We start from the raw sequence: 57,671 nt of genomic DNA, 5'->3' as shown, positions 1-57,671 counted from the left end.
GTATGGAAGGCAGCCGCAATGCCGGCATCCTGCGCGTGCTGCTGGAGGACCTGGGCAAGGTCCGCAATGCATTGAATTCTTCTGATCCGGCGAGCGAACCGCCGCCGCCGCACTACTGATCCATATCCTATGAGCGATACCCTCCGCGACCAGCTGATGGGCCTGGGCTTCAAGCCCGCGCCCAAGCCCGAGCGCAAGAATGATGGCCCCCGCCGTGATGGCCGCCCGCAGGGCAAGGGTGGCGCTGGCAATGGAAAGCCGCAGCACGCAGGCAAGGGCGAACACAAGCCTGGCGAGCGGCGGGCGCATGGCAATGGTGGTCCGGGCAAGCCCGGCCAGCAGCGTGGCCAGGGCCAGGGGCAGGGCCCGCGCAAGCCGCGTACCGCTGAGGAAATGGATCTGGCCAAGGCCTACGCGATCCGTGCGCAGCGCGAAAAGGAAGAGCGCATCGAGACCGAGCGCCTGAAGCAGGAAGAAGCACGCCAGCGCCGCGAGGCCAAGGTGAAGCTGGAAGAGCTGCTGAAGGACAAGAGCCTGAATGCCGAAGCGGCTGATATCGCGCGCCACTTCCCGTACGGCGGCAAGATCAAGCGCATCTACGTCACCGCCGAGCAGCTCAAGGCACTCAACGCCGGTGAGCTGGGCGTGGTCCAGCTCAACGGTCGCTACCTGCTGGTGACAGCCGACGTTCTGGCCCAGTCTGAGGCCGTGTTTGCCGCGTCGGTGGCGTTGAAGGTCGACCCGAATGCGCCGGCCGAGGACGATCCCTACGCCGACCCGCAGTACCAGGTGCCAGACGACCTGGTCTGGTAAGCGCCTGCATAAAAGGGGACGGAGGGGATTAAGTCGTTTATCGCACAAACGACGTAATCCCCTCCGTCCCCTTTTTCATTCCGGGTCGTAGTCGAGGTTCGAGGCCAGCCAGCGTTCGGCCTGCGCGCGGTCCACGCCCTTGCGGCGTGCGTAATCGATGACCTGCTCGCGACCGAGACGGCCGACCACGAAATACTGGCTCTGCGGGTGGCTGAAGTAATAGCCCGACACTGCCGCGGTCGGCAGCATCGCGAAGCTCTCGGTCAGCTGCATGTCGGCGTTGGTTTCCGCGCCCAGCAGGTCGAACAATCGGCGCTTTTCACTGTGTTCGGGGCAGGCGGGGTAGCCGGGCGCGGGGCGGATGCCGCGATATTTCTCGTCGATCAGCGCTTCGTTGTCGAGTGTCTCGGCGTGGTCGTAACCCCAGAATCCGGTGCGTACGCGCTGGTGCAGGCGTTCGGCCAGTGCTTCGGCAAAGCGGTCGGCGAGCGCCTTCAGCAGGATCGCGTTGTAGTCGTCGTGGTCGGCCTCGAAACGGGCCACGTGCGCGTCGATGCCGATGCCTGCGGTGACTGCGAAGGCGCCGATCCAGTCCTGCTTGCCGCTGTCGATCGGGGCGATGAAATCGGCAAGGCAGAAATCCGGGCGTTCGGCAGGCTTGTCCACCTGTTGCCGCAGGAAGTACAGGGTGGCCTCGCCATCGGGATGCTGCACACGTACGTCGTCGCCGATGCTGTTGGCGGGCCACAGGCCGAACACGGCCTTGGCCTGCAGCCACTTCTCGTTGACGATGCGGTCCAGCATCGCGCGCGCGTCCTGGTAAAGCTCGCTGGCCTGGGTACCGACGATCTCATCGGTGAGGATGGCCGGGTACTTGCCGGCCAGTTCCCATGCCTGGAAGAACGGTGTCCAGTCGATGTAGGGCACCAGTTCGGCCAGCGGGTAGTCATCGAATACATGCAGGCCCGGCTGCTTCGGTGCGGGTGGCGTGTACGCCTCCCAATCGCACTTGAACTTCTGGCCGCGTGCATGCTCCAGCGAGACCAGACGCTTGGCGTCGCCGCGGTTGCGATGGCGGGTACGGATCTCGGCGTAGTCGGCCTCGTTGGCGGCGACGAACGCATCGCGCAGCTCGCGCGAGATCAGCGACTGCGCCACGCCCACGGCGCGCGAGGCATCCTTCACCCAGACCGTCGGCGCTTTGTAATGTGGGTCGATCTTCAACGCGGTGTGCGCACGCGAGGTGGTCGCGCCGCCGATCATCAGCGGCAGGTCAAAGCCCTGTCGCTGCATCTCACGGGCGACATGGCTCATTTCCTCCAGCGACGGCGTGATCAGGCCGGACAGGCCGATGATGTCGGCCTGGTGTTCGCGTGCGGCATCGAGGATCTTCTGCGCCGGTACCATCACGCCGAGATCGATCACCTCGAAGTTGTTGCAGGCCAGGACCACGCCGACGATGTTCTTGCCGATGTCGTGCACATCGCCCTTGACCGTGGCCATGATGATCCTGCCATTGCTGCGGGCGGTGTCGCCGCTGCGTGCCTTTTCGGCTTCGATGTAAGGCAGCAGGTAGGCCACAGCCTTCTTCATCACCCGTGCCGACTTCACCACCTGCGGCAGGAACATCTTGCCCGCGCCGAACAGATCGCCAACCACGTTCATGCCATCCATCAGCGGGCCTTCGATCACGTCCAGCGGGCGGCTGGAACGCTGCCGGGCTTCTTCGGTATCGGCTTCCACCCATGCGTCCAGGCCATGCACCAGCGCATGCGCCAACCGCGCATCCACCGGCTTCTCGCGCCAGGCCAGGTCTTCGGTCTTCGCCGCGCCCTTGCTGCCCTTGTAGCGCTCGGCGATTTCAAGCAGGCGCTCGGTGGCATCACGGCGGCGGTTGAGGATCACGTCCTCCACCCGCTCGCGCAGGTCCGGCTCCAGTTCGTCGTAGATCGGCATGGCGCCGGCGTTGACGATGCCCATGTCCATGCCTGCGGCGATCGCGTGGTACAGGAACACCGAGTGGATCGCCTGGCGCACGGTCTCGTTGCCACGGAACGAGAACGATACGTTCGATACGCCGCCGGACACATGGCAGTGCGGCAGCGTCTGCTTGATGATGCGGGTGGCTTCGATGAAATCGACCGCGTAGTTGTCATGCTCTTCAATGCCGGTGGCGACGGCGAAGATGTTCGGGTCGAAGATGATGTCCTGCGGCGGGAAGCCGATGTCATCGACCAGCAGGCGATAGGCGCGGGTGCAGATTTCGACCTTGCGCGCGCAGGTGTCGGCCTGCCCGGCCTCATCGAAGGCCATCACCACTGCGGCGGCGCCATAGCGCAGCACCTTGCGCGCATGCTCGCGGAACAGCTCCTCGCCTTCCTTCAGCGAGATCGAATTGACCACGCTCTTGCCCTGCAGGCACTTCAGGCCAGCCTCGATCACGCTCCATTTGGAGGAGTCGACCATCACCGGGATGCGCGCGATGTCCGGCTCGGACATGATCAGGTTGAGGTAGCGGGTCATCGCCGCTTCCGAATCGATCAGTCCCTCGTCCATGTTGACGTCGAGGATCTGCGCGCCGCTGGCCACCTGCTGCCGGGCCACGTCCACCGCTTCCTCGTAGCGGCCTTCCTTGATCAGCTTGCGGAACTGCGCACTGCCGGTGACGTTGGTGCGTTCACCGACATTGACGAACAGCAGGTCCGGGGTGATGACCAGCGGTTCCAGGCCGGACAGGCGGGTAGGGCGGACAGGCGTCATGGCAGGCAGCGGCTCAACGGCAACAGGGCGGAAGGTGGATGGCGATGGCAGTGCTGCTCATGCGGCCTGGACCTGGACGGCAGGCAGCGCGCGCGGCGGCAGCCCGGCTACCGCAAGCGCGATCGCGCGGATATGGTCCGGGGTGGAGCCGCAGCAGCCACCGACCAGGTTCAGCAGGCCATCTTCGGCAAAGCCGCGCAGGGTGGCCGCCATTTCCTCGGGTGTTTCGTCGTACTCGCCGAACGCATTGGGCAGGCCCGCATTGGGATGGGCACTGACGTAGCAGTCCGACACCTGCGACAGGGTTTCCACATGCGGACGCATCGCGTCGGCGCCGAGCGCGCAGTTCAGGCCGATCGACAACGGCCGTGCATGCGCGAGTGATGCCTGGAAAGCCTCGGCGGTCTGCCCGGACAGGGTGCGCCCGGAGGCATCGGTGATGGTGCCGGAAATCATGATCGGCAGCCGCGCGCCACGTGCATCGAAGGCTTCCTCGATGGCATACAGCGCTGCCTTGGCGTTGAGCGTATCGAAGATGGTCTCGACCATGATCGTGTCGGCGCCGCCATCGATCAGGCCATCGATGGCTTCGCGGTAAGTGCCGCGCAGTTCGTCGAAACTGGTGTTGCGGAAACCAGGATCGTTGACGTCCGGGCTGATCGAGGCGGTGCGGCTGGTCGGGCCGAGGACACCGATGACGAAGCGTGGCTTGCCCGGCGTGGTCGCCTCCACCGCATCACAGCAGGCACGGGCGACGGCAGCGCCTGCCTTGTTCAGCTCGTACACCAGGTGTTCGAGGTGGTAGTCGGCCTGGCTGACCGAGGTGGCGTTGAAGGTATTGGTTTCCACCAGGTCCGCGCCGGCTTCCAGATACGCACTGTGGATGCCGGCGATGACCTCCGGTCGGGTCAGCAGCAACAGATCATTGTTGCCTTTCAGGTCGTGGCCTTCCGGTGTTGCGCCATGGTCGCAGCCAGGGCCATGGGCATGGTCGTAGCCGCCGGCGAAGCGCTCGCCCCGGTAGTCGTCTTCCTGCAGGCCGTGTCGCTGGATCATCGTGCCCATTGCGCCGTCGATGATCAGGATGCGATCACGCAGGGCGGCGAGCAGCAATTCCACGCGTTCCGGGTGCAGCCAGGGCAGGGCGGACATGTCGACCTCAGGGCTTGTTGGCGATCAGCGAGATCACTTCGAAATGCGGCGGGCGCTTTTCGCGGGTGACCGTTTCCAGGTTGGAGACCTGCAGGCCGGCCTTGTCGACGAACTTCTTCAGTTCCTTGTCGCTGAAGCCGAGGTTGACGTGGCCATAGGCATCGACCGCGGCCTTGTGCTCGTGGCGGGCCAGGCTGCACAGCAGCAGGCGGCCGCCCGGGCGCAGCACGCGTGCGGCCTCGGTGACGGCCTGCGCCGGCTTGCTGGCGTAGGTCAGTGCGTGCATCAGCACGACCAGGTCGAAGCTGCGGTCCTTGAAGGGCAGGGCATGCATGTCGCCCTCGCGCACTTCCACATTGGGCAGGCGGCGCAGGCGTTCGCTGGCGGCAGCCACCACGCGCGCGCTGGTATCGATGCACACGTAACGCCTGGCGTGCGGGGCGACCAGTTCGGCCAGCACACCGTCGCCGGAGGCGATATCCAGCACGTCGCCGGTTTCCAGCAACGGCAGCGCGGTACGCGCCAGCGCTTCCCAGGTGCGGCCCGGGGAATAGTGGCGTTCCATGTCGCCGGCCACGCTGTCGGCCCAGTTCTGGTCGGAAGCGCGGTGGGCAAGCACCGCAGCGACCCGTTCAGCATCCTGGCGCAGCAACGGGTCGTCGCTTCCGTTGCTCAGGGCATGCCACAATGCACGCTGCGCCGGGTCCAGCTGGCCTTCGTCGAAGCGGTAATAGGCCGACACGCCCGCACGGCGGTCGCGCACCAGGCCGGCTTCCTTCAGGCGCGCCAAATGAGTCGATACCCGCGGCTGCGCCAGCCGGGTGATGGCCGAAAGCTCGGCCACGGTCAGCTCTTCCTGCTCCAGCAGCGCCAGCAGGCGCACACGGGTGGCATCGGCGAACACCTTCAGGCGGGTCGACCAGTCTTCCAGATCCATAAATATCTACCTATCGCGATATAGAGATATATTCGCTGACCGCACCCCTTCCGGTCAAGCCGCAGCTCCGCGCGAGTCAGCCGCCGATGCCCGGCCCCGGTACAATCGGGGCACCTGGGCGCGCGCTGCGCGGCCCATAACATCATGTACCCGGGAGGGTGTTGTGGATTTCAGCTTTACCGAAGAGCAGTTGATGCTGCAGGACGTGGCGCGTCGCATCGCGCAGGAGAAGATCGCCCCGAGTGCGGAGCACCATGACCGTACGGGTGAGTTCCCGCTGGACAACATCCGCCTGCTGGGCGAGAACGGCCTGATGGGCATCGAAGTGCCGGCCGAATATGGCGGCGCAGGCATGGACCCGATCGCGTACGTGCTGGCGATGGTGGAGGTCGCCGCCGGTGATGCTGCGCATTCGACCATCATGTCGGTCAACAATTCGCTGTTCTGCAACGGCATCCTGACCCATGGCAGCGAAGCGCAGAAGCAGAAATACGTGCGTGCCATCGCCGAGGGCGAGGCCATCGGTGCATTCGCACTGACCGAGCCGCAGTCGGGCTCGGACGCCACGGCGATGCGTTGCCGTGCGATCAAACAGGCCGACGGCAGCTACGTCATCAATGGCAAGAAGAGCTGGATCACCTCCGGCCCGGTGGCCAAGTACATCGTGCTGTTCGCGATGAGCGAGCCGGACAAGGGCGCGCGTGGCATCACCGCGTTCATGATCGACACCGACAAGGCCGGTTTCGGTCGCGGCAAGACCGAACCGAAGCTGGGTATCCGTGCCTCGGCTACCTGCGAGATCGAGTTCAACGATTACGTGGCGCAGCCGGAAGACGTGCTGGGCCTGGAAGGCGAGGGCTTCAAGATCGCCATGGGCGTGCTTGACGCTGGTCGCATCGGCATCGCCTCGCAGGCGATCGGCATTGCGCGTGCCGCCTATGAAGCGACCCTGGAGTACGTGAAGGATCGCAAGGCCTTCGGTGCGGCCATCGGTACCTTCCAGATGACCCAGGCGAAGATCGCCGACATGAAGTGCAAGCTGGACGCGGCGCTGCTGCTGACCCTGCGTGCGGCATGGGTGAAGGGCGAGGGCAAGCGCTTCAGCAACGAAGCCGCCATCGCCAAGCTGACCGCTTCGGAAGCGGCGATGTGGATCACCCACCAGGCCGTGCAGATCCATGGCGGCATGGGCTATTCCAAGGAAATGCCGCTGGAGCGCTACTTCCGTGATGCCAAGATCACCGAGATCTACGAAGGCACCTCGGAGATCCAGCGCCTGGTGATCGCCCGCAACGAGACCGGGCTGCGTTGACAGCCATCGGGTAGATGCACGCCATGTGTGGATGGTGCGGACCAAGGTCCGCACCCACCTCGAAGCGCAGGAAAAAATGCCTTGGGTCACCCCAAGGCATTTTCATCGGAGTGTACTTCCCCATCAATTGCCTCCGCAGGTCAGCGTCCGTCCATCCCAGCGACAATCCAGCCCGCCTGCGATGCCGCTGCCTTCAATGACCGTCACGCCGTAGAGGCGTGCGGTATCGATCCAGCGCTGCATCGCTTCCCTGTCCTCGAACTGATAGACACCAGCAAAGTCTTGTGCAGTGTCCGGATTGCTGGCGGCGCCGTCTGGGATGCGGTTGCCTGAGGCGTCAATGCTCTCACCTTGCACATATTTTGCGCGGTCAACGAGGTCCGGATGGATCACCAGCGTGGTTTTGGAGCCATCCCGCCAAGTGATCACATAGGTCGCACCGTCGATTCCCAACAGTCGGCTGACGAAGCTCAATCCGATGGATGACAGGAACGTAGCCATGCTGTTCCATGCGGTGGAAGACGTCGTCGCGCCAGAAAAAGCCTGGCCGATGGCCTGCTCCAGCTGGAACCGCGTTGTAGCCATCTGGGCAACATCGTAGGCATTGAGATTCTTGTGCGCGTCCGGAAATGAGATCCCGTTGGCTCCTCCGGGATTGTCCGGATGAACGTCGAAGTGCGCTCCGCGGCCCCCGGCGCGCGGGGCATCGAGCATGCCCATGATGCGATTGAAGGCCGCGATGATCTCCGGTGGGATGGATGTAGTGACTGCCCGGTACCTGCGCAGCTCGCGGTCGTACTCCACCTCGTAGCCATGAAGTCTGCGCTGGCTGAAATCTGCGACGATGGTGGGACCGGTGCCGGATGTGAGCGCGAGCGCGCGTGGGTCGGTGCAGTTGTCACAGACCAGCACACCTGCGGCATGTGTCAACGGTGAGAACAATGCGCTCAGCCCCAGCAGCGCAAGGAGTTGGGCAGCTCGCGGGACAAACGAATTACGCATGGGATCCTCCCTGATGTTCCTGTGGTAGAGACCCTTGGTTAAAGCGCTGTTCCGGTGGAGGTTGTGATGGATTGCGCGGTATTGGATTTGTTGATGGATGGTGCCAACTAGTGACGCATATGGCCCAAAAACCGAGGGGGATCGCGATATCCATCGCCTGATCTGTAGATCTATGCGCACGCATGGCTGTCAGAGGCGACACTTGCAGTTGATGAATCCCGCTCCGGCATGAGTGGCCGAACATGGGCCCGGCCCTACAGAAAAGCAGCAAAGAAAAAGGCCCCGGATCGCTCCGGGGCCTTTCTCGTTTCAACTCACCGTTGGATCAACGATCCGGGCGGTGGGCGGATTCCGCATCACGCTGACGGCCGAGGAATTCCTTCGACGGTTCATCCAGTTTGTCGCCCAGCATGCGGCGCACGACCACGAAGAACACCGGGATCATCAGCAGGCCGAGCAGGGTGGCGAACAGCATGCCGCCGATCACGCCGGTACCGATGGCGTGACGCGAGTTGGCGCCGGCACCGCTGGAGATCGCCATCGGGATGACGCCCATGATGAACGCGAAGGACGTCATCAGGATCGGGCGGAATCGCAGGCGCGCCGCTTCGATGGTGGCATCGCGCAGGGTCTTGCCCGCCGCACGCTGCTCTACCGCGAACTCCACGATCAGGATCGCGTTCTTCGCGGCCAGGCCGATCACGGTGATCAGGCCGATCTTGAAGAACAGATCGTTCGGCAGGCCACGCATCATCGACAGGGCGAGTGCACCCAGTACGCCCAGCGGTACCACCAGCAGCACCGCCACCGGAATCGACCAGCTTTCATACAGTGCGGCCAGGCACAGGAACACCACCACGATGGACAGCACCAGCAGCAGCGTCGCGGCGTTGCCGGCCAGGATTTCCTGGTAGGACAGGCCGGACCAGTCGTAGCCGAAGCCCGCCGGCAGGTCGTCGTTGACGATGCCTTCCATCGTCTGCATCGCTTCACCCGAGCTGGTGCCCGGTGCCTGCGAACCGACGATGTTGATCGCCGAGTAGCCGTTGTAGCGGCTCAGCGACGGCGGTGCCGAGACCCATTCGGACTTGACCACCGTGCTCAACGGGATCATCGCGTTGGTGCCATCGGTATTGGTGGTCAGGCTGGACGGGCTGTAGAAGCTCTTCAGCGATTCCTGGCCGGTGCGGTACGGACCATCGGCCTGCATGGTCACGCGCTTGATGCGGCCTTCGTAGAAGAAGTCGTTGACGTACACCGGGGCCAGCATCAGCTGGATGGTGCTGTACACGTCCGACACCGACATGCCCATCGACTGCGCCTGCACGCGGTCCACGTGCAGCTGCAGCTGCGGGGCGTTTTCCAGGCCGTTCGGGCGCACGCCGACCAGATGGTCCGGCTTCTGTGCGGCCTGGCCGAGCAGGATGTTGCGGGCCTGGGTCAGCTGCTCGTAACCGGCACCACTACGGTCCTGCAGCCACATGTCGAAGCCACCGAACTGGCCAAGGCCCTGCACGGTCGGCAGGTTGACCACGAAGATCTGCGCTTCCTTGATGCCGTAGAACGCGCCGTTCATGTTCTGGATGAATTCCGGAGCAGTGAACTTGCGCTCTTCCCACGGCTTCAGGCGGATGAAGCCCATGCCCACGTTCTCGCCGGAACCGACGAAGCTGAAGCCGGCCACCTGCAGCATGCCTTCATAGCCATCCTGCTTTTCCAGGATGCCGCGCATCTGTGCGAACGCTTCGTTGGTCTGGCTCTTGGTCGAGCCCGGCGGCAACTGCACGATCGCCAGTGCATAGCCCTGGTCTTCTTCAGGCAGGAAGCTGCCCGGCATGCGGGTGAACAGGAAGCCGCACAGCGCGGTCAGCACCACGAACAGGATCATCCAGCGTGGGGCATGGCGCACCGCGGAGGTGATGTGGCCCACGTAGGTGTGGCTGATCTTGTCGTAGTACTTGTTGAAGGTGCGGTAGACGATGTTCGGGTTGTCGTTGTGCGTCGGCTTGAGGAACGTCGCGCACAGCGCCGGGGTGAAGCCCAGTGCCAGGAACGCCGAGAACGCCATCGAGATGGCGATGGTCAGGGCGAACTGCTTGTAGATCTCACCGGCCGCACCGCCCTGCAGGGCCGAGGGGATGAACACCGCCGCCAGCACCACGGTGATCGCCACCACCGCGCCGGTGATCTGGGTCATCGCCTTCTGCGTGGCCGGCTTCGGCGCCAGGCCTTCCTCGGTCATGATGCGTTCGACGTTCTCGATCACCACGATCGCGTCATCGACCACGATGCCGATCGCCAGCACCATCGCGAACAGGGTCAGCTGGTTGATCGTGAAGCCGATCATCCACATGCCCAGGAACGTACCCAGCAGCGCCACCGGGATGACCAGCGTCGGGATCAGGGTGGCGCGGAAGTTCTGCAGGAAGATCAGCATCACCAGGAACACCAGCAACACGGCTTCGAACAGGGTCTTGACCACTTCCTGGATCGAGATCTTGACGAAGGTGGTGCTGTCGTACGGCGAGAACCAGGTGACGCCGGACGGGAAGCTGGGCTGCAGCTCGTCCATCTTGCCGCGCACGGCCTCGGCCACGTTCAGGGCGTTGGCGCCCGGCAGCAGCTGGATCGCGAAGGCGCCGGTGGGCTTGCCGTTGTACTGGGTATCGAAGCCGTAGTTGTTGGCACCGAAGGCAACGCGGGCGATGTCCTTCAACAGTACGCGCGAGCCATCAGCGTTGGCCCGCAGGATGATGTTCTCGAACTCCTGCGGCGAGCTGAAGCGGCCTTCGGCCGACACCGTGGCGGTGAAGTGCTGGCCTTCCGGCGACGGGTCAGAGCCCAGCGCACCGGCGGCGAACTGCACGTTCTGTGCGCGCACTGCCGCAAGCACCTGGCTGGCCGACAGTCCATAGCCCTGCATCTTTTCCGGGTTGAGCCAGATGTTCATGGCGTACTCGGAACCGAACTGCTGGGTGCTGCCGACGCCGGGGATGCGCGAGACCTGGTCGAGCACGCGCGAGCCGACGATGTCGTTCAGCGCGTCACGGTTGATGGTCGGCGTATCGGACTGCAGCGCCACCACCATCAGGAAGCCGGCGTTGGCCTTGGCCACCACCACGCCCTGCTGGGTGACTTCCGAAGGCAGTCGCGGCGTGGCCAGCGAGACCTTGTTCTGCACCTGCACCTGGGCGATGTCCGGATCGGTACCGGTCTCGAAGGTCAGGGTGATCGAGGCGCGGCCATTGGACGCGGACGAGGAGCTGAAGTACAGCAGGTGATCGATACCGGTCAGCTGCTGCTCGATCACCTGGGTGACCGACTTCTCCGTGGTGTCCGCGCTCGCGCCCGGGTAGGTGGCCGAGACGGTCACCTGCGGCGGGGCGATGTTGGGGTAGGACTCTACGCCGAGGTTGAGGATCGCGATCACGCCGCTGAGCGAGATCAGGATCGCCACCACCCAGGCGAAGACTGGATGTTCGATGAAAAATTTAGGCATGACGGAAGGTCCCGTTACTGCTTGTTCGATTCGGTGGCGGCCGGCTCGGCCTTGTCGGCCTGGTCAGCCTTGGCCGGTGCCTTGGCGTCGGCCGGAGCCGTGGCAGCCGCGCCCGGAGCAGCGGCGCCGGCGGCAGGCTTGCCGTTGGCGTCCTGGCCCGGGGTCCACGACTTGGCCGTGGCCGGCGTGCCTTCCTTGACCTTCTGCACGCCGGCGACGACCACCTTGTCACCGGCGGCCAGGCCTTCGCTGACCAGCCAGTTGCCGTTCTGCGCGCCGTCGGTCTTGACGTTCTTGCGGACGACCTTGCCGTCGGCGCCGACCACCATCACATAGCCGCCGGTGGTATCGCGCAGCAGCGCCTGCTGCGGCACCAGGTAGGCGTTGTTGCGTTCGCCCAGGTTGGCCTGGAAGCTGACGAACGCACCCGGCAGCAGGATCTTCTGCGGGTTCGGCAGCACCGCGCGCAGCGACACCGCGCCGGTAGCCGGGTCGACCGTGGTCGAGGAGAAGTCCAGCGTGCCCGGCTCGCTGTAGGTGCTGCCGTCGGCCAGCTTGACGTTGACCGTGGCCTTGCCGTCGCCGGACAGGGCCAGCGTGCCCTTGGCTTGCTGCGCACGCAGCTGGGTCAGTTCATCCACGCTCAGCGAGAAGTTCACGTACAGCGGGTCGAGCTGGTCCACGGTGGTCAGCAGGGTCACATCGCCCTGGCCGACCAGCGCGCCTTCGGTGACCTGCTGCTTGTTGGCCACGCCGCTGATCGGGGCAGTGACGTTGGTATAGCCCAGGCTGATGCGGCTGCTGGTCACCGAGGCTTCGGCCTGCTTGACCGCGGCCAGCGCGGTGCGCTCGGCCGACTCGGCGTTGTCCAGGTCGGCCTTGGACACGAACTTCTGCGGTGCCAGCGAACGGGCGCGGTCAGCGGCGACCTTGGCGTTGGCGTAGGTCGCGCGTGCCGAAGCCAGCTGGGCTTCGGAGGCGCTGAGCGAGGCGCGCAGCGGTGCCGGATCGATCAGGAACAGGGTCTGGCCCTGCTTGACCTCGCTGCCTTCCTGATAGACGCGCTTGAGCAGCACGCCGGGTACGCGGGCGCGCACATCGGCGCTGCGGAACGGCGACAGGCGACCGACCAGCTCGCGCTGCAGCGGCAGGGTCTGCGGCTTGGCATCGATCACGCCCACCTCCGGCGGTGGAGGCGTCGGCTGTTCCGGCTTCTTGCAGGCAGCTACGGCGACAGCAACGGCGCACGTCAAGGCAAGGGTGCGGAGTGGGGCGGTCATCAGGAGGAACTCCGGGGTTGGTTTGAAGACGGGGCCGGCGAGGGCTGCGGCGCGAACGCGCGCAGGAAGCCATCGACGGAGAACTCTGCCCAGCGCCGACGCAACGCTGCGTCATCACGATGGGGGGTATGGAAGCGCTGTTTGTCGAAATCCTGACCGGCGATCATGCTCAGCAGCAGTTCGGCCATGAAGTGCGGGTCGTCATGCCGCAGCAGCCCGCGACTGCAAACGGTTTCAATCCATTCAGCAAGATGAAGCGTCAACGCGCCGGCGCCATGCCGGTACAGCGTACGCGCCTCTTCGGGAAACTGTGCTGCATCGGCGGCGATCAGGCGGCAGGCCTGGCCGACGTGGGGCTGGTTGAAGTGCTCCAGGAAGTCGGTGGCGAACTGCAGCAGGCTGCCACGCAGGTCGTCACCGCGGAGTGCACGCAGCATGGCCCCGGTCGCGTGACCGACGTGGCGCTGCATCACCCGCCGCAGCAGGGCCTGCTTGTTGCCGTAGCGCGAGTACAGCGTCTGCTTCGAGCAGCCAGCATGCTGGGCGACCGCATCCATGCTCATCTGCATGCCCTGTTGGGCAAGCAGTTCGCGCACGGCATCGAACACGCGCTCATCACGCGCGTCGAGGGCGACAGGAAGGTAGGCCGGATTCACGCGGTGGACTATACCGTCCAGTTCAGGATTGTGGAATCGCGCCGATGTTGCCGCATGTGTCTTCCGGTAACACGTTTTGCCGATCCTGTCGGCAACGCTGTGCGACGGCGATGCCCATACCGGTGCGAACTGAATAGGGCGTCTAAACCGCAGCAAACCCGAATCTGGTTATTCCGTCCTGCAGCAAGGCCTTTTCGTGCGGTAGGGCTACAATTTCATTTTCCCAACTGAGCAAGCGCGCCGCTCTGCCATGAAACCGCAAAAAACCGCAGCCAAGACCGTGAAAAACAAAAGCAAACCAGTTGAGTCGGAGGTCGCAGTGACCGCTGGTTTCTCCCTGGAGCCGGTGTACACGGCCTTGCGCAAGCGTTACCCCGCGGCCGCTCAGGCCGAGGCAGTGGCATTCGCAGCCGATTTCTACAAGCGCATGGAGGCGGACGAGTTCCCCCACCACAGCGCTGAGGAGTGGGCCGCGCTCGCAGCCGAAACGCTGGAATTCGCCCGTGCCCGCAAGGCCGGCAAGGCCAATGTCCGTGTGTTCAATCCGACCGCGAAGGCCAATGGTTGGGAATCGCCGCACACCGTGCTGCAGATCATCAACGACGACATGCCGTTCCTGGTCGACACCGTGACCATGTCGCTGGCCGAGCATGGCGTTGGCGTGCATGTGCTGGGCCACCCGGTGCTGCATTTCACCCGTGACAAGGCCGGCAAGCTGACCAAGGTCGGCGAGGGCCAGCTGGAATCGGTGATGCTGCTGGAGATCGACCGCCAGCCGGCCGAAGCCATGGCAGACATCGAGCAGGCCATCAACAAGGCGCTTGATGAAGTGCGCGCCATCGTGCGCGACTGGCAGCCGATGCAGGACAAGGCGCTGGCGCTGGCCGACGACCTCGGCAGCCGCCAGCTGCCGGTCGACGCTGCCTCGCGCAAGGAAGCACAGGAATTCCTGCGCTGGGCCGCCGACAACCACTTCACCTTCTTCGGCTACCGCGAGTACCGCGTCGAGAAGCAGGGCAAGGAAGACGTGCTGGCGCCGCTGAACGATACCGGCCTGGGCCTGATGCGCGGCACGGACAAGTCGGCCGCACGTCCGGTCAAGACCCTGGCCGCCCAGGGCCTGAACACCACGTCCGGGCTGAAGGACGCGTTGATCCTGACCAAGACCAATGCCCGTTCGCGCGTGCACCGTGCCGGCTACATGGACTACATCGGCGTGCTGGAATTCGACGCCAAGGGCAAGATCATCGGCGAACAGCGCTTCCTTGGCCTGTTCACCTCCAGCGCCTACAACCGCCGCCCGTGGGAAATCCCGCTGGTGCGTCAGCGCTACGAGCACGTGATGAAGCAGTCCGGCCTGGCTGGCTCCAGCCATAGCGGCAAGGCCCTGCGCCACATCCTGGAAACCCTGCCGCGCGAAGAACTGTTCCAGTCCAGCGAGGACGAACTGTTCCGCACCGCGATGGGCGTGCTGGGCCTGCAGGAGCGTGTGCGCAGCCGCCTGTTCCTGCGTCGCGACAAGTACAGCCGTTTCATTTCCGCGCTGGTCTACCTGCCGCGCGAGCGTTTCAACACCGACGTGCGTCTGCGCATCGAAGCGATGCTGAAGGAAGCACTGCACGGTGAGTACGTGGACAGCTCGGTGGTTCTGGGTGAATCGCCGTTGGCGCAGGTGCACCTGATCGTGCGTCCGAAGCCGGGCGAAATGCTCGACGTCGATACCGCCGAACTGGAGCAGAAGCTGGCCCAGGTGCTGCGCAACTGGCAGGACGACCTGCGCGAAGCGCTGGTCACCCGCCACGGCGAAGCTGAAGGCCTGCGCATCGCTGCGCGTATCGGCAAGGCTCTGCCGGCCGGTTACATCGAAGACAACAGCACCGCCGTTGCCGCCAACGATGTCAGCCAGCTCGACGCGCTGACCGGCCCGGACGACCTGCGCCTGAGCCTGCAGGCCGTGCCGCGCGAATCCGGCGATGGCCTGCGCCTGAAGCTGTATCGCCAGCTGGATGACATCCCGCTGTCGGACGCGTTGCCGATGATGGAAAACATGGGCCTGCGCGTGATCGCCGAGCGTCCGTACCGCCTGTCGGTGGACAACGCGCCGGTGTACGTGCAGGACTTCGAGGTCGAATCGACCGCCGGTGCGATCGATGCCGCCAGCGTCGATGAAGCCTTCGGTGAGACCTTTGCCCGCGTCTGGCACGGCGATGCCGAGAACGATGCCTTCAACCGTCTGGTGCTGGCTGCCGGCCTGCACTGGCGCCAGGTCGCCATGCTGCGCGGCTACTGCAAGTACCTGCTGCAGACCGGCGTGCCGTTCTCGCAGGCTTACGTCGAAGGTACCTTCACCCGCTACCCGCTGCTGGCACGCCTGCTGGTCGAGCTGTTCGAAGCCCGCTTCGATCCGGCCACCGGTCATGAAAGCAAGGAAGACATCGCCACTGGTCAGGCGCAGCTGAGGGCCCACCTCGACGTGCTGGCTGCCGGCGACGAGGCCACCCTGAAGGTGCTCAAGACCGTGGTCGACGCCCGCAAGGGTGACCGCGATGCGCAGATGCAGGCCGCGCGCGAAGCGCTGCTGAAGCTGATGGACCGCGTGTCGAGCCTGGACGAGGACCGCATCCTGCGTTCCTTCATGGGCGTGATCGATGCGACCCTGCGCACCAGCTACTACCAGACCGATGCCAACGGCCAGCACGGCCATGTCATCAGCTTCAAGTTCGATTCGGCCCTGGTGCCGGACCTGCCGAAGCCGCGTCCGTACCGCGAAATCTTCGTGTACGGCCCGCGCGTGGAAGGTACCCACCTGCGCTTCGGTGCCGTCGCCCGTGGCGGCCTGCGCTGGTCGGATCGTCGCGAAGACTTCCGTACCGAAGTGCTGGGCCTGGTCAAGGCGCAGATGGTCAAGAACACCGTCATCGTGCCGGTCGGCGCGAAGGGCGGCTTCTTCGCCAAGATGCCGCCGGTGAATGGTGATCGCGATGCGATCTTCGCCAACGGCGTGGCCTGCTACAAGCTGTTCATCCAGGGCCTGCTGGACATCACCGACAACATCGTCAACAACAAGATCGTGCCGCCGGTGGATGTCGTGCGCCATGACATGGACGATCCGTACCTGGTGGTGGCCGCTGACAAGGGCACCGCGACCTTCTCCGACATCGCCAACGGCCTGGCCATCGCGCACGGCTTCTGGATGGGCGATGCGTTCGCCTCCGGCGGTTCGGTCGGTTACGACCACAAGGGTATGGGCATCACCGCGCGCGGCGCGTGGGAGTCGGTCAAGCGCCACTTCCGTGCACTGGGCCGTGACAGCCAGACCCAGGACTTCACCGCGGTCGGCGTCGGCGACATGTCCGGCGACGTGTTCGGCAACGGCATGCTGCTGTCGCGCCACATCCGCCTGCTGGCCGCGTTCGATCACCGTCACATCTTCCTGGACCCGAACCCGGATGCAGCGACCACGTTCGTCGAACGTGAGCGTCTGTTCACCGTGCCGCGTTCGAGCTGGGCGGACTACGACGCCAAGCTGATCAGCAAGGGCGGCGGCGTGTATCCGCGCAGCCTGAAGTCGATCGAGATCACCCCGCAGGTGCGTGAGGTGCTGGGCCTGGACGAGAGCGTCAAGGCGCTGTCGCCGAATGACCTGATGAGCGCGATCCTGAAGGCGCCGGTCGACCTGCTGTGGAACGGCGGCATCGGTACCTACGTCAAGGCCGCCAGCGAGCAGCACAGCGATGTCGGCGACCGCGCCAACAACGCCCTGCGCGTGAACGGTGGCGAGCTGCGCTGCAAGGTGGTGGGCGAGGGCGGCAACCTGGGCATGACCCAGCTGGGCCGCATCGAAGCCGCCCAGGCTGGCGTGCTGCTCAACACCGACTTCATCGACAACTCGGCCGGTGTGGATACCTCCGACCATGAAGTCAACATCAAGATCCTGCTCAACGATGTGGTGCGGGCCAAGAAGCTGACCGTCGAGCAGCGCAACAAGCTGCTGGCGTCGATGACCGACGAAGTCGCTGCGCTGGTGCTCAACGACAACTACCGCCAGAACCAGGCCCTGAGCCTGATGGAGCGGATGGCGGTCAAGCGCCTGGGTTCCAAGCAGCACTTCATCCGTACGCTGGAACAGCAGGGCCTGCTGGATCGCCAGATCGAGTTCCTGCCGTCCGATGCCGAGCTGTCCCAGCGCAAGGCGCGCGGCCAGGGCCTGACCCGTCCGGAGCTGTCGGTGCTGCTGTCCTATTCCAAGCTGGTGGCGTTTGCCCAGCTGCTGGATTCGGACATTCCGGAAGATCCGTACCTGTCCAAGGAACTGCAGCGCTACTTCCCGACGCCGCTGCAGAAGAAGTACGCCGACGCGATGGAGCGTCACCGCCTGAAGCGCGAAATCATCGCCACGGCCGTGACCAACCAGACCATCAACCGCATGGGCGCCACCTTCCTGATGCGCATGCAGGAAGACACCGGCCGTTCCATTGCCGAGGTCGCCAAGGCCTACACCATCAGCCGCGAAACGCTGGATGCCCGCGCGCTGTGGGCGCAGATCGACGCCCTCGACGGCACCCTGCCGGAGTCGGTGCAGATCGATGCGCTGGAAGTGATCTGGAAGTTGCAGCGTTCGTTCGTACGCTGGCTGCTGTCGCGCCCGGGCCCGATGCCGGGCATCACCGAGGCGGTCAACCGCTACCAGGGTCCGTTCAACGACATCCGCGTTGCTTCGGGTGTGCTGCCGGATTCGCAGCGTCCGACCTACGAGGCCCTGGTGGCCGAGTGGAAGGAAAAGGGCCTGCCGTCGGCATTGGCACAGCAGCTGGCCGAACTGCACTTCCTGGAGCCGGCGTTCGACATCATCGAACTGGCCCGTACCCGCAAGCTGAAGCCGGTGGATGTCTCCAAGATCCACTTCCGCCTGGGCGACGCCCTGCAGCTGCCGTGGCTGTTCGAGCAGATCGACGCGCTGGAGGTCAACGGCCGTTGGCACGCGGTGGCACGTGGCGTGCTGCGCGACGAACTGGCCGCGCACCACCGCAGCCTGGCTGGCCAGGTGCTGGCCACCAAGGGCAGCACCGCTGAAGCCAAGGTGGCCGCGTGGATCGGTCGTGACGACAGCAGCCTGCGCTTCACCCTGGCGATGCTGGCTGAACTGGCCGAGCAGAAGACCCTGGACTACCCGACCGTTTCGGTCGCAGTCCAGCGTCTGGGTCAGCTCGCTGCCCACGGCGCGTAAGTGATGTAGTGCCAGGCCATGCCTGGCATGCGTGAACCGGAACGGCCCCGCGAAAGCGGGGCCGTTCTGGTTCTGCCCTTGACCTTTGCGACCACCTGACCCGACGCCGGCCGTTAACCTGCCAGGTGGATGACCGGCATATCCGCCGGGACCGTGAGCGCCATGGATGGCGCGATCGAGCCCCCAGGGACGGGTTTACGGCGTGTCCCGGCGGATATGCCGGTCATCCGCCCCACGGGGTCCAACTCCCGGCGCTCGGTTATGCTCTCCATCAAACCTCCCCGGATCCACCGATGAGCGACACCCCCCGCATCGCTTTCCTGGCCAGTACCACCGAACCTGCGCAGATGGCCCGCGCAGCGATGGTCTCGCGCTATGGCGACCACGCGCCCGACCAGGCCGACGTGCTGTGTCCGCTCGGTGGCGATGGCTTCATGCTGCAGACCCTGCATCGTCACGGACACCTGGGCAAGCCGGTATTCGGGATGAAGCTGGGCACGGTGGGGTTCCTGATGAACCAGTACCGCGGCGACGACGACGTGCATGCGCGTATCGCCCGTGCCGAGCCGGCCCACCTGCGCCCGCTGGAAATGGTGGCGCTGACAGAATCGGGCACCACCACCGGGTCGCTGGCCTACAACGATGTCTCGCTGCTGCGGCAGACCCGGCAGGCGGCGCATATCGGCATCGACCTCAATGGCCAGGAGCGGGTGGGCGAACTGATCGGTGATGGCGTGCTGGTGGCCACCCCGGCTGGAAGCACCGCCTACAACTACTCGGCGCATGGACCGGTGCTGCCGCTGGGCTCGCACACCATTGCCCTGACGCCGCTGGCCCCGTATCGCCCGCGGCGCTGGCGCGGCGCCATCCTCAAGGCCGACACCGAAGTGCGCTTCCGCGTGCTCGATCCCTACAAGCGTCCGGTCAGCGTCACCGCCGATTCGCACGAGACCCGTGATGTGGTCGAAGTGACGATCCGCGAGTCGCGCGAGCACCGGGTGACCCTGCTGTTCGACCCGGAGCACAACCTGGAAGACAGGATCCTGAGCGAACAGTTCGTTTTTTGACGACAATAGGCGGCCGGCACTGCCGACCGCTTGAAGGACCCCACCGATGGGCGACAATTCCCCCCGTTTGCTGACCGTCGCGGTGACCTCGCGTGCGCTGTTCGACCTGGAAGAAAGCCATGCACTGTTCGAGAGCGATGGCGTGGCCGCCTATGCCGAGTACCAGCGCCAGCACGAGGACGACATCCTCGGGCCGGGCGTGGCCTTCCCGGTGGTGCGCAAGCTGCTGGCGCTGAACCAGGGCGCCAGCCCCGAGAACCCGCGCGTGGAAGTGATCCTGCTGTCGCGCAACTCAGCCGATACCGGCCTGCGCATCTTCAATTCCATCCAGCACTACGGGCTGGGCATCATCCGCGCGACGTTCACCGCCGGTGAGCCAACCTGGCCATACGTGAAGCCGTTCGGCACCGACCTGTTCCTGTCGGCCAATCCGGAATCGGTGCGCAGCGCGCTGCGCCATGGCATCGCCGCTGCAACCATCCTGCCCAAGCCACCGGGCGAGACTGCCGCCGCTGCCGCCGACCAGATCGACATCACCCGCCCGGCCGGGCAGCTGCGCATCGCCTTCGATGGTGATGCGGTGATCTTCGGCGATGAGAGCGAGCGCATCTCGCGCGAGCAGGGCGTGGAAGCCTTCGGCCGGCACGAACGCGAGCGTGCACGCGAGCCACTCAGTGGCGGTCCGTTCCGTGGTTTCCTCTCTGCGCTGCACACGTTGCAGGAAGTATTCCCGGCTGGCGACAGCGCGCCCATCCGCACGGCGCTGGTGACCGCGCGTTCTGCGCCGGCGCACGAGCGGGTGATCCGCACCCTGCGCGAATGGGGCGTGCGCCTGGACGAGGCGCTGTTCCTCGGTGGGCGGCACAAGGGCCCGTTCCTGCAGGCGTTCGGTGCGGATATCTTCTTTGATGATTCGCAGCACAACATCGACAGTGCGCGTGAACACGTGGCGGCCGGCCATGTGCCGCATGGTGTCGCCAACGAGGGCTGAAACCATGGCCGGTGGGTGCCAACCGTTGGTTGGCACTGCCATGCATCGGCGCCCACCAAGGTGGGCATCTACCGATCAAGGCGTGGCTGACATCCCCAGCTGCAGGTCCACCACCTTCCAACGCAGGCCCTGCGGTTCCAGCACTACCTTCAACGGTGGCTGGCCGGGACCGCGATCGACGTCGACCACGAAGCGGTCCAGCGCTTCGAAGTGGTGTTCGGCGTTCTTCAGCGGTCGCGCCGGTTCGGTCGTGCCGAAGGCATCACCACCCTGTAGTTCATTGCGGCCGCGCTTCCACAGCACGTGGCCCTGCAGCATCGCGCCGATGCCGGTGGGGGTGACCATCGTTTCCACCGCGGCACCGCCCAACTGGTCGCCCAACCCGTACAGCAGCGCGCCGAAGGGGCTGGAAGCCACCTCGGGGCCGGCCTGGCGCACCAGGTAATCATTGAGCTGGGCACGCAGACTGGTGCGCACGCGTGGGAAATCCACGTAGCGCTCCAAGCGCGCGGTGTCGCGTTGTTCGATGGCCTTGGACAGGCCATGCACGGTCAGGTAGGGGCCGCCGAACCACCAGCCCGCCACCACGACGATCAGCAGAACGAGGATGCCAATGAGCTTCTTCATGGTGCACAGCCTGCCGCAAGTAGGGGTGCCGGTGGTGAACGACGGGTGATGCCAGTGATGGCCCCGGCGCCGTTCAGAACTCCAGATCCAGCGCGGCGCAGAGGTAGTCTACGAACGGGCCCAATCCTGCCAGATCCTTGCCAAGCGTGGACAACAGGCGCGGGCCGGTCATCGTGGCATCGTCCAGCGAATGCCACATCACCCAGTTGCGATGCTTGAGGTCATCGATGAACTCGAAGTCGGCGGGGAAGCCGCGCGGTGGACGCACCAGCTTCTCGGTTTCCTCGAAGTCGAAACGCTTGCGCAGCGCCGGTGCATGCGCGGCTGCCTTCCAGCTACCGGGGTTGTCGAGGATGAAGTGGCGGACGCGGCGCTGGGTTTCCGGTTCGGGATGCCACAGCCCGGCGCCGACGAAGCTCTCGCCCGGTTGCAGGTGCACGTAGAACGAGGGCGCGGCCACTTCGCGGCGGCGCTCATGGAACAGGCGCGCGCCCTGCCAGATTTTGTACGGCGACTTGTCATGGGAGAAGCGCGCATCGCGGTGGATGCGGAACAACGAGCCGCCCACGCCACGGGTGTCTGCGCGGAAGTGTCCGCTCACCTCGGTCAGCGCCGGCTGCAGGTCGCCCAGCAGGCGCAGGAACGGCTGCCGCACATGGTCTTCGTACTGCTGGCGATGGTCGTTGAACCAGGTCTTGTCGTTGTGCAGCGCCAGGCTGCGCAGGAACTTGAAACTGGCATCGGAGAAATAGGTGCTCACAGGTCCTCCTGCAGGTGCAGGCCCCAGTCACGCAGCGATTGCAGCAGCGTGGCGCGGCGAACGTCGTCGGGTGCTTCGGCCGCCAGCGCATCCAACTGCTGCTGGTACTGGGCCAGGTTGAGTTCGCCCATGCCTTCCTCGCCAAACAGGCGCTGGCGGCGATAGGCCTTCCAGCGCTCGCGTTCTTCCGGTGCGAGGCTGCCGGGATGATTGCGGGCGCGGTAGCGGAAAAGCAGTTCGGGCAGGCGCGGGTCGCGGAAGCGGCCTTCCAGTGCAGCCAGCTGTTCCGGTGGCGTGGTCCGTGCCAGTGCCAGCAGCGGCTTGTCGCCGGCACCGAGGAAGCCGTCGTACAGCGAAGCGTCCACGTCGGAGACGCTCGCCGCGCGCGGCTGGTTGTAGACCTGGCGCGCCTTCTCGGCCAACTGTGGTGCGAACGCGCGCAGTCGTTCGGCCTTGGCTTCGATCGCTGCCACGTCCAGCCCGAGTCGTGCGTGGTCATCGGCGCGCAGGTGGTTCCAGGCCACCAGCGCCGGCACCTTGTTCAGGTGCACTTCCTTCAACGGCACCCGGGCTACGCCTTCGGGCAGTTCGCTGGCACGCAGGTACAGGCGCTGGGCGATCACCTCGGCAGGCAGCTCCAGCAGGTCGTCGATATCGCCGTCGAGGTCGAACACGATCACCCGGTTGTTGATGGTCGGATGTACCGCCAGCGGCAACACCGGCGCCGCGCACAGGCGGCTGGCCGGGTAACGCATCGAGATATGCAGCACCGGCTTCAGCGCGGTGATGTCGAGCAGGCTGCCGACGAAACGCTTGTCGCGCAGCTTCAACGCGTAGTCCCACAGGCGCGGCTGCGACTGCTTGAACAGGCGCGCCATGCCGATCGTCGCGCGCACGTCCGACAGTGCTTCGTGGGCATCGCCCTCGCGCACGCCGTTGGCCTCGGCCAGGTGTTCGAGTTTGAACGACGTGGCGCCGTCCTCGCGCTTGGGCCAATGGATGCCCTCCGGACGGATGGCATGCATCAGCCGCAGCATGTCCAGCAGGTCCCAGCGCGAATTGCCATTGCGCCACTCGCGTTCGTACGGGTCGTGGAAGTTGCGGAACAGACCGTAGCGGATGAACTCGTCATCGAAGCGCAGAGTGTTGTAGCCCAGCGCACAGGTGCCGGGGCGCGACAGCTGCTCGTTGATGCGATCGAATGCTTCAGCTTCGCTGATGCCTTCGGCCAGCGCCTGCTGCGGGGTGATGCCGGTGACCATCGTGGCCATCGGCGAGGGCAGCAGATCGTCAGCCGGGCGAACAAAGAAGCTGACCGGCGTGTCGATCTCGTTGAGATCGCTGTCGGTGCGGATCGCCGCGTACTGGGCGATGCGGGTGCGACGCGGATCCTGGCCGAAGGTTTCCAGGTCGTAGAACAGGAAGCTGTCGGCCATCAGTGCGCGCCCTCCAGCACCGGCAGCCGCGCATGGATCTGCGCCTCCAGTGCGTTCCAGTCGATGTTGTCCAGCGTGTCGTGGCCCGCTGTGGCGGTGATCAGCATCTCGCGCTGGATGTCGGTGCGGCGCAGTGCCTCGGCATAGGGCGTGTGCAGGAAGGTCACCATCGTGTAGTGCGGGACGAAACGCGTCGGCCAGCGCCGCTGCAGTTCCTGTTCCAGCTCGCGCTGCAGCAGGAAGGCCGGATCGGCCACCCGGTCGCGCATTTCCAGATAGTTCTCCAGCGCCATCTGCTGGATCGCACGCGCGTTCGGTTTGCGCTCGGCTTCGAACGCAGCGAACGCGCTCTGCAGGTCGTCCGCCTCCATCAGATGCCTGGCCAGTGCCACGCAGTCCTCGAACGCACAGTTCATGCCCTGGCCGTGGAACGGCACCATCGCGTGCGCGGCATCACCGATCAGCACGGCGCGGTCCTGCTGGTGCCAACGTTCCAGGGTGAGCGTGCCGAGCAGGCCCGGCGGATGCTGCTCCCAGTCCGCGCGCAGGTTGGGAATCAGCGGCAGGGTATCGGCGAACTCGCGCGCGAACAGTGCTTCCGCCTGGATGCCAGTGTTGACCGTAGCGAAGCTCGGATCGCCCTGGTTGGGCAGGAACAGGGTCACGGTGAACGTGCCCTCGTGGTTGGGCAGGGCGATGCACATGTAGTGGCCGCGTGGCCAGATGTGCAGCGCATTGCGCTCGATGCGGAAGCCGCCATCGTCGGTGGGCGGGATTTCCAGTTCCTTGTAGGAATGGTCGAGGAAGGCAATGTCCTCGCCCAGCGGTTCGCGCCGGTTCATCGCCGCACGCAGCGCCGAGCCTGCACCGTCGGCACCCACCAGCGTGTCGAAGCGGATATCGTGCGGACTGTCGTCGCGATCATCGATGAAGCGCGCGTAGCCGGCATCGAAATCGACCGTGTGCAGGCGGCGGTGGAAATGCACGGTGGCACCGGCCTGCTCGGCCAGTTCCAGCAGTGTGGTGTTGAGGTCGCTGCGATGGATCGACCAGATTACTTCGCTGTCGTCGCGGCCATAGCGCTGCAGTTGCGGCTCGCCTTCGCGCGGATGCACCATGCGCCCGCGCATCATCACCGCACGCGCCATCACTTCGTCTTCCACACCGGCCTGACGCAACGCGTTGCGTCCGCGCTCGGCCAGGGCCAGGTTGATCGAGCGACCGCTTTCGTAATCGGCGATGCGCGGATCGCCACGGCGTTCGTACAGGGTGATGCGCCAGCCCTGCCGTGACAGCAGGATGGCCAGCAGGGATCCGGCCAGGCCGGCGCCGACAATGCTCAGCGAGCGGGATGCATGTGCGATCAACGAACTGTCCAGCAGTAGGGGAGGGCGGCTTACAGGCCGGCCCAGGCTTCCACTTCCTCGACGAAGTGGTGCACGTCCAGGTAACGGTTGTAGAGCGGGGTGGGCGAGATGCGGATCACGTCCGGCTCGCGCCAGTCACCCAGCACGCCGATGGCGCGCAGATGTTCGAACAGGGCGCGTCCGCGCTCGCGGCCGCCGATCACCCGCAGCGACAGCTGGCAGCCGCGGCGCTCGGGTTCGGCCGGGGTGACGATTTCCAGCACCTGCGGCAGGCGCGCGCGCACCAGTGCGTCGAGCATGCCGGTCAGTGCCAGCGACTTGCTGCGCAGCGAGTCCATGCCGGCACGTTCGAACAGGTCCAGCGACGCACGCAGCGGCGCCAGGCCGAGGATCGGCGGATTGCTCAGCTGCCAGCCCTCGGCGCCGACTGCGGGCTGGAACTGCGGCGCCATCTGGAAGCGGGTGGCTTCGTCATGGCCCCACCAGCCGGCAAAACGCGGCAACGTGGTGTCGCGATGATGGCGTTCGTGCACAAAGGCACCGGCCACGGCGCCCGGGCCGCTGTTGAGGTATTTGTAGTGGCACCACACGGCGAAGTCCGGGGCGACGTCATGCAGGTGCAGCGGAAGGTTGCCGACCGAGTGCGCCAGGTCGAAGCCGATGCGCGCGCCCTGCAGGCGTGCCGCGCGGGTGATCGCATCCAGGTCGAAGGCCTGGCCGCTGCGGTACTGCACGCCAGGCCACAACACCAGCGCCAGGCGCGGACCGTGCGCGGCGATCGCGCGTTCGATCGCGGCCATCGAGATCGTGCCGTTGGCTTCATCCGGCTGCACTTCCACCAGGCAGTCGGCCGGGTCGAAGCCATGGAAGCGGATCTGTGCTTCCACCGCATGGCGGTCGGTCGGGAACGCGCCGGCTTCCATCAGGATCACCGGGCGTTCGGCCGTGGGCCGGTAGAAGCTGACCATCATCAGGTGCAGGTTCACGCTCAGCGTGTTCATCGCCACCACTTCGCTGGGCAGTGCGCCGACGACGCGTGCCAGCTGCGCGCTGACCAGACGGTGGTACGACAGCCATTGGGTCGGCCCGGTGAAGTGGCCTTCCACCGCCAGTTCGCCCCACTGCTTCATCACTTCCTGCACCGCCGCCTGCGCGCCGCGCGGTTGCAGGCCCAGCGAGTTGCCGACGAAGTAGGTCTGCTCACCACCACCGTGGCGCGGAATCAGGAATTCCTGCCGCAGCGGCCGCAGCGGATCGGCGGCATCAAGGGCAATGGCGTGGGTGCGGCTGAGCAGGTCGGACATGGTCGGGCAACAGGCTGCAACGGGACTGCCAGTGTAGCGCCTGGGGCATGACCCGGTGCCTGCCAACCCAACACCAGCACCGCATGATGCGGTAGTCGCCAACCTTGGTTGGCGCACGTGCGACCGAGTGCCCACCAAGGTGGGCATCTACCAGCGCGGTGGCGCTGTCAGGCCGTCGCTGGTGCCGGCAACGGATCCACGTGGCCACACTCGCTGCAGGTACGGAGTTCCAGGCTGGCCTGGTAGCGCGCGAATACCTTCGGCAGGTCGGTCTCGATGTTCTGCAGCGTGAAGTACTCTTCGTACAGCTTGTGGTTGCAGCGCTCGCAATGCCAGATCACGCCGTCGCGCTCATGCGGCAGGCGCTTGCGTTCCACCACCAGGCCGACGCCGCCGGGTGGGCGCCTCGGTGAGTGCGGCACCTTGCCCGGCAGCAGGAAGATTTCGCCAGCGCGGATCGGAATATCGCGCACCGCGCCATCCTCCTGCACCTTCAGCACCATTTCGCCTTCCAGCTGATAGAACCACTCCGGGCCTTCGTCGTAGTGGAAATCGGTGCGGCTGTTCGGCCCGCCGACCACCATCACGATGAAATCGCCGTTGTCGATCATCTTGTTGCCGACCGGCGGCTTCAACAGATGCCGGTTTTCCTCGATCCAGCCCAGCAGGTTGATGGGGGAGGCAAGCATGGGAGTGTCCGTGGGAGGGAGGGTCAGTCGCGGCGGCCGCGGCGCGGAACGTAGGACAGGGCCTTCTCATATGCAGGCTGCAGGTCTTCCGGTGCGCCCACGTCGATACCCATTTCGCGCACGCGGCCATCCTTCAGGCTGTACACCCAGCCGTGCACCATCAGCTTCTGGCCGCGTGCCCAGGCGTCCTGCACGATTGTCGAGCGGCAGGCGTTGACCACCTGCTCGATCACGTTCAGTTCGCACAGGCGTGCATGCTTCAGCTCCGGCTCCTCGATCGCATCCATGATCGCGGCATGCTTCTGTGCGACGTCACCGACATGGCGCAGCCAGTTGTCGGCCAGGCCCACCCGCGTGTTGTTCAAGCTGGCGTGCACGCCGCCGCAGCCGTAGTGACCGACGATCAGGATGTGCTTCACCTTCAGCTGGTCCACGGCGTACTGGATCACGCTGAGGCAGTTCAGGTCGGTGTGCACCACCACGTTGGCCACGTTGCGATGCACGAACACCTCACCCGGGGCCATGCCGATGATCTGGTTGGCCGGCACGCGCGAGTCGGAGCAGCCAATCCACAGGTATTCCGGGTGCTGCTGCTTGGCCAGCTGATGGAAGAAGTCGGGATCTTCCTTCTCGATCCGGTCTGCCCATTCGCGGTTGTTCTGCAGCAGCTTGTGGATGTCTTTCATGTTCGGGGTCCCTGACGTCGGGTGGGGGGCAAGGCGCGGCCGTTCTGGTCGCGTCGTCGCCGGAAACAGGGCGCTCAGCTGCCTGCGGCGGCTTCGTCGCGATACCGGCGCATCCACTGCGCCAGTTCGGTGGAATGTGGATTGTCCAGGCGTTCCAGTTCGGCCATCACTGCCTGCTGGTTGGCCTCGGGGTGGTTCTGGCTCAGCTTCAGCGTCAGCTGCACCTGTTCGACGGTGAAGCGGAAGCCGACGATGCCGCGCAGCTGGCGGCGGTGGTCGTCACGCTCGGGTTCGAACCGCCAGTCCTGGCCGACGCTGGCTTCGAAGCGGTCGCCGGTATCGCTGACCAGCTGGGCCAGGGCGTCGGTATCGTCGAACGGCTGCAACTGGCCGCGCAGCTCGGCAGCGGCGTAGTTCCAGGTAGGCACCCGCGCGGCAGGCTCCTTGTCCGGGTACCAGCTGGCCGATACATAGCCATGCGGCCCGTCCACCAGTACCTTGGCCGCACCACTGTGGCGTGCCTGCGGGTTGGCACGAGCCCAGTGGCCGCGCAGCTCGATGTGGTCGCCGTCGCGCTGGTACAGCACCGGCAATCGGGTCAGCTCCGGCAAGCCGTCGCCACCGGCGGTGAGCACGGTGACGAATGGATCACGCGCCAACAGGCGATCCAGCCACTGCAGGTCGGTCTGTGCGAAAGCGCGCGGGGTGAACATCGGTTGGCCTCAGGCGCGGCTGCCGAGTGACTGCACCATGCGCCCGCGCAGGCCTTCGTCGCTGCCCGCCTGCGGTGGCTGCACTTCATGCAGCGAGAATCCGCGCACCAGCGCATCTTCTTCGTCCAGGCCTTCGTACTCGACGAACTCGGCGTCGAACAGCTGCGAGCGGGCGGTGTCCTCGCTGTCGTAGCTCAGCGTATTGCCATCGCTGTCGAGCACTTCGGCGGTGCCGGCCTCGCGGATGCGCAGGCGTGCCCAGATCAGGGTGTTGCCGAGGCTGGCCAGCCACCAGCTGTCACGGACGTGGGAAAGGTCGTTCATGTGTGTATTACCAGAGCGAGGCCAGCCAGAGCAGGGCAGCCATGCCCAGTCCAGCCAGCAGGGTCAGCAGCGATACCCAGGCGGGCGTCGCCAGCCCGGACAGCGACCGGTCCGGCTGGGTGCGGTATTCGCGCCGCAGCAGCCAGCCCAGCGCGTCGGGCTTGAGGAAGGCGCCACTACCGAAGCGCTGCGCCAGCGCCGGATGGCGATCGCGCACATGCACCAGGGTCAGCGGCCAGAAAATCACGAAGGCACTGAACCCGGCCACTGCAACGCCGACGAAACACAGGGCGAAGAACAGGGTCATGGGGGCAGTACCTCCGTGGTCGTGCGTGTGGGCTTAGAAGTCCGCGCTGCCCGGGGCGCGCGGGTAGGGGATCGCATCGCGGATGTTGGACAGGCCGCAGACGTAGACCACCAGGCGCTCGAAGCCCAGGCCGAAACCGGCGTGCGGTACCGAGCCGTAGCGGCGGAAATCGCGGTACCAGCTGTAATGCTCGCGATCCAGGCCGAACTGCGCCATGCGTGCATCCAGCACATCCAGACGCTCTTCGCGCTGGCTGCCGCCGATGATCTCGCCGATGCCCGGGGCCAGCACGTCCATCGCGGCGACGGTCCTGCCGTCATCGTTCAGGCGCATGTAGAAGGCCTTGATGTGCTCGGGGTAGTTGGTCACCACCACCGGGCGGCCGACGTGTTCCTCGGTCAGCCAGCGCTCGTGCTCGGTCTGCAGGTCCAGGCCCCATTCGACCGGGAAGTCGAACTTCTTGCCGGACTTCTGCAGCAGGGCGACCGCATCGGTGTAGTCGATGCGCTCGAACGGCGCGTTGATGAAGTCTTCCAGCTTGGTGATCGCGTTCTTGTCCACGCGCTCAGCGATGAAGGCCAGGTCGTCGCCGCGCTCGTTGAGCACCGCGCGGAACAGGTACTTCAGGAATTCTTCGGCCAGGCGTGCGTCTTCAGCCAGGTCGGCGAAGGCGATTTCCGGCTCGATCATCCAGAACTCCGCCAGATGGCGAGTGGTGTGGCTGTTCTCGGCGCGGAAGGTCGGGCCGAAGGTGTACACCTTGCTCAGCGCCAGGCAGTAAGCCTCGACGTTCAGCTGGCCGGACACGGTCAGGAAGGTCTCCTTGCCGAAGAAGTCGCGGCTGAAGTCGATCCCGCCCTGGGCATCACGCGGCAGGTTCACCATGTCCAGGGTGGACACGCGGAACATCTGGCCGGCGCCTTCGGCATCGGAGGTGGTGATGATCGGGGTGCTGATCCAGTTGAAGCCGTTCTCGTGGAAGAAGCGGTGCACGGCCTGGGCCAGGCAGTTGCGGATGCGGGTGACCGCGCCGAACAGGTTGGTGCGCGGGCGCAGGTGCGCCACTTCACGCAGGAACTCCGGCGTCATCGGCTTGGGCTGGATCGGATAAGTGAGCGGGTCTTCGACCCAGCCGACCACCTCGACCGCGCTGGCCTGGATCTCAAACGACTGGCCCTTGCCCTGCGACTTCACCAGGGTGCCGGTGGCCACCAGCGAGCAGCCGGTGGTCAGGCGCTTGATTTCGTCGAAGTTGGCCAGCGCGTCGCCGGCCACGACCTGGATCGGGGCGAAGCAGGAGCCGTCGGTCACATTCACGAAAGCCAGATTTGCTGAACCGCGCACCGTGCGCACCCAACCGCGTACCGTGACTTCGCCACCTTCCGGGATCTTCCCGGCAAGCGCATGTTCAACGCTGACCACCGTCATGACTTGAATCCTCTGCTGATCGACTCGATCTCTGAACACGGGAGTTTACCGGTTGCAGCGTTCTGCTTGCGAGGCATTTCTGCGGTCATCGGCTCCCTATAATGTCCCGGTACCTCTGGAGTGATCCACCATGGCTGTCAGCCTGACCCCTATTGCCTTCGAGCGCGTGCAGCGCTTCGTCGCCCAGACCCCCGGCGCGCTGGGCCTGCGTTTTGGCGTGACCAAGACCGGCTGCTCGGGCTGGGGCCACATCACCGACCTGGCCCGCGACGAGCGCGCGGACGACACCGTGTTCGACCAGGACGGGGTGAAGATCTACGTCGACGCCAAGAGCCTGGCCTTGGTGGACGGCACCGTGATCGACTTCGGCAAGCACGGCCTGAGCGAGACCTTCACGTTCAGCAACCCGAATGCCACCGCCGAGTGCGGCTGCGGCGAGAGCTTCACCACCGACGCCGACAAGGCCTGAGCCCCGATTGGGTAGATGCCGACCTTGGTCGGCACGGACGTTGGGGCGCCCCATGCCTTGGTCAGCGGCGGTTGCGCCAGGTATCCCAGGCCAACAACGCGCCGCCTGTCATCAGGCAGGCCGCTGCATAGGCGCTTGGCAGCCCTGTGGCGTCGTGCAGAAGATGCATCAGCAGTGCCGCCACCAAGCTCAGAAAGCCCAAGGCCGTAGCGCCGCTGATCGGGCCGTTGCCCACACGGAACAGGCGGCCATTGTCGCGGTTGATCCAGTGTCGGATTCGTGTGAGGCGGTCCATGGCTGGACGTTAGCGCAGAGGATCCACGGATGGAACGACCGGTTTTTGCTTATTCTCCCAACGCCTACGCGATCTCCTTCGAGGAGGTAGCGGGTGTCTGCGATTGCTGTGGCGAGCCGCGGGCGCTGCGCTACCTGTGCACGTTCTATTGTGCCGGCAATGCGCCGGGCTATCTGTGTCCCTGGTGCATCGCCAACGGCCGGGCGGTTGAACGTTTCCAGGGCGATTTCATCGGCTGGAGCGACATCGAGGGCGTGTCGCCGGACCCGGCCGATCCGCCACCGACCATTCCCCGCGAGCAGTTGCTGGAGATCTGCGAGCGTACCCCGGGTTACTTCTCCTGGCAGCAGCCGGTCTGGCTGACCCACTGCAATACTCCTTGTGCGTTCTTGGGCTATGCCGGCAGCGATGACCTGACGCCGATCCTGGAGGAGGTCCGGCCCGACGTGGCGGCGGTCAACCCGCGTGATGCCGGCTGGGTGCTGCAGCACCTGACACGCGAGGGGCAGATGGTCGGTTGCCTGTTCCAGTGCCTGGAGTGTGGCCAGCACCGGCTTCATGTTGATCTGGCGTAGTTCAGGTTGTTGAATTTCAAGGAAATTGGTTGGATTTCGGGGCGCTGCCTGCGGCCCCACATTGGCCCCTGAAGGTCCGTGCCTTGTTCACGCCCCCCATCTGCGCCATAATGCGCAGCTTCCTGCCTCCCTGGCAGGATCCCTTGCCCCACCGCGGTATCAACGGCGGGGGGCTGTCCGGCCGCAAGGCCACATCCGAAAGGTAGAAAAACATGAGTCGTCATTACGAAATCGTGTTCATGGTCCACCCGGACCAGAGCGAGCAGGTCCCGGCCATGATCGAGCGCTACAAGTCGCTGGTCGAGAACGGCAACGGCACCATCCACCGTCTGGAAGACTGGGGCCGTCGCCAGCTGGCGTACCCGATCCAGAACCTGGTGAAGGCGCACTACGTGCTGCTGAACATCGAAGTCGACCAGGCCGTTCTGACCGAACTGACCGAGAGCTTCCGCTTCAACGACGCCGTGCTGCGCAACCTGGTCATCAAGCGTGACGAGGCTGACACCGAGCAGTCGCTGATCATGAAGAGCAAGGACGAGAAGGGCGACAAGCCCGAGCGTGGTGAGCGTCGTCGTCGTGATGACGAAGAAGGCGAAACCACCCCCGCCGCTGACAACGATGCCGGCGACGACGCCGCTTCGGCCGCCTAAGGAGCACTGACATGTCCAAGTTCTTCCGTCGCCGCAAGTTCTGCAAGTTCACGGCCGAAGGTGTCAAGGAGATCGATTACAAGGATCTCAACACCCTGCGCCAGTACCTGACCGAGAACGGCAAGATCGTGCCGAGCCGCGTCACCGGTACCAAGTCGAAGTACCAGCGTCAGCTGGCGACCGCGGTCAAGCGCGCTCGCTTCCTGGCCCTGATTCCGTACACCGACAACCACGACGTCTGATGCCGGCGGGGCAGCTTCGCGCTGCCCCCGCTGTGCCAGCTATTCGGACAGCCTTTGTTGCGGGGCCCGCGCCTCGCTAACGAATAACTTATCTGGAGCAATACCATGCAGCTGATCCTCCTGCAGAAAGTCACCAACCTCGGCAACCTCGGCGACCTGGTCGACGTGAAGCCGGGCTACGGCCGTAACTTCCTCGTGCCGCAGGGCAAGGCCGTTCCGGCCACCGAGAGCAACAAGGCCGAGTTCGAAGCCAAGCGCGCCGAATACGAAGCCAAGGCCCAGTCCATCCACGCCGACGCTGAAGCCCGCAAGGCCAAGCTGGAAGGCGCGAGCGTGACCGTCGCCGCCAACGCTTCGACCGAAGGCAAGCTGTACGGCTCGGTCGGCGCCCGCGAAATCGCCGATGCCTTCACCGCTGCCGGCCTGCCGCTGAGCAAGAGCGAAGTCATCTTGGGCGAAGGCGCCTTCCGCAACATTGGCGAGTACGAAGTCCTGGTGCACCTGCACGCGGACGTCGAGACCACCGTCAAGGTCGTGGTTGAAGCCGAAAAGGCCTGATCCCACGCCGCAAGGCCTGGTATCACCAGAACGGGCGCCCGCAAGGGTGCCCGTTTTTGTTTTGGGCGAAGGCGACCCGGCCGGGCCGGTGCTTGGCGGGTGACGCATGTGCCGGCGGATTCAGGATGAATCCATGAATATCAACACGTTGCTCTCATTTTCCGGACACGGGTAGGTGTCCCGGGCGGCCTGCGGCGACGCCGGAGAGCAGGAGCGGGCGTGAGCGCGGAGCTTCCTCCCCCGGTCATCCCGCCCGTGGAACATTCGCCCCGCTATACTCATCCCATTGCGTCACCCTTGGCCTTGTTGAATTCTTTTGAAATCAATGGCTTGAGGTGCTGGCTGACCTGACATCCACTATGGTGGCGGCCGTAAGGCCCTTGCCCGGAACCCAATCACGCCATGCGTCTTTCCACGATCAAGCTGTCCGGCTTCAAGTCCTTCGTCGATCCGACCACGCTGCACCTGCCGACCAACATGACCGGCGTGGTGGGCCCCAATGGCTGCGGCAAGTCGAACATCATCGACGCGGTGCGCTGGGTCATGGGCGAAAGTTCGGCCAGCCGCCTGCGTGGTGACTCGCTTACCGACGTGATCTTCTCCGGTTCCAATGCCCGCAAGCCGGTTTCGCAGGCCACCGTCGAGCTGATCTTCGACAACTCGGATCACACGATTTCCGGCGAGTACGCCTCGTTCAACGAGATCTCGGTCAAGCGCACCGTCAGCCGTGACGGCAGCAGCAACTACTACCTCAACGGCACCAAGTGCCGCCGCCGCGACATCACCGACCTGTTCCTCGGTACCGGCCTGGGCCCGCGCAGCTACTCGATCATCGAGCAGGGCATGATCAGCCAGATCATCGAGGCGCGCCCGGAAGACCTGCGCGTGTACCTGGAAGAGGCCGCCGGCATCTCCAAGTACAAGGAGCGCCGCAAGGAAACCGAAACCCGCATCCGCCACACCCGCGAGAACCTGGACCGCCTTGGCGATCTGCGCGAGGAAATCACCAAGCAACTCGAACACCTCAAGCGGCAGGCCAAACAGGCCGAGCAGTACCAGGCGCTGCAGGAAGAGCGCCGGGTCAAGGATGCGGAGTGGAAGGCGTTGGAGTACCGCGGACTGGACGGTCGCCTGTCCAAGCTGCGCGAAGGGTTGTCGCAGGAAGAAACCAAGCTGCAGCAACTGATCGCCGATCAGCGTGACGCCGAGGCGCGGATCGAGACCTCGCGCGTGCGTCGCGAGGAGGCCGCCGATTCGCTCAATGCCGCGCAGGCCGAGGTCTACCAGGTGGGCAGCACGCTGGCCCGTCTCGAACAGCAGATCCAGCACCAGCGCGAACTGTCGCAGCGCCTGCACAAGGCGCGCGATGAAACCCGCCAGGCGCTGGCCGAACTGGGCCAGCACATCAGTGGTGACGAAGCCAAGCTGATGGTGCTGCGCGAGGCAGTTGATGCGGCCACCCCGCAGCTGGAAGAACTGCAGGAAGAGAACGAGATCAAGCAGGAAGGCCTGCGTGAGGCCGAAACGCGGCTGTCCGATTGGCAGCAACGTTGGGAGCAGCACACTTCGCAGAGTTCGGAAGCCTCGCGTGCCGGCGAGGTCGAGCGCACCCGCGTGGACTACCTGGACAAGCAGATCCTTGACGCCGACCGTCGCCGCGAAGCGCTGGCAGCCGAGCGCGCAGGCCTGGACGTGGATGCGTTGGATGAAGTCTTCGAACAACTGCATCTGCAGCACGACACGCAGAAGACCGCGCTGGATGAACTGACCGAACAGGTCGAGGAGCGCAAGCACGGTGTTGCCGCGGTGCAGGAGCAGCAGCGCAGCGGCCAGAACGAACTGGCCGAACTGCGCAAGCAGGTCAATGGTCTGCGCGGTCGCCTGTCCTCGCTGGAAACCCTGCAGCAGGCCGCACTCGGCCAGGAGCAGGGCGCGGCGGTGGCCTGGCTGAAGTCGCGTGGCCTGGATTCGGCCGCGCGCGTGGGCGAGCGTCTGGATGTCGATGCGGGTTGGGAAAACGCGGTGGAAAGCGCCCTCGGCCAATTGATCGAAGGCGTTCTGGTCGATGACCCCGCCAGCCTGGTCGATGCATTGGGCGAGCTGGGCGAAGGCCGCATCGCACTGGTCGCCAATGACGGCGCGGACCTGAAGGTCGCGCCGACGTCGCTGGCTGCGCGCGTGCGTGGCCCGGCACCGATCCGTCGCCTGCTTGCGCGCCTGCACGGCGCGCGCGACCTGGCCGAAGCCAATGCGCTGCAGGCCAACCTGCCTGAGGGCGATTCCATCATCACCCAGGGCGGTGAACGTCTGGGCGAGGGCTGGGTGCGCGTATCGCGCTCCGGCGCCGCCAAGCAGGGTGCGCTGCTGCGCGAACGCGAAATCAATGAACTGCGCGAGCAGATCGAGCAGCTGCAGTCGCGCGAAGCCGAACTGGAAGAACAGCTGGCCGGTTTCCGTGAGCATCTGTTGGCCGCCGAACAGCAGCGCGAGGATGCGCAGCGGGCGCTGTACCTGGCGCACCGCGCGGTATCCGAACTGGCGGGCCAGCTGCAGGGCCAGCAGGGCAAGGTCGAGGCCGCACGCACACGCATCGACCGCATCGAAGGCGAGCTCAGCCAGTTGCTGGAGACCCTGGACATCAATCGCGAGCAGGCGCGTGAAGCGCGTTCGCGGCTGGAGAATGCGGTCAACAGCATGGGCGACCTGGAGTCGAACCGGCAGGGTCTGGAGGGCGAACGCCGTCAGTTGACCGAGGCGCGCGATCTGGCCCGCGACGCCGCCCGTGCGGTACGCGAGCGTTCGCATGCGTTGGCGCTGACCCTGGAATCGCAGCGTGCCCAGGTGGCCTCGTTGAGCCAGGCACTGGAACGCATGAGCACCCAGCGTGGCCAGCTTGATTCGCGCCTGGGCGAACTGCATTCGCAGCTGGACGAAGGCGATACACCGGTCGAGTCGCTGCAGGCAGAGCACCAGAACGCGTTGGAAGAGCGTGTGCGTGCCGATCGCGTGCTGACCGAGGCGCGCACGCTGCTGGATGGCATCGACGCCGAGCTGCGCAATTACGAGCAGACCCGCCACCAGCGCGACGAGCAGGCGTTGTCCCAGCGCGAGCGTATTTCGCAGCGCAAGCTGGACCAGCAGGCATTGGTGCTCAGTGCCGAAACCCTGCAGGGCGCAGTGGAGAAGGCCGGTTTCGTGCTGCAGGATGTGATCAACACGCTGCCCGAAGAGGCGCGCCTGGGCGACTGGGAACAAGCCGTGCACCAGATCGATGGCCGCATGCGCCGGCTGGAGCCGGTCAACCTCGCCGCGATCCACGAATATGGCGAAGCATCGCAGCGCTCGGAATATCTGGATGCCCAGCACATGGATCTGACCACGGCGCTGGAGACCCTGGAAGATGCGATCCGCAAGATCGACCGCGAGACCCGCGGCCGTTTCAAGGACACCTTCGATCGGGTCAACGCCGGTGTGCAGGCGCTGTATCCGCGCCTGTTCGGTGGTGGCCACGCCTACCTGGAACTGACCGGTGAAGACCTTCTCGACACCGGTGTGACCATCATGGCGCGCCCCCCGGGCAAGCGGGTGTCGAGCATCTCGCTGCTGTCCGGTGGCGAAAAGGCGATGACCGCCGTGGCGCTGGTGTTTGCGATCTTCCAGCTCAACCCGGCGCCGTTCTGCCTGCTGGACGAGGTGGACGCGCCGCTGGATGAAGCCAACGTCGGCCGCCTGGCCAATATGGTCAAGGAAATGAGCGAGAAGGTGCAGTTCCTGTTCGTCAGCCACAACAAGGCCACGATGGAAGCGGCGCACCAGTTGTCGGGCGTGACGATGCGCGAACCGGGCGTCAGCCGCCTGGTCAGCGTGGACCTGGAAGAAGCCGCGCGATTGGCGGGCGCGGCCTGACGTGCCATCCTAGTTACCTGAATGAACTAGCCGGAGAACCTAACGAATGTCCGACACGGCACTGTTGCGCATCGGCATCCTGGCCGCCGGCCTGCTGTTGGTCGCTGCGATCTTCCTGTTTGGCCGTCCCAAGAAGAAGCCCCAGGGCCGTCGTCTGGACAGCGCCGAGCCGGCAAGCGGCGAGCGCCGCGAGCCGGTGCTGGGCGAGGATGGCGTGCCTGTGGCCGATGCCCGCGTCGAGCCTGGCATGGGCGATGCGGTCGAGCAGGCCGAACTGGGACTGCCCGACGTCGATGGCGCGGCCAGCGACCTGGGCAAGCGCGCGACCCAGGATTTCGACAAGATCGTTTCGCTGTTCGTGGCCGCCCGCGCCGGCGAACAGTTGCGTGGCGAAGACATCGTCGTGGCAGCGGAGAAGACCGGCCTGGTATTTGGCCATATGAATGTCTTCCACCGACTGGTCGAGGGTCATCCCGAGCGCGGCCCGATCTTCTCGATGGCCAGCATCATGAAGCCGGGCAGCTTCGACATGGGCAACATCCGCGCCATGGAAACCCCGGCCATCGCCTTCTTCCTGACCCTGCCGGCGCCGCTGACCGCGCTGGATGCCTGGGAGAAGATGCTGCCGACCGTGCAGCGCATGGCCGAGCTGCTGGATGGTGTAGTACTGGATGACGGCCGCAACGCGCTCGGTCGCCAGCGCATCGCCCATATCCGTGATGAGCTGCGCGCCTATGACCGCCAGCACCAGGCCCCGCCGCTGACAAAGACCCCGCGCTGGTAAGCGCAGCAGGTCCTGGCGTGCCGACCAACGGTCGGCACCCACCAGACCAGTAGATCCACGCCATGCGTGGATGGGGTCTACGCCGGCAGGCCCGCCACCTTCGCGAACGCGCTGCGGAAGCGCGCCATCTCTTCCTCGGTGCCCACGGTCACGCGCACGCGCTGGGGCCAGATCGGCCAGCTGCGGCCGATCACCACGCCGTTGTCCGCCATGGCCTTGGCGAAGGCAGCGCCGTCACGCTGCACATCCACCACGAAGCAGTTCGCTTCCGTCGGCAGGCAGTCGAAGCCACGCTTGCCCAGCCAGGCGATGGTGCTCTGCCGGGCCTTGGCATTCTGCAGGCGTCGCTGCGGGATCAGTTGCGGGTCACGCAGGCTGGCCAGTGCCGCTGCAAGTGCGGGCACGGGCAGCGGGTTCTCGCCCAGGCTGGCCAGCTCGCGCAGGCGCTCGGGATGTGCCGCCGCCACGCCAAGGCGCAGGCCGGCCATGCCGTACAGCTTGGAGAACGTGCGTAGCACGATCAGGTCATCGCGCCGGGCCACCTGTGCAATCAGGCTGGGCTGTTCGCTGTACTGCAGATAGGCCTCGTCCAGCAGCACGAGGGTACCGGCGGGCTTGTTGGCCAGCAGCCAGGCCAGTTCGTCGGCGGGACTGATCGAGCCGGTGGGATTGTTGGGATTGCACACGTACAGCAGGCCGGTTGGTCGCGCGCGCGCGGCTGCAACCATCGCGCGCAGGTCGTGCGCACCATCGTTGCGCAGTGGCACCTTCTGCACCTGGGCGCCGCGCGCGGCTGCCATCTCGCCCAGCGTCTCGAAGGTCGGGTCGGCCACCACCAGGCCCGCCTGTGGGCCGGTCCACAGCGTCGCCGCACGGTTCAGCGGTTCGCTGGAGCCCGGATACAGGCGCACGTGGTCGGCGGGAATTCCGGCCAGGGCGACGAAGGCATCGCGCACCTCACCGGCCAAGGCGAAGCGGTAACGCCCGCAGCTGGCGATGCTGTCGCGCGCCGCCTGCTGGGCGGCGGGCGAGGGGCCATACGGGCATTCGTTGAAGTTCAGCTGCACCGCGCCGACATCGGCGTTTGGCGCGGCCACAGTCGCTGGCTGTGCCTGGGCCGACCGGGGCAGGCCGCTGCTGGCGAGCGCGAGGCCGGCGCCGGCCAGTTGCAGGAAGTGGCGACGGGAGGCGGGCAGGGTCACAGGGGCGGTTCCGGAAGGGCGACCGACGCACGCTAGCGCTGGCAGCGAGTGCCGGCAAGCGGTTGCGTGGAGCCGATGCCACGCTTGACTGCTGTTCGCCGCCCGCTGAGCCTGGCTCGACGCTACAGACAGGGCCTGACGCGCAGGCGCGGTAGAATTCCCGGCCATCCCAGAACCCGCGGATTCCGATGAGCCCCAGCCCCGCCGAACGTGCCGAAGACCTGCGCCGGCAGATCGCCCAGGCCAATCGTGCCTATCACGAGCTGGATGCGCCGGAGATCCCCGACGTCGACTACGACCGTCTGGTGCGTGAGCTGGAGGCGCTGGAGCGCGAGCATCCCGATCTTGCCCGTGCCGACAGCCCGACCCAGCAGGTGGGCGCCCGCCCGTCGGGACGCTTCGCCGAAGTCACCCATGCGGTGCCGATGCTGTCGCTGTCCAATGCCTTCAGCGATGATGAAGTAGCTGACTTCGTACGCCGCATCGATGAGCGTCTGCGCCGCGGCACCCTGCGTTTTTCCGCCGAGCCGAAGATGGATGGCCTGGCGATCAGCCTGCGTTACGAGGACGGCCATTTCGTGCTGGGCGCCACCCGTGGCGATGGCAGCACCGGCGAGGACGTGACTGCCAATCTGCGCGAGATCGGCGACATCCCCAAGCGTCTGAAAGGCAAGGACTGGCCGGATGTGCTGGAAGTGCGCGGTGAGGTCTACATGGCCCGCGCCGACTTCGAGGCCTACAACGAGCGCGCGCGCCTGCACGGTGGCAAGGTGCTGGCCAATCCGCGCAATGCCGCCGCCGGTTCGCTGCGGCAGCTCGACCCGAAGATCAGCGCGCAGCGCAGGCTCAGCTTCTTCACTTACGGCACCGGTGACGTGCAGGGCGGTGAGCTGCCCGATACGCATTCGGGCACGCTGGCACAGCTGCGCGAATGGGGCTTCCCGGTCAGCGACCTGTGCAAGGTGGTGGAGGGCAGCGACGGCCTGCTGGCCTATTACCGGGACATCGGCGAGCGTCGCGACAGCCTGGCATTCGATATCGATGGTGTGGTCTACAAGCTCGATGATCGCGCCGGTCAGCAGACCATGGGTTTCGTTTCGCGCGCACCACGCTGGGCCATCGCGCACAAGTTCCCGGCGCAGGAACAGAGCACCACGCTGGAAGCCATCGAAATCCAGATCGGCCGCACCGGTGCTGCCACACCGGTGGCGCGTCTGGCGCCGGTAGCGGTGGCAGGGGTGATCGTCTCCAACGCCACCCTGCACAACGCTGACCAGATCGCGCGGCTGGACGTGCGCGTGGGTGACAGCGTGATCGTGCGCCGTGCCGGCGATGTGATCCCGGAAGTGGTCAGCGTCATCCTCGACCGACGCCCTGCGGGCACCACGCCTTGGCAGATGCCGACCAGCTGCCCGGTGTGCGGCTCGGAGATCGTGCGCGAGGAGGGGGCCGCCGCGTGGCGCTGCTCGGGCGAGCTGTCCTGCCCGGCGCAGCGCAAGGAAGCCATCGCCCACTTCGCCTCGCGACGGGCGATGGATATCGACGGCCTTGGCGACAAGTACATCGAAACCCTGGTGGACGCCGGCATCGTCAAGAGCGTGGCCGATCTGTACCGCCTCACCCGTGACCAGCTGCTGCACCTGAAGCTGGTGCTGGATGCTGAAGACCCTTCGGCACTCGCAGCCAGCCTGAAACTGCACCTGCCGGCCGAAGGCAGCGGCGCGGTGCTCAACGCCGTGTTGAAGCTGGATGGCAACGATGCCGGGTGGCGCGCGCAGGCATTGGCGCAGCCGGCCGCCTTCGAATGGAATACGAAGAAGATCGCCACCAAGTGGGCGGACAACCTGATTGCTGCGATCGACGCCAGCCGTGATGCGACGCTGGAGCGACTGCTGTTCGCGCTGGGCATCGAGCACGTTGGCGAGAGCACCGCCAAGGCACTGGCACAGTGGTTTGGCGATCTGGCGTTGATCCGCCGTCTGCCGTGGCCGCTGTTCAAGCGCGTGCCGGATATCGGTGGCGAGGTGGCGCGCTCGCTGGGCCACTTCTTCGAACAGGAAGGCAACCAGCAGGCCATCGATGCGCTGCTGCAGGTGGGGCAGGTACGCATCAGCGACGTGCACCCGCCGAGCGCAAAGCTGCGCGAAGGTCTTGACCTGGCCCAACTGCTGGTTGAAGCGGAGATTCCCGGCATCACCCGCCTGCGTGCCGAGAAGCTGGTCGCCGCACTGCCCAGCGCACAATCGGTGCTGGACGCCGAGCACGGCCAGTTCGTCAACGCCGGCCTGCCCGATGACACCGCGCGCGGCGTCGCCGACTGGCTGGACAGCGAGGGCCATGGCGCGATGCTGCTGGCGGCCGAAGTGGAGATGAAACACATCCTGGCCAATGCACCGGCCCTGGCCGAAGTGGTGGCCGGCCCGCTGGACGGGCAGACGGTCGTGCTCACCGGCACGCTGGCCCAGCTCAATCGCGATACCGCCAAAGAGCGCCTGGAGGCGCTGGGCGCCAAGGTGTCCGGCAGCGTGTCGAAGAAGACCAGTTTCGTGGTGGCCGGCACCGAGGCCGGTTCCAAGCTGGACAAGGCGCAAGCGCTGGGCGTTCCGGTGTGGGATGAAGAGCGCCTGCTGGCCTACCTCGCCGAACACGAATGATGAACCGGCCGGGTGTGCAGGCGCCCGGCACGCAACCGCAGAGGAACACTGATGCAGACCGCTCCGCTGGATTTCCGCCTGGCCACCCGTGCCGACGAGGAACTGCTGATCGCGCTGATGCGCGATTTCTACGCCGAAGACAAGATCGAATTCGAAGATGTGCGCGTGCGCCGTGGCGTCGATGCGCTGCTGGCTGATCCGCGCAACGGCGAAGTGCTGCTGTGGCTGGACGAGGCCGCAGCTGTGGTTGGCTATGCGGTGATCGCGATGGGCTTCAGCCTGGAGCAGGGCGGCCACTTCATGCTGCTGGACGAACTCTATCTCAGCCATCGCGCGCGTGGTCGTGGCCGTGGCAAGCGGGCACTGGCCATCTGCGAACAGCGCGCGCGGGGGCGCGGCGTGAGCCGGCTGCGGTTGGAGGTCAACCATCACAACGAACTGGCGCGTCGCCTCTACCTGGCGAGTGGCTACATCGATGACACCCGCGATCTGCTGACCCTGCCGCTGGACCATCCGCGCCCGGAGGGCATCCTGTGAGCGAGGCGCTGCTGCGCAGCCTGCAACAGCGCGCCACCCTCAATGCACTGGTGCGGCGCTTCTTCGCCGAGCGTGGCGTGCTGGAGGTGGAAACGCCGATCCTGTCGGTGGCGGGCAACACCGAGCCGAACATCGACAGCTTCCACACCGATTTCAGCGGTCACGTCGATGCGGGCGGTCGCCGCCGCTGGCTGCGCACCTCGCCGGAGTTCCCGCTCAAGCGACTGCTCGCTGCCGGCGTGGGCGACTGCTATGAGCTGGGCCGGGTGTTCCGCAACGGCGAAGCGGGCGGCCGCCACAATCCCGAGTTCACCATGCTGGAGTGGTATCGGGTTGGCTGGGACCACCATCGGCTGCTGCAGGAAACCGCAGAACTGGTGGGCCAGGCGCTGGCGCTGGTGGGACGCAGCGCGACGTTGCGTGTGCTGAGCTATCGCGAACTGTTCCAGCAGCACGCAGGCGTGGACCCGTTCGATGCCGACGAGGCAGCGCTGCGCGCCGCGCTGGGCGAGGTGCACATCGATCCGGTGGGCCTGACCCGCGATGACTGGCTGGATCTGTTGATGACCCACCGTATCCAACCGCATTTCGATGACGCGGTCATGACCGTCGTCCACGACTGGCCCGCCAGCCAGGCGGCACTGGCGCGTATCCGCGCCGGCACACCGCCGTTGGCCGAGCGTTTCGAGCTGTACCTGGGCGCGGTGGAACTGGCCAACGGTTATCACGAACTGAACGATGCGGCTGAACAACGCGCGCGTTTCCAGCATGACATGCAGCGCCGGCACGCGCGCGGACAGGTACAGCCCGCATTGGATGAAGCGTTGCTGCATGCGCTGCCTTTGATGCCCGACTGTGCTGGCGTTGCTGTTGGCATCGATCGCCTGTTGATGGCGATGCACCGTACATCGCGCATTGCAGATGTACTTGCATTCGATTTCGCCCACGCATGACCCGACGATTTCCCATGGACCTGGCAGGCTGAACGAAAACGCGATTTTCCGCGCTTGATTCAGCAAGCACGATGATGCTCTTATCACAGTCGATACCGCACACTTGCGTCGTGGTTCATCCATTCATGGGGAAGGCTTTGGTCAAGTGGTTTGCGGTCGTAGCGGCACCGATGTACTCCGTGGCGATATGGGGTGGCCTGCTTCCGTCGACCGCATCGGCGCAGGCGCTTGGCTATGACAGCGAAGTGGTGACCTGCGAATCCCGCGACATGGGCTGGGTGCACTGTGATATCGATGTCAGCAACGGCGTCGACCTGATCCGCCAGTTGTCCAGCAACAGCTGCATCCGTGGCAGCGAGTGGGGCACCGACCGCAGTGGCGTGTGGGTGACCCTGGGCTGCCGCGCCGAGTTCCGCGCGCGCCGTGCAGAGAATGGTGCTGCGCCCTCGGCCGAGAGTCGCAAGCGTCTGGTGCGACGGGTGGTGCGCTGTGAGTCCAACGGGCGCCCGCAGAGTTGCCCGGTACGCCTGGATGGCGCGCCGGTGCGGCTGCTGCGGCAGCTGTCGGTGCTGCCGTGCCGGGAAGGGCAGGGCTGGGGCTACAAGCGCAATGAGGTATGGACCACCCGGGGGTGCCAGGGTGACTTCGAGGTGGCCGACGAGCAGGGCCGTTTCGTCGACATGCCGCGCCGGCTGACCTGCGAATCCAAGTCCAAGAAGCGCCGCTTCTGTGGCGCCAGCATCTCCACCAGCGCCACCATCTCCAACCAGCTTTCCAGCACTCCGTGCGAAGAAGGCAATACCTGGGGCTGGAACCGCAACGGCATCTGGGTCGACGGCGGCTGCCGCGCCGAATTCTCGGTGAACTGAGTTCCGACGGGTCCATCCGCGCGTGGCGTGGCCCTACAATGGGCCCATGACTACCGCCACCGACCTCGACTACGCCCGCTACGACCACATCCGCCCGATCCTGTGGACCGGCGATACCCTGCAACTGCTTGACCAGCGCAAGCTGCCGTTCGTGGTCGAGCATGTGGCCTGCCATGACAGCGATGAGGTGGCCGCCGCCATCCACGCCCTGACCGTGCGCGGCGCGCCGGCCATCGGCATCGCTGCCGCCTGGGGTGTGGTGCTGGCCGCACGTGATGTGCAGGCCGCCGACGGCGCGCATGCCCTGCAGCAGCTGGAACCGGCACTGCAGCGGCTGAACGCCTCGCGCCCGACCGCGGTGAACCTGGCCTGGGCGCTGGCACGCATGCGACGTTGCCTGAGTGCTGCCGGTGCCGACTGGAAGGCGCTGCTGGAGGCCGAGGCACAGGCCATCGCTGAAGAAGACCTGGCCGCCAACCGTCATATGGGCGCCCTCGGTGCCGGCCTGATCGAGGCCGGCAGCGGCGTGTTGACCCATTGCAACACCGGTTCGCTGGCCACCGCCGGCTTCGGTACGGCGCTGGGCGTGATCCGCGCCGGCATGGCCCAGGACCGCATTGCCCGGGTGTTCGCCGGCGAGACCCGGCCGTGGTTGCAGGGTGCGCGCCTGACCGTGTGGGAGCTGCAGCAGGATGGCATCGACGCGACGCTGATCGCCGACTCGGCCGCTTCGCACCTGATGAAGACCGGTGCCGTGCAGTGGGTGATCGTGGGCGCCGACCGGATCTGCGCCAACGGTGATACCGCCAACAAGATCGGCACCTACCAGCTGGCCATCGCGGCCCGCCACCACGGGGTGAAGTTCATGGTCGTGGCGCCGTCCTCGACGGTGGACATGGATACCGTGGACGGCAGCCAGATCGAGATCGAACAGCGCGATCCGGGCGAACTGTACGGCGTGGGCGGCACCCGCACCGTGGCCGAGGGCATCGCTGCCTGGAACCCGGTGTTCGATGTCACCCCGGGCGAGCTGATCGATGCCATCGTGACCGAGCGGGGGGTGATCCTGAACCCGACCGCGGAGAACATGCGCGCCGCCTTCGGCGGCTGACGCGGGCAGGGGCGGGAGCCTTTCCACGGGAAAGCGCCCCGGCCCGGCGTCCGGTAGTGCCGGCCGCTGGTCGGCAAACCCCTAAGTTCCTGATTTGTGCCGGTAAAATCACCGTAAAAGCAGGCGGAAAACGGCCCCGTGTGGTAGAATCCAGCGGTTGAATCGAGGTTCCGGCACGACCGCCCCCGGGTGGATGCGCCGGACTGGACCGCTACCAGACAACGGAACCCGAATGGCAGAAACCGCCAAGGAAATCATCCAGGTCAACCTGGAAGACGAGATGCGCAAGAGCTACCTCGATTACGCCATGAGCGTGATCGTGGGGCGCGCGCTGCCAGATGCGCGCGATGGCCTCAAGCCGGTGCATCGTCGTGTGCTGTTTGCGATGAATGAACTCAACGCGCACAGCAACAAGCCCTACTTCAAGTCGGCACGTATCGTCGGTGACGTCATCGGTAAGTACCACCCGCATGGCGACCAGTCGGTATACGACACGCTGGTGCGCTTGGCACAGCCGTTCTCGCTGCGTTACATGCTGGTCGATGGCCAGGGTAACTTCGGTTCGGTCGACGGCGACTCCGCCGCGGCGATGCGATACACCGAGGCGCGCATGTCGCGGCTCGCGCATGAGCTGATGGCGGACATCGACAAGGAAACCGTCGATTTCCAGCCCAACTACGACGAAAAGGAACTGGAGCCGACGGTCATGCCGACCCGGTTCCCGAACCTGCTGGTCAATGGTTCGGCCGGTATCGCGGTGGGCATGGCGACCAACATTCCGCCGCACAACCTCACCGAATCGATCAATGCCTGCATCGCGCTGATCGACAATCCGGAAATCGATATCGACGGCCTGATGGAGTTCATCCCGGGCCCGGATTTCCCGACCGCAGGCATCATCAACGGCACCGCCGGCATCATCGCCGGCTACCGCACCGGCCGTGGCCGCGTGCGCATCCGTGCCAAGGCCGATGTCGAAGTTGCCGACAACGGCCGCGAATCGATCATCGTCACTGAAATTCCTTACCAGGTGAACAAGGCGCGTCTGATCGAGAAGATCGCCGAGCTGGTCAAGGAAAAGAAGATCGAAGGCATCAGCGAGCTGCGCGATGAGTCCGACAAGGACGGCATGCGCATCTACATCGAAATCAAGCGCGGCGAGTCGGCCGAGGTTGTGCTCAACAACCTCTACCAGCAGACCCAGATGGAGTCGGTGTTCGGCATCAACATGGTGGCGCTGGTCGATGGCCGCCCGCAGTTGATGAACCTCAAGCAGATGCTGGAGGCCTTCGTCCGCCACCGTCGCGAAGTGGTCACCCGCCGCACCGTGTTCGAGCTGCGCAAGGCGCGCGCCCGTGCCCACGTGCTGGAAGGCCTGACCGTTGCGTTGGCCAACATCGACGAGATGATCGAACTGATCAAGACCTCGCCGAACCCGGGTGAAGCACGCGAGCGCATGCTTGCGCGCCTGTGGGAGCCGGGCTTGGTCGGTTCGATGCTCGGCGCCGCCGGTGCCGAAGCCTCGCGTCCCGATGACCTGCCCAAGGGTGTGGGCCTGATCGAAGGCGGCTACCAGCTGACCGAGATCCAGGCGACCCAGATCCTGGAAATGCGCCTGCACCGCCTGACCGGGCTGGAGCAGGACCGCCTGACCGAGGAATACAAGCAGCTGCTGGAAGTGATCGCCGGGCTGATCCACATCCTGGAAGATCCCGACCGCCTGCTGCAGGTGATCCGCGAAGAGCTGATCAACGTGCGTGCCGAGTTCGGTGACGAGCGCCGTACCGAGATCCGCCACAGCGAAGAAGATCTGGACATCCTCGACCTGATCGCCCCGGAAGACGTGGTGGTCACCGTCTCCCACGCCGGCTACGTGAAGCGCCAACCGGTGAGCGTGTACCGCGCGCAGCGCCGTGGCGGACGTGGCCGCAGCGCGGCGTCGACCAAGGAAGAGGATTTCATCGAACAGCTGTGGCTGGTCAACACGCACGACACGCTGTTGACCTTCACCAGTTCGGGCAAGGTGTTCTGGCTGCCGGTGTACCAGCTGCCCGAAGCCGGTTCCAACGCCCGCGGTCGTCCGATCATCAACTGGATCCCGCTGGAGCCGGGCGAACGCGTGCAGGCCGTGCTGCCGGTGCGCGAGTACGCCGATGGCCAGTTCGTGTTCTTCGCCACCAAGAACGGTACGGTCAAGAAGACCCCGCTGGGCGAGTTCGCCTTCCGTCTGGCCCGCGGCAAGATCGCGATCAACCTCGACGAGGGCGATGCCCTGGTCGGCGTCGGCCTGACCGATGGCGAGCGTGACATCCTGCTGTTCGCCTCCAACGGCAAGACCGTGCGCTTCGGTGAAGACAAGGTCCGCTCGATGGGTCGTACCGCTACCGGCGTGCGTGGCATCAAAATGCCGGCCGGCGAGGAAGTGGTCAGCCTGATCGTGGCCGAGAGTGCTGGCGGCGTCGAGGATGAGAACGAGGACGACAACGGTGTCGAGGAAGCCATCGCCACCGGCGACGCGGTGATCGAAGGTGCCGACGACGCCAACCTGCGGTACATCCTCACCGCCACCGAAAACGGCTACGGCAAGCGCACCCCGCTGCCGGACTACCCGCGCAAGGGTCGTGGCACGCAGGGCGTCATCGGCATCCAGACCACCGAGCGCAATGGCAAGCTGGTCGCCGCGGTGCTGATGGGTACCGACGATGAAGTCCTGCTGATCTCCGACGGCGGCACCCTGGTGCGTACGCGTGGTTCGGAAATCAGCCGCGTCGGCCGCAACACCCAGGGCGTGACCCTGATCCGCCTGTCCAAGGACGAGAAGCTGCAGGCGGTGGAGCGCATGGATGCCTCGATCGACGAGGACGAGGACGAGGTGGCCGCCGCCACCCCGGCCGCGACCGACGGCGCACCGGCTGCTGCCAGCAGTGAGGACGCCGCGCAGGAGTGATCCTGCCGCGACACTGAGGTACCCGACGACGCCGGCCCAGTGCCGGCGTCGTCGTGTCTGCCGTCGAAAATACGCACGCACTTCACGGTGACGATGGCATAAGGGCGCATGCTGCCCCCCGGAGAGCGTCGATGTCCGCCACGCCGCAGTCCGCTTCCGCCGCGACGCCCACCTCGCGCCACCCGCTGATCACCGTCCTGGCCTTGTTGCTGATCGTGCTCGGCCTGATCATCGGCGGGCTCGGTGGCTGGCTGGCCAGCCTCGGGGGCTCCTGGTACTACGCCATCGCCGGCCTCGGCCTGCTGGTGTGCGGCATCCTGTTGTGGGGCAATCGCCGTAGCGGTGCGCTGCTGTATGCACTGATCTTCCTCGGCAGCCTGCTGTGGACCTGGTGGGAATCGGGCAGCGATTACTGGCGCTGGGTGCCACGGCTGGGGCTGGTGACCGGGCTCGGCATCGTCCTGGCGTTGCTGGCGCCGACTCTGCAGACGCCGGTACCCAAGCGCCTTTCGCGCAGCGTGGCCGCTGTGCTGATGCTGGTGTTCGTGGTCGCCTTCGGCCTCGCGTTCGCCCCCCATGGCCTGGTTGACGGGCACCAGCCGTTCCCGGAGCCGGCGGTCAGCGCCGGGCTCGATCCAACCCGTGACACCACCGGTCTGCAGCCGGCCGACCAGCCGGCGGAGGGAGACTGGCCGGCCTGGGGGCGCAGCAATGCCGCCACCCGCTATTCGCCGCTGCAGCAGATCACCCCTGAAAACGTAGGCACCCTGCAATTGGCGTGGCAGTTCCGTACCGGCGACCTGCCGAAGAAGCGCTGGGGGGCGGAAACCACGCCATTGAAGATCGGTGATCGGCTGTACCTGTGCACCGCACGCAATCAGCTGATCGCCCTCGATGCCGGCAACGGCAAGGAACTATGGCGGTTCGATCCAAAGGTGAAGGATGCCTCGATCCCGTACACGGCCGCCTGCCGTGGCGTGTCCTACTACGAACAGCCCAGTGCACCGACCCTCGCCGATGCCGCGCTGGCTGACGTGGCCGCCGATCTGGCGCTGCCCGCACCCCCGCCGACCCGTATCAGCCGGAGCGCGGCGCCCGGCAGCCGCGCAGCGTGCAGCGCACGCATCATCGAAGGCACGCTGGACGGCCGCCTGATCGCGGTGGACGCCGACAGCGGTCGCCCCTGTGCGAATTTCGGCAACAACGGCCAGGTCGACATCACCCTGGGCATGGGCGAGGTGCCACCGGGTTACGTCTCGATCACCTCGCCGCCCGCGATTGTCCGCGGCGTCATCGTCACCGGCCACCAGGTGCTGGATGGCCAGCGTCGCGACGCGCCCTCCGGCGTCATCCAGGCCTACGACGCGGTCAGCGGCAAGCTGCGCTGGGCGTGGGACATGGACCAGCCCGAGCGCAGCGGTCTGCCACCGCGCGAGCAGACCTATACGCGTGGCACACCGAACATGTGGACCACCGCGACCGGTGATGAAGCGCTGGGCCTGGTGTACCTGCCGATGGGCAATGCCGCGGGCGACTACTGGAGTGGCTCGCGCACGGAAAACCAGAACAGATACGCGACCTCGCTGGTCGCCATTGATGTGGCCACCGGCAAGCCGGTCTGGCATTTCCAGGCGGTGCGCAAGGACGTCTGGGATTACGACCTGGGTTCACAGGCCAGCCTGATCGACTACCCGACGGCATCCGGCAAGGTGCCGGCAATCCTGCTGCCCACCAAGCAGGGCGACATGTACATCCTCGACCGTCGCAACGGCCAGCTGCTGACTCCGGCCGAAGAGCGCAAGGTGCCGCAGGGCGGTGTAGAGCCCGAGCAGCGTGCCGCCACCCAGCTGTTCTCGCTGTACCACACGCTGCGGCGCGACGATGCGCTGACCGAGCGCGACATGTGGGGCATCACTCCCATCGACCAGCTGGTCTGCCGCATCCAGTTCCGCAAGGCGCATTACGAAGGTTTCTACACACCGCCCAGCAGCGATCACCATTCCATCGAGTACCCCGGCTACAACGGCGGCTCGGACTGGGGCAGCGTGGCCATCGATACGCGGCGTGGCGTGATCGTGGCCAACTACAACGACATGCCCAACTACAACCGGCTGGTGCCGCGCGCAGAGGCCGACCGTAAAGGCTGGCTGCCGCGCGAGCAGATCCGCGCTGATAGGGGCGGTGCCGAAGGGGCAGGGGACCCACAGGTGGGCACGCCCTATGGCATCGACGTCAATGCCGGTTGGCGGCTGCCGTTCACCGGCCTGCTGTGCAAGCAGCCGCCCTATGGCGGCATCCGTGCGATCGATCTGCGCAGCGGCAAGCTGCTGTGGGACCGGCCGTTCGGCAGCGCGCGCGGCAACGGCCCCTTCGGCATCCGCTCCGGCCTGCCCATTGAGATCGGCACGCCGAACAATGGCGGCTCGGTGGTGACCGCCAGTGGCCTGATCTTCATCGCCGCAGCGACCGACGACCTGCTGCGCGCCATCGACCTGAAGACCGGCAAGGAGCTGTGGCATACCAGGCTGCCGGCGGGCGGCCAGGCCAACCCGATGGTGTACGAGCAGGGCGGGCGACAGTACGTGGTGATCATGGCCGGCGGCCACCATTTCATGGAGACGCCAGCCGGGGATTACGTGATGGCGTACGCGTTGCCGCGGTGAGCCGCCAGTGCGGGAAACACCGCGAGAAGTATCGACGCCCCTGTGGGCGGGTACGTTCCGAACGCCACAGGGGTATCGCGCAACCGGTTAAACCGTAACCACCACCTTGCCGATCTGCTCGTTCGATTCCAGGTAGCGGTGCGCGTCCTGGATCTGCGCGAACGTAAACACCTTGGCGATCAGCGGTGCCAGAACGCCCTTGTCCAGGCCATCGACGATGAACGCCTTCGCACGCGCCAGCGCCGCATCGTCGGACACGATTTCCGAGTACAGGTAGCCCTTCAGCGTCAGCGACTTGCCCAATACGTTGAACAGCGGGAACGGCGTCGGCTCGCTGCTCAGCGCGCCATACTCCAGCAGGATGCCGCCGCGTGCCATCGCCTCGGTGAGCGGTACGAACTGCGGGCCGCCGATGGGATCGAATACCACGCGCGCGCCAGCACCTGCGGTGATGCGAGCAACTTCGGCCACCAGGTCCTGCTCCTGGGTGGCGATGACATGAGCGGCGCCGGCATCGAGCAGCGCCTGGCGCTTGCCCGGGCCACGGGTTACCGCAATCGGCGTTGCGCCCACCGCATTGGCGATCTGGATGGCGGCCAGGCCAACGCTGCTTGACGCTGCAGTGATGATGACGAAATCGCCGGCACCCAGCTTGGCCTGCTCCAGCAGCGCACCCCAGGCGGTGACGTACTGCATCCACACCGCAGCGGCCTGCTCGAAGCCCAACGACGACGGATGCTTCACCACCAGCCGCGCCGGCACGTTGGCCAGCTCGCCGTAGGTGCCCCAGCGGGCGATATCCAGCGGCGGTACGACGCTGACGGCATCGCCTGCAGCGAAGCCGGTCAACGCGCTGCCTACGGCTTCAACAAGGCCCGCCGCTTCATAGCCCAGGCGGCTGGGGAACTCTGCCTGCTGCAGATAGGCGCCGTTGCGGAACATCACCTCGGCGCGGTTCAGGCCGATGGCCTTGACCCGGATCTGGATCTCGTCGGCGGCAGGAGCGGGTACGTCGATATCGTCAACGCGCAGCACATCGGCGTCGCCATAGGCGTGGATGCGGACAACCTGGGTCATGGGGGGCTCCAAAGGGAACGCCGGCTGGTGGCCGGGCAGGGGGGAACAGAGCGCTACTGTGCGCGTGGCCGGCGAACGAAAGAAGGGGTAATCTGGCGTTTCATTGGAAAACAATAGTTTGCAATGGACCTTATCGCACCCCTGCGCAGCTTCGCCAAGGTGGCCGAGGTGGGCTCGTTCGCCGCCGCTGCCGACGCACTGGACCTGTCGCCGCAGCTGGTCGGCAAGCATGTGCAGACGCTGGAACAGCATCTGGGCGTGCGCCTGCTCAACCGCACCACACGCAAGCAGAGCCTGACCGACTTCGGGCAGGCGTACCTGGTCCGTGCCCGGGTCATCCTGGAAGAAGTGGAGAGTGCCGAGCAGTTGGCCGAAATCGCGCGCGGTCGACCGATGGGCCGGCTGCGGATCAGTGCACCGGTCACCTTCGGCGTGCATGCGCTGGGGCCGGCGGTGGTGGCCTACATGCAGCAGTATCCCGACGTGCAGGTGGATCTGAACCTGTCCAACAGCCTGGTCAACGTGGTTGAAGACGGCTACGACCTGGTGTTCCGCACCGGTGATCTCGCCGACAGCGGCCTGGTCGCGCGGCGGCTGGGGCCATATCCGCTGGCCCTGTGCGCTGCTCCCGGCTATCTCGCCGCACGGCCACCGATCGTTCACCCGCAGGACCTGAGCCGGCATGAATGCCTGGGCTTCGCCCACTCGGTGATCCGTACGCGGTGGAGCTTCCATGACCCGCAGGGCGGGGTGTTGACCGTGCCGGTCTCCAGTCGCTTCATGGTCAACCAGGCCGAGCCGCTGCTGACCGCTGCGGTAGGTGGGCTGGGACTCATCCTGCAGCCGTTCGAGATGATGTCCGCTGTTCTGGCGCGCGGCGAACTGGTGGAGGTGCTGCCTCGATTCGTGCCGGTGTCCACCTCGATCAACCTGCTGTATCCCCACGATCGCCAGGTCACGCCGAAGCTGCGCAGCTTCCTGGATTTCTGCGTGGCGCGCTTCACCGAACAGAGCATGGCACGTGAGCGTTGATCGAATCATGCGCAGCGAGTGGTGGCGTCGGTAGTTTACGATGACGTCCCGCCCCATCTGCAGAGGATCTGCCATTACCCTGTTGCATCTTTTGCTGATCGGCAGCGTCGTCACTGCCAGCGCACAGACGCCCGCTGCTGCGATCGCCGAGTGGGAATTGCACGGCCGAGTCGAAGGCCTGGCCCGGCCGGACACCGTCTGCCAGGATTTCCTGCAGGCGATGGGCCGAAAACCCCCCGAACTGGAATACGTCGGCTGCACGCAGGACGATGCTTCCTATCTCCAGCCGATGGAAGCGCGGTATCGCGTCAGCGGCGCTTCGGCGGCGAGGATTGAAGCCTACCTGCAGCAGACCTTCGGCATGCCGTCATTGACGTACGTCTGCTGTGGCTGGAGCAACGGCGCGCCCTATTTCTGGCGCGAGCAGCCCGGCAGCGTGAACTACCAGATCGGCATGGGCGTGGAATCGCCGCATCATCCGCGCGGGCAGTGGAGCGCGATTCCCTACTTCGCGGTGACCGTTGCGGTGAATCGAAAAAGTCCGTGATGGCGTGCGCTTGGGTACCGATCACAGGCGTACAGGGAATGACAACCATGCCTACGATGCTGCTCCGCATTACTGCGATATGCCGATCCCGGGCGTGTGCAGTTCGCAGAGGAGGTGACCGTGGCCTATTCGAACAACAAGCGCGGCCGGACGTATGACGTAAAGCTGGTGGATGCCAATCCGTCGACGGCCCTCAGCGGCTGGGCGTTGAACGCGGTCAAGGTGATGCGCTTCACCGCCACGGACAGCAACACCGAGCGCACCCCGATCCGCAGCAAAATGACCGCGCGCTGGAGCAACGGCAGGTAACGCGCTAGGTCGGGACCCGCACCATCTTCGTCATCAGGTGTTCGACCACGCCGGCCGGGTCTGCCGTGCGGCCCACATGTGTGCTGGACATCTGCACCACCGAGCTGCGCTTGGCGGTCAGGAAATGGAAGCGCGCGCGCGCGGGCAGCTGCGCAATCGGGCCGGCGTTGGCATCGCCCCGGCAGATCGCCACGATGGCATCCAGCCACGGCTGCAGCGCTTCAATATCCAGCGCCGGCGCGAAGGCCTGCAGGCGCGCAGCGTCGATCTCGATCGCCGCTTCGAGGTGACGTGCGCCGGGGCAGGACACGATCACCCCGACGTTGATGAACTCCTCGCGTTCCACCCGCGGTACCACGCGGATGACGGCATAGTCATACGTGTGCAGCGTGGGCACGGATGGCCTCCTGCACGAACACCGCACGTACCTTCAGGCGATGCTTCAGGTAATTGATGTAGCCCTGCCGATAAGCCTGGGGGCTGTCGAAGGCCGGCTCATCGACCAGCCAGCTGTCCGGCACCAGGCCTACAATGCGCTCGATTTCCGCATCCGGCAGGCGCGCAGCCAGTTCGGCATCGACCTCGGCGATGCGGCTGGCGAACGACAGCAGCACGTGGTCGCGGATCAGCACGAAGGGCTTCTCGCAGGCATCGCCGGCGTTGGCCCAGTCGTGATGGAAGTACATCGCCGCGCCGTGGTCGATCAGATACAGCTTGCGGTGCCACACCATCAGGTTCGGATTGCGCGTGGTGCGGTCGACGTTGCTGGTGAACGCATCGAACCAGACGATGCGCGAGGCCAGGTCAGCGTCCACCGGCATTGCCGCCGGGTCGTAGTTGATCGCGCCGGGCAGGTAATCCAGGCCCAGGTTCAGGCCTTCGCTGGCGCGGATCAGGTCCTGGATCTCCGGGTCGGGCTCGGTGCGGGCGAACTCGCTGTCCAGCTCGACGAACAGGATCTCCGGAATCGGCAGGCCCACCGCGCGCGCCATCTCGCCCGCGATCAACTCGGCGATCAGCGCCTTTGGCCCTTGGCCGGCACCACGGAACTTGAGTACGGCCATGCCGTCGTCGTCGGTCTCGACCACGGCAGGCAGTGAGCCACCTTCCCGCAAGGGGGTGATGTAGCGAAGGGCATGGACGGTACGCATGCACGCATTCTAGCGTGGCCCATGCGCGGGTTGCGCCGGGCGATGCCCGGCGCCGTCCCTGACCTCAATGCGACAGTGCGCTGCGCTGCTGTTCCTGCACCTGCTGGCGCGTCTGCTCCTGCGAGGCGTGGTCGGCCTGGCGCTGGTTGACGATGGCGAGGCTGTCCAGGCTTTCCTGCACCGGCCGCTGGGCGGCTTCAGCGGTAGCTGCCGACGCACGCAGCGACGCAGGATCATCCAGCGCGCCCTTCACCACGAACACGTTCTGTGCCGCAGCGACGTCGCCGGCCTGGCGGCTGAGCACCACATGATCCACGCGGTCCAGGCCGTTCTCGCGGGCCAGCACCAGCAGGCTTGCGCTCAGGCGTTCACTGGAAGCGTCGAAGCTGCGGCCGTTGGCGGCATCCAGCTCGGCCACCTTGCCGCGGATCTGGTCGTGCAGGGCACGGTCGTTGCCGCCCGCCAACGCAACCTGCGCCTCGTTCGAGGGAGCGGCGGTCGCCTGCGCGGTGATGGGCACGTGGGCGTAGGTGCCCTCGGTGTGGTCGAAATAATGCAGCGTGGACGGCGAAGTGCTGGTATCGAAGTAGGGCTGTCGTGGCGGCGTGCCCTTACCCAGATACAGGCCGTTCTGTTCCAGCAGGCTTTCCTGCAGGCCCAGCTGTGCCATGTTCACCGACATCCTGCTGATGCCATCGGGTGCCGGGTTTTTGGCCTCTTCCTCGCAGGCGCGGCTGATGGCAGAGGCAGCGTAGAAATTCTGGTAGTCAGAATTGCCATTGGGCCCCAGCCCGGACGACACGCCTTCGTCGTAGTAGTGCTTGCCCATGCCCTCGATGTTGGCGGCAGTGGCGGTCATGCTCAGGTCTGCATTGAGTGTGAGGTCCGGATGCGCGGTATAGGTCATCGGCGGGCCGGGCTGCACGCGCACGAACTCGTTTGCACGGGTACTTGCGTTATATACATCCTCCAGCGTGGCGTCCGGGTTGGCGGTCTTGACCATGCCGACCAGTGCATTCCAGCCCTCGATGTTCGCCGATGCCTCGTCGCGTCGGTTGGCTGCGAGCAGGGTGCCAATGGCCTGGGTGTAGTCGTGGGTCGAATCGCGCGCGGCAATGTCTGCAATATCAGAATCAAACTGCTCGTAGGCACGTTCGGTCGCTGCATCATTGAGCCCATGCTGGATCTCATGGCCCAGGACGAACGTCAGCTCTGCAGCATCGTGCTTGTCCGGGGCTGCCAGCGTGGACAGACTGGATGCCGGCAGGCGGATGGCCTTTGCGCCGCTGACGTACTCGCCGGCCACATTGCTGTCGGCGGGCAACAGCTCGAAGCGCTGCAGATGACCGGCGGTGATGGCCAAGTCGACCTGGGTTGCCAGCGCCGGAGAATTGGCAATGGCCTTGCGAAGGTTGTCGACCTGATCGGTCGTTACATCGGGTTTTCCTGCAAATTCGGTCAGCAGGCGTTCCGTATCCGCTGAAAGCGTAGGCATGGTGCGGTGCTCCTTACTGCACGGTCACAAGGCGGACGCAGGCATGCGCCGGCTTGCCAGACGGGGTTGAATCCTCAGCCATCGTGTCGACCTTGATGGTCAGATCCGGGCGATCGAAACGGTCATGGATGACCCGGCCGTGCTCGCCGCGGATGGTGTCGCGCTTGAAGCCCGCGGCCTGCAGACCCGCGGCGAACTGATTGAAGTCGACCTGGCAGATCGCCGATGCGTTGGCTTTGCGGTCGGCGGTGGTGTCGATGAAATTGAGATCGAGACGCGCATCGGCGGCGCCAGCCTTCTTGATCTCCAGGCCGTAGCTCCATTCCGGCGTCAGCGTGCCGCCGTAGCCGAAATGCCCCGGGCCGAAACTCTGCGCGGGAGCCTGCATGGCCTGCGATACCCGTTCAAGGGTCAGTTCACGGGTGGAGGTGGTGTCCTTGATCAGATCCAGCAGGCGCAACAGCAGTTGGTCTGCGCTGAGCGCAGACGGCGTTGCGGCGTCGGAGGCAGTCGATGCCATGGTAACGGGTCCTTGAGAAGTCGACGAACGGTCAGTCGCGTGTGTGCAGGCGCAGAGCGAGGCCGCACATAGGGCGATTGCCCACGGCCGTGTGAATGCGTACCCAAACATAAGCGTTCCCTGCATGTTGAGCGCTGACCCTAAAGTGGGCCAAGTGAATCACAGGTTAAATGGAAATGACGATTGCTGGAATCGGGGCAGGGCACGTTCGGCTCAGGCACGGGCCGCAAGTGAAGGTGCCCGGGACGGGACGCTACGGAACTTCTTCACTTCGCCATTCCCTGGGCGGTGGCAGCATCCAACCGTGTAGACGATCAAGCGCAGGCGTGACCCTGAGTTGCAGGCGTCCCTGTCGCTTTCCCGCGATCGATACCCGCCAGCTCGTTTCCGGCACATTTGCGCAGCGTTGAATGTGGTCCTGCGAGGCCACTCCCCCGGCAAGGAGGCCCGCGATGCACAGTCCTGTTCACGCGTACACCTACCGCATCAGCAACCGGCCTGTCGCCCAGGTGGAATGTGCTGTTGTCGGCGAACATGCTGAAACCGCTGCTGCGGTTCATGCAGCCTCAGACAGAATTCTTCCGTGAGTTGAGCACCGATGGTTGGCTCTGCATCCCGCAGTGCGCAGAGCCACTACATGCATGCGAGTCGCCCCACGACGCTGTTTCGTTCGCAGCACTGGGCGCGCATCTCGTCCACGATGTCCACGCAGGCTTCCGAGGTGCACGATGAGCAACGAATCGAGAGGAGCCCTGCCGCCCCTGGATCTGGATGATGCCAAGGCCGAG

The 57,671-nt window shown here is 65.5% G+C and carries 49 protein-coding genes (2 of these 49 running past the window's edge); 24 read left to right on the top strand and 25 right to left on the bottom strand.

Going from position 1 to position 57,671, the window contains the following annotated elements; all coding sequences use genetic code 11:
- A protein-coding gene (locus H3005_RS07605; protein WP_025876828.1) for a SlyX family protein crosses the window boundary here: on the top strand, positions 1-119 show its end. It extends 121 nt beyond the left edge of the window; the window shows 119 of its 240 coding nt (coding positions 122-240); its start codon lies beyond the left edge, outside the window; its stop codon occupies positions 117-119.
- A gap of 10 nt (positions 120-129) precedes the next feature.
- The gene (locus H3005_RS07600; protein WP_100552962.1) at positions 130-813 is read left to right on the top strand and encodes a DUF2058 family protein; all 684 of its coding nucleotides are present in this window, start codon (positions 130-132) and stop codon (positions 811-813) included.
- A gap of 75 nt (positions 814-888) precedes the next feature.
- Here H3005_RS07600 and metH read toward each other — a convergent pair whose 3' ends face one another.
- The 3 genes from metH to H3005_RS07585 are packed head-to-tail and all read right to left on the bottom strand — an operon-like array spanning position 889 to position 5,662.
- On the bottom strand, positions 889-3,573 hold the full coding sequence (gene metH, locus H3005_RS07595; protein WP_100552961.1) for a methionine synthase: 2,685 nt from the start codon (positions 3,571-3,573) through the stop codon (positions 889-891).
- A gap of 57 nt (positions 3,574-3,630) precedes the next feature.
- Positions 3,631-4,725, bottom strand: coding sequence for a homocysteine S-methyltransferase family protein (locus tag H3005_RS07590; RefSeq protein WP_100552960.1), 1,095 nt, complete (start codon positions 4,723-4,725; stop codon positions 3,631-3,633).
- Between the two features lie 7 nt (positions 4,726-4,732).
- Positions 4,733-5,662: a metalloregulator ArsR/SmtB family transcription factor gene (locus tag H3005_RS07585; protein ID WP_100460457.1), complete on the bottom strand. Its 930-nt coding sequence runs from the start codon at positions 5,660-5,662 to the stop codon at positions 4,733-4,735.
- A gap of 163 nt (positions 5,663-5,825) precedes the next feature.
- Between H3005_RS07585 and H3005_RS07580 the strand changes: the two genes are divergently transcribed.
- Complete coding sequence (locus tag H3005_RS07580; RefSeq protein ID WP_100552959.1) at positions 5,826-6,974, top strand: acyl-CoA dehydrogenase family protein; 1,149 nt, start codon at positions 5,826-5,828, stop codon at positions 6,972-6,974.
- A gap of 123 nt (positions 6,975-7,097) precedes the next feature.
- Here the strand turns inward: H3005_RS07580 and H3005_RS07575 are convergent, their stop codons facing one another.
- The 4 genes from H3005_RS07575 to H3005_RS07560 form a co-directional block, all read right to left on the bottom strand.
- Positions 7,098-7,976, bottom strand: a complete 879-nt coding sequence (locus tag H3005_RS07575; protein WP_223880115.1) for a hypothetical protein — start codon at positions 7,974-7,976, stop codon at positions 7,098-7,100.
- A gap of 325 nt (positions 7,977-8,301) precedes the next feature.
- A complete protein-coding gene (locus tag H3005_RS07570; RefSeq protein ID WP_100552958.1) occupies positions 8,302-11,475 on the bottom strand; it encodes a multidrug efflux RND transporter permease subunit in 3,174 nt (1,057 codons plus the stop codon).
- Between the two features lie 14 nt (positions 11,476-11,489).
- Positions 11,490-12,755, bottom strand: coding sequence for an efflux RND transporter periplasmic adaptor subunit (locus tag H3005_RS07565; RefSeq protein WP_100552957.1), 1,266 nt, complete (start codon positions 12,753-12,755; stop codon positions 11,490-11,492).
- Complete coding sequence (locus H3005_RS07560; protein WP_025876846.1) at positions 12,755-13,411, bottom strand: TetR/AcrR family transcriptional regulator; 657 nt, start codon at positions 13,409-13,411, stop codon at positions 12,755-12,757. Before H3005_RS07560 ends, H3005_RS07565 begins: the two co-directional genes overlap by 1 nt.
- A gap of 250 nt (positions 13,412-13,661) precedes the next feature.
- On the opposite strand from H3005_RS07560, the gene H3005_RS07555 reads away from it, so the two are divergent.
- From H3005_RS07555 to H3005_RS07545, 3 genes are all read left to right on the top strand, one after another.
- The gene (locus H3005_RS07555; RefSeq protein WP_191077852.1) at positions 13,662-18,638 is read left to right on the top strand and encodes an NAD-glutamate dehydrogenase domain-containing protein; all 4,977 of its coding nucleotides are present in this window, start codon (positions 13,662-13,664) and stop codon (positions 18,636-18,638) included.
- A gap of 293 nt (positions 18,639-18,931) precedes the next feature.
- Positions 18,932-19,705: an NAD kinase gene (locus tag H3005_RS07550; protein WP_089236114.1), complete on the top strand. Its 774-nt coding sequence runs from the start codon at positions 18,932-18,934 to the stop codon at positions 19,703-19,705.
- Positions 19,706-19,751: 46 nt separating this feature from the next.
- On the top strand, positions 19,752-20,696 hold the full coding sequence (locus tag H3005_RS07545; RefSeq protein ID WP_033831508.1) for a 5'-nucleotidase: 945 nt from the start codon (positions 19,752-19,754) through the stop codon (positions 20,694-20,696).
- Positions 20,697-20,771: 75 nt separating this feature from the next.
- Here the strand turns inward: H3005_RS07545 and H3005_RS07540 are convergent, their stop codons facing one another.
- From H3005_RS07540 to asnS, 11 genes are all read right to left on the bottom strand, one after another.
- Positions 20,772-21,323: a DUF2939 domain-containing protein gene (locus tag H3005_RS07540; protein WP_191077851.1), complete on the bottom strand. Its 552-nt coding sequence runs from the start codon at positions 21,321-21,323 to the stop codon at positions 20,772-20,774.
- 73 nt (positions 21,324-21,396) lie between these two features.
- The gene (locus tag H3005_RS07535) at positions 21,397-22,083 is read right to left on the bottom strand and encodes a DUF2461 domain-containing protein (protein ID WP_191077850.1); all 687 of its coding nucleotides are present in this window, start codon (positions 22,081-22,083) and stop codon (positions 21,397-21,399) included.
- Complete coding sequence (gene sbcB / locus H3005_RS07530) at positions 22,080-23,519, bottom strand: exodeoxyribonuclease I (RefSeq protein ID WP_191077849.1); 1,440 nt, start codon at positions 23,517-23,519, stop codon at positions 22,080-22,082. Before sbcB ends, H3005_RS07535 begins: the two co-directional genes overlap by 4 nt.
- Positions 23,519-24,886 (bottom strand): NAD(P)/FAD-dependent oxidoreductase, encoded by a 1,368-nt coding sequence (locus H3005_RS07525; protein WP_191077848.1) that lies wholly within the window; start codon positions 24,884-24,886, stop codon positions 23,519-23,521. Before H3005_RS07525 ends, sbcB begins: the two co-directional genes overlap by 1 nt.
- 29 nt (positions 24,887-24,915) lie before the next feature.
- Positions 24,916-26,190, bottom strand: a complete 1,275-nt coding sequence (kynU, locus tag H3005_RS07520; RefSeq protein ID WP_100552951.1) for a kynureninase — start codon at positions 26,188-26,190, stop codon at positions 24,916-24,918.
- A 167-nt stretch (positions 26,191-26,357) separates the two neighbouring features.
- Positions 26,358-26,879: a 3-hydroxyanthranilate 3,4-dioxygenase gene (locus H3005_RS07515; RefSeq protein ID WP_089236108.1), complete on the bottom strand. Its 522-nt coding sequence runs from the start codon at positions 26,877-26,879 to the stop codon at positions 26,358-26,360.
- A 23-nt stretch (positions 26,880-26,902) separates the two neighbouring features.
- Entirely contained in the window at positions 26,903-27,565 is a 663-nt protein-coding gene (gene can / locus H3005_RS07510; RefSeq protein WP_089236107.1) for a carbonate dehydratase, read from the bottom strand.
- Positions 27,566-27,639: 74 nt separating this feature from the next.
- The gene (locus H3005_RS07505) at positions 27,640-28,278 is read right to left on the bottom strand and encodes an FMN-binding negative transcriptional regulator (RefSeq protein WP_100552950.1); all 639 of its coding nucleotides are present in this window, start codon (positions 28,276-28,278) and stop codon (positions 27,640-27,642) included.
- Between the two features lie 9 nt (positions 28,279-28,287).
- Positions 28,288-28,602 (bottom strand): hypothetical protein, encoded by a 315-nt coding sequence (locus H3005_RS07500; protein WP_089236105.1) that lies wholly within the window; start codon positions 28,600-28,602, stop codon positions 28,288-28,290.
- Between the two features lie 7 nt (positions 28,603-28,609).
- Positions 28,610-28,909 carry a hypothetical protein gene (locus tag H3005_RS07495; RefSeq protein WP_006376524.1) on the bottom strand — a complete coding sequence of 100 codons (300 nt, stop codon included), beginning with the start codon at positions 28,907-28,909 and terminating at the stop codon, positions 28,610-28,612.
- A 33-nt stretch (positions 28,910-28,942) separates the two neighbouring features.
- Positions 28,943-30,337, bottom strand: a complete 1,395-nt coding sequence (asnS, locus tag H3005_RS07490) for an asparagine--tRNA ligase (protein WP_099820767.1) — start codon at positions 30,335-30,337, stop codon at positions 28,943-28,945.
- A 130-nt stretch (positions 30,338-30,467) separates the two neighbouring features.
- Here asnS and H3005_RS07485 point away from each other — a divergent pair, with 130 nt between their 5' ends.
- Positions 30,468-30,806: an iron-sulfur cluster assembly accessory protein gene (locus H3005_RS07485; protein WP_033831500.1), complete on the top strand. Its 339-nt coding sequence runs from the start codon at positions 30,468-30,470 to the stop codon at positions 30,804-30,806.
- 61 nt (positions 30,807-30,867) lie between these two features.
- On the opposite strand, the gene H3005_RS07480 is transcribed toward H3005_RS07485, so the two are convergent.
- Positions 30,868-31,101, bottom strand: a complete 234-nt coding sequence (locus tag H3005_RS07480; protein ID WP_100552949.1) for a hypothetical protein — start codon at positions 31,099-31,101, stop codon at positions 30,868-30,870.
- Between the two features lie 29 nt (positions 31,102-31,130).
- Between H3005_RS07480 and H3005_RS07475 the strand changes: the two genes are divergently transcribed.
- The 6 genes from H3005_RS07475 (at position 31,131) to zipA (ending at position 37,816) form a co-directional block, all read left to right on the top strand.
- Positions 31,131-31,676 (top strand): CbrC family protein, encoded by a 546-nt coding sequence (locus H3005_RS07475; RefSeq protein WP_191077847.1) that lies wholly within the window; start codon positions 31,131-31,133, stop codon positions 31,674-31,676.
- Positions 31,677-31,888: 212 nt separating this feature from the next.
- Positions 31,889-32,326 carry a 30S ribosomal protein S6 gene (gene rpsF / locus H3005_RS07470; protein ID WP_025876882.1) on the top strand — a complete coding sequence of 146 codons (438 nt, stop codon included), beginning with the start codon at positions 31,889-31,891 and terminating at the stop codon, positions 32,324-32,326.
- Between the two features lie 11 nt (positions 32,327-32,337).
- The gene (gene rpsR / locus H3005_RS07465; RefSeq protein ID WP_002804494.1) at positions 32,338-32,568 is read left to right on the top strand and encodes a 30S ribosomal protein S18; all 231 of its coding nucleotides are present in this window, start codon (positions 32,338-32,340) and stop codon (positions 32,566-32,568) included.
- A gap of 105 nt (positions 32,569-32,673) precedes the next feature.
- Positions 32,674-33,126, top strand: a complete 453-nt coding sequence (gene rplI / locus H3005_RS07460) for a 50S ribosomal protein L9 (RefSeq protein ID WP_099820764.1) — start codon at positions 32,674-32,676, stop codon at positions 33,124-33,126.
- Between the two features lie 402 nt (positions 33,127-33,528).
- Positions 33,529-37,032 carry a chromosome segregation protein SMC gene (gene smc, locus H3005_RS07455; RefSeq protein ID WP_100552947.1) on the top strand — a complete coding sequence of 1,168 codons (3,504 nt, stop codon included), beginning with the start codon at positions 33,529-33,531 and terminating at the stop codon, positions 37,030-37,032.
- Positions 37,033-37,078: 46 nt separating this feature from the next.
- Entirely contained in the window at positions 37,079-37,816 is a 738-nt protein-coding gene (zipA, locus tag H3005_RS07450) for a cell division protein ZipA (RefSeq protein ID WP_100552946.1), read from the top strand.
- A 77-nt stretch (positions 37,817-37,893) separates the two neighbouring features.
- Here the strand turns inward: zipA and H3005_RS07445 are convergent, their stop codons facing one another.
- The gene (locus H3005_RS07445) at positions 37,894-39,018 is read right to left on the bottom strand and encodes a pyridoxal phosphate-dependent aminotransferase (RefSeq protein ID WP_100552945.1); all 1,125 of its coding nucleotides are present in this window, start codon (positions 39,016-39,018) and stop codon (positions 37,894-37,896) included.
- Between the two features lie 182 nt (positions 39,019-39,200).
- Here H3005_RS07445 and ligA point away from each other — a divergent pair, with 182 nt between their 5' ends.
- The 7 genes from ligA to H3005_RS07410 all read left to right on the top strand — a co-directional run bounded on the left by ligA (position 39,201) and on the right by H3005_RS07410 (position 50,752).
- A complete protein-coding gene (gene ligA / locus H3005_RS07440) occupies positions 39,201-41,672 on the top strand; it encodes an NAD-dependent DNA ligase LigA (RefSeq protein WP_191077887.1) in 2,472 nt (823 codons plus the stop codon).
- A gap of 51 nt (positions 41,673-41,723) precedes the next feature.
- A complete protein-coding gene (locus H3005_RS07435) occupies positions 41,724-42,209 on the top strand; it encodes a GNAT family N-acetyltransferase (protein ID WP_100552943.1) in 486 nt (161 codons plus the stop codon).
- Positions 42,206-43,162 carry an EF-P lysine aminoacylase EpmA gene (epmA, locus tag H3005_RS07430; protein WP_191077846.1) on the top strand — a complete coding sequence of 319 codons (957 nt, stop codon included), beginning with the start codon at positions 42,206-42,208 and terminating at the stop codon, positions 43,160-43,162. Before H3005_RS07435 ends, epmA begins: the two co-directional genes overlap by 4 nt.
- Before the next feature lie 137 nt (positions 43,163-43,299).
- Positions 43,300-44,031 carry a DUF3011 domain-containing protein gene (locus H3005_RS07425; RefSeq protein WP_100554151.1) on the top strand — a complete coding sequence of 244 codons (732 nt, stop codon included), beginning with the start codon at positions 43,300-43,302 and terminating at the stop codon, positions 44,029-44,031.
- 46 nt (positions 44,032-44,077) lie between these two features.
- Positions 44,078-45,142 (top strand): S-methyl-5-thioribose-1-phosphate isomerase, encoded by a 1,065-nt coding sequence (gene mtnA / locus H3005_RS07420; protein ID WP_100552941.1) that lies wholly within the window; start codon positions 44,078-44,080, stop codon positions 45,140-45,142.
- A 232-nt stretch (positions 45,143-45,374) separates the two neighbouring features.
- Positions 45,375-48,089, top strand: coding sequence for a DNA gyrase subunit A (gene gyrA / locus H3005_RS07415; RefSeq protein ID WP_100552940.1), 2,715 nt, complete (start codon positions 45,375-45,377; stop codon positions 48,087-48,089).
- A gap of 131 nt (positions 48,090-48,220) precedes the next feature.
- Positions 48,221-50,752 carry a membrane-bound PQQ-dependent dehydrogenase, glucose/quinate/shikimate family gene (locus H3005_RS07410; RefSeq protein WP_100552939.1) on the top strand — a complete coding sequence of 844 codons (2,532 nt, stop codon included), beginning with the start codon at positions 48,221-48,223 and terminating at the stop codon, positions 50,750-50,752.
- Positions 50,753-50,839: 87 nt separating this feature from the next.
- Here H3005_RS07410 and H3005_RS07405 read toward each other — a convergent pair whose 3' ends face one another.
- Positions 50,840-51,829 (bottom strand): zinc-dependent alcohol dehydrogenase family protein, encoded by a 990-nt coding sequence (locus tag H3005_RS07405; protein WP_191077845.1) that lies wholly within the window; start codon positions 51,827-51,829, stop codon positions 50,840-50,842.
- Positions 51,830-51,952: 123 nt separating this feature from the next.
- On the opposite strand from H3005_RS07405, the gene H3005_RS07400 reads away from it, so the two are divergent.
- The 3 genes from H3005_RS07400 (at position 51,953) to H3005_RS07390 (ending at position 53,717) form a co-directional block, all read left to right on the top strand.
- Positions 51,953-52,861, top strand: a complete 909-nt coding sequence (locus tag H3005_RS07400; protein ID WP_191077844.1) for a LysR substrate-binding domain-containing protein — start codon at positions 51,953-51,955, stop codon at positions 52,859-52,861.
- A 40-nt stretch (positions 52,862-52,901) separates the two neighbouring features.
- Positions 52,902-53,408 carry a DUF4952 domain-containing protein gene (locus H3005_RS07395; RefSeq protein WP_191077843.1) on the top strand — a complete coding sequence of 169 codons (507 nt, stop codon included), beginning with the start codon at positions 52,902-52,904 and terminating at the stop codon, positions 53,406-53,408.
- 120 nt (positions 53,409-53,528) lie between these two features.
- The gene (locus H3005_RS07390; protein WP_133120085.1) at positions 53,529-53,717 is read left to right on the top strand and encodes a hypothetical protein; all 189 of its coding nucleotides are present in this window, start codon (positions 53,529-53,531) and stop codon (positions 53,715-53,717) included.
- 4 nt (positions 53,718-53,721) lie between these two features.
- Here the strand turns inward: H3005_RS07390 and H3005_RS07385 are convergent, their stop codons facing one another.
- From H3005_RS07385 to H3005_RS07370, 4 genes are all read right to left on the bottom strand, one after another.
- Positions 53,722-54,114 carry a DUF3037 domain-containing protein gene (locus H3005_RS07385; protein WP_100552934.1) on the bottom strand — a complete coding sequence of 131 codons (393 nt, stop codon included), beginning with the start codon at positions 54,112-54,114 and terminating at the stop codon, positions 53,722-53,724.
- Positions 54,092-54,868 carry a HipA family kinase gene (locus tag H3005_RS07380; protein WP_032976287.1) on the bottom strand — a complete coding sequence of 259 codons (777 nt, stop codon included), beginning with the start codon at positions 54,866-54,868 and terminating at the stop codon, positions 54,092-54,094. The genes H3005_RS07385 and H3005_RS07380 overlap by 23 nt, the downstream gene beginning before the upstream one ends.
- Before the next feature lie 64 nt (positions 54,869-54,932).
- Positions 54,933-56,363, bottom strand: a complete 1,431-nt coding sequence (locus tag H3005_RS07375; RefSeq protein ID WP_100552933.1) for an XVIPCD domain-containing protein — start codon at positions 56,361-56,363, stop codon at positions 54,933-54,935.
- Between the two features lie 13 nt (positions 56,364-56,376).
- Positions 56,377-56,883, bottom strand: a complete 507-nt coding sequence (locus H3005_RS07370; RefSeq protein WP_223880114.1) for a hypothetical protein — start codon at positions 56,881-56,883, stop codon at positions 56,377-56,379.
- 728 nt (positions 56,884-57,611) lie between these two features.
- On the opposite strand from H3005_RS07370, the gene H3005_RS07365 reads away from it, so the two are divergent.
- Positions 57,612-57,671: the beginning of a hypothetical protein gene (locus H3005_RS07365; protein WP_089236083.1), read on the top strand. Its footprint extends 276 nt past the window's final position; only the first 60 of its 336 coding nucleotides appear in the window; it begins with the start codon at positions 57,612-57,614; its stop codon lies off the right edge, out of view.

This window comes from Stenotrophomonas sp. Br8 (genome assembly GCF_014763005.1).
Classification (GTDB): Bacteria; Pseudomonadota; Gammaproteobacteria; order Xanthomonadales; family Xanthomonadaceae; genus Stenotrophomonas; species Stenotrophomonas lactitubi.
Note: the sequence above shows the minus strand (reverse complement) of the source record. Positions and strands in the feature narration are given on the sequence as shown.

Coding starts and splice junctions, on each gene's coding strand:
- H3005_RS07480 (WP_100552949.1), bottom strand. CDS start 31,101: ATGGACCGCCTCACACGAATCCGACACTGGATCAACCGCGACAATGGC.
- H3005_RS07570 (WP_100552958.1), bottom strand. CDS start 11,475: ATGCCTAAATTTTTCATCGAACATCCAGTCTTCGCCTGGGTGGTGGCG.
- H3005_RS07550 (WP_089236114.1), top strand. CDS start 18,932: ATGAGCGACACCCCCCGCATCGCTTTCCTGGCCAGTACCACCGAACCT.
- H3005_RS07485 (WP_033831500.1), top strand. CDS start 30,468: ATGGCTGTCAGCCTGACCCCTATTGCCTTCGAGCGCGTGCAGCGCTTC.
- sbcB (WP_191077849.1), bottom strand. CDS start 23,519: ATGGCCGACAGCTTCCTGTTCTACGACCTGGAAACCTTCGGCCAGGAT.
- H3005_RS07435 (WP_100552943.1), top strand. CDS start 41,724: ATGCAGACCGCTCCGCTGGATTTCCGCCTGGCCACCCGTGCCGACGAG.
- rpsR (WP_002804494.1), top strand. CDS start 32,338: ATGTCCAAGTTCTTCCGTCGCCGCAAGTTCTGCAAGTTCACGGCCGAA.
- H3005_RS07495 (WP_006376524.1), bottom strand. CDS start 28,909: ATGACCCTGTTCTTCGCCCTGTGTTTCGTCGGCGTTGCAGTGGCCGGG.
- H3005_RS07545 (WP_033831508.1), top strand. CDS start 19,752: ATGGGCGACAATTCCCCCCGTTTGCTGACCGTCGCGGTGACCTCGCGT.
- mtnA (WP_100552941.1), top strand. CDS start 44,078: ATGACTACCGCCACCGACCTCGACTACGCCCGCTACGACCACATCCGC.
- asnS (WP_099820767.1), bottom strand. CDS start 30,337: ATGACGGTGGTCAGCGTTGAACATGCGCTTGCCGGGAAGATCCCGGAA.
- H3005_RS07475 (WP_191077847.1), top strand. CDS start 31,131: ATGGAACGACCGGTTTTTGCTTATTCTCCCAACGCCTACGCGATCTCC.
- H3005_RS07395 (WP_191077843.1), top strand. CDS start 52,902: ATGACGTCCCGCCCCATCTGCAGAGGATCTGCCATTACCCTGTTGCAT.
- zipA (WP_100552946.1), top strand. CDS start 37,079: ATGTCCGACACGGCACTGTTGCGCATCGGCATCCTGGCCGCCGGCCTG.
- H3005_RS07515 (WP_089236108.1), bottom strand. CDS start 26,879: ATGCTTGCCTCCCCCATCAACCTGCTGGGCTGGATCGAGGAAAACCGG.
- H3005_RS07600 (WP_100552962.1), top strand. CDS start 130: ATGAGCGATACCCTCCGCGACCAGCTGATGGGCCTGGGCTTCAAGCCC.
- H3005_RS07410 (WP_100552939.1), top strand. CDS start 48,221: ATGTCCGCCACGCCGCAGTCCGCTTCCGCCGCGACGCCCACCTCGCGC.
- H3005_RS07405 (WP_191077845.1), bottom strand. CDS start 51,829: ATGACCCAGGTTGTCCGCATCCACGCCTATGGCGACGCCGATGTGCTG.
- H3005_RS07540 (WP_191077851.1), bottom strand. CDS start 21,323: ATGAAGAAGCTCATTGGCATCCTCGTTCTGCTGATCGTCGTGGTGGCG.
- H3005_RS07500 (WP_089236105.1), bottom strand. CDS start 28,602: ATGAACGACCTTTCCCACGTCCGTGACAGCTGGTGGCTGGCCAGCCTC.
- H3005_RS07585 (WP_100460457.1), bottom strand. CDS start 5,662: ATGGATCTGGAAGACTGGTCGACCCGCCTGAAGGTGTTCGCCGATGCC.
- rplI (WP_099820764.1), top strand. CDS start 32,674: ATGCAGCTGATCCTCCTGCAGAAAGTCACCAACCTCGGCAACCTCGGC.
- H3005_RS07505 (WP_100552950.1), bottom strand. CDS start 28,278: ATGTTCACCCCGCGCGCTTTCGCACAGACCGACCTGCAGTGGCTGGAT.
- gyrA (WP_100552940.1), top strand. CDS start 45,375: ATGGCAGAAACCGCCAAGGAAATCATCCAGGTCAACCTGGAAGACGAG.
- H3005_RS07400 (WP_191077844.1), top strand. CDS start 51,953: ATGGACCTTATCGCACCCCTGCGCAGCTTCGCCAAGGTGGCCGAGGTG.
- H3005_RS07590 (WP_100552960.1), bottom strand. CDS start 4,725: ATGTCCGCCCTGCCCTGGCTGCACCCGGAACGCGTGGAATTGCTGCTC.
- smc (WP_100552947.1), top strand. CDS start 33,529: ATGCGTCTTTCCACGATCAAGCTGTCCGGCTTCAAGTCCTTCGTCGAT.
- can (WP_089236107.1), bottom strand. CDS start 27,565: ATGAAAGACATCCACAAGCTGCTGCAGAACAACCGCGAATGGGCAGAC.
- H3005_RS07375 (WP_100552933.1), bottom strand. CDS start 56,363: ATGCCTACGCTTTCAGCGGATACGGAACGCCTGCTGACCGAATTTGCA.
- rpsF (WP_025876882.1), top strand. CDS start 31,889: ATGAGTCGTCATTACGAAATCGTGTTCATGGTCCACCCGGACCAGAGC.
- H3005_RS07370 (WP_223880114.1), bottom strand. CDS start 56,883: ATGGCATCGACTGCCTCCGACGCCGCAACGCCGTCTGCGCTCAGCGCA.
- H3005_RS07380 (WP_032976287.1), bottom strand. CDS start 54,868: ATGCGTACCGTCCATGCCCTTCGCTACATCACCCCCTTGCGGGAAGGT.
- H3005_RS07555 (WP_191077852.1), top strand. CDS start 13,662: ATGAAACCGCAAAAAACCGCAGCCAAGACCGTGAAAAACAAAAGCAAA.
- kynU (WP_100552951.1), bottom strand. CDS start 26,190: ATGTCCGACCTGCTCAGCCGCACCCACGCCATTGCCCTTGATGCCGCC.
- H3005_RS07575 (WP_223880115.1), bottom strand. CDS start 7,976: ATGCGTAATTCGTTTGTCCCGCGAGCTGCCCAACTCCTTGCGCTGCTG.
- H3005_RS07565 (WP_100552957.1), bottom strand. CDS start 12,755: ATGACCGCCCCACTCCGCACCCTTGCCTTGACGTGCGCCGTTGCTGTC.
- metH (WP_100552961.1), bottom strand. CDS start 3,573: ATGACGCCTGTCCGCCCTACCCGCCTGTCCGGCCTGGAACCGCTGGTC.